Annotated in this window: 53 protein-coding genes (1 of these 53 only partly in view); 26 read left to right on the top strand and 27 right to left on the bottom strand. The window is 68.1% G+C overall.

Annotation, left to right across the window (positions count from 1 at the left end; translation table 11 throughout):
* A partial coding sequence (locus F3J10_RS04975; RefSeq protein ID WP_167241353.1) for an SH3 domain-containing protein occupies positions 1 to 702 on the bottom strand: 702 nt, incomplete at its 3' end.
* Positions 703 to 1036: 334 nt separating this feature from the next.
* Between F3J10_RS04975 and F3J10_RS04970 the strand changes: the two genes are divergently transcribed.
* Positions 1037 to 2140 (top strand): hypothetical protein, encoded by a 1104-nt coding sequence (locus F3J10_RS04970; protein WP_167241351.1) that lies wholly within the window; start codon positions 1037 to 1039, stop codon positions 2138 to 2140.
* Positions 2140 to 3525, top strand: a complete 1386-nt coding sequence (locus tag F3J10_RS04965; protein WP_167241349.1) for a cytochrome P450 — start codon at positions 2140 to 2142, stop codon at positions 3523 to 3525. The genes F3J10_RS04970 and F3J10_RS04965 overlap by 1 nt, the downstream gene beginning before the upstream one ends.
* A gap of 46 nt (positions 3526 to 3571) precedes the next feature.
* Here the strand turns inward: F3J10_RS04965 and F3J10_RS04960 are convergent, their stop codons facing one another.
* Positions 3572 to 3997, bottom strand: a complete 426-nt coding sequence (locus F3J10_RS04960) for a PACE efflux transporter (RefSeq protein WP_167241347.1) — start codon at positions 3995 to 3997, stop codon at positions 3572 to 3574.
* 105 nt (positions 3998 to 4102) lie between these two features.
* On the opposite strand from F3J10_RS04960, the gene F3J10_RS04955 reads away from it, so the two are divergent.
* Positions 4103 to 4993: a LysR family transcriptional regulator gene (locus F3J10_RS04955; protein ID WP_167241345.1), complete on the top strand. Its 891-nt coding sequence runs from the start codon at positions 4103 to 4105 to the stop codon at positions 4991 to 4993.
* 40 nt (positions 4994 to 5033) lie between these two features.
* Here the strand turns inward: F3J10_RS04955 and F3J10_RS04950 are convergent, their stop codons facing one another.
* The 9 genes from F3J10_RS04950 to F3J10_RS04910 all read right to left on the bottom strand — a co-directional run bounded on the left by F3J10_RS04950 (position 5034) and on the right by F3J10_RS04910 (position 9197).
* Positions 5034 to 5732, bottom strand: a complete 699-nt coding sequence (locus F3J10_RS04950) for a GNAT family N-acetyltransferase (RefSeq protein ID WP_167241343.1) — start codon at positions 5730 to 5732, stop codon at positions 5034 to 5036.
* A 69-nt stretch (positions 5733 to 5801) separates the two neighbouring features.
* The gene (locus F3J10_RS04945; RefSeq protein ID WP_167241340.1) at positions 5802 to 6761 is read right to left on the bottom strand and encodes a glycosyltransferase family 2 protein; all 960 of its coding nucleotides are present in this window, start codon (positions 6759 to 6761) and stop codon (positions 5802 to 5804) included.
* 445 nt (positions 6762 to 7206) lie between these two features.
* Positions 7207 to 7512, bottom strand: coding sequence for a DUF2795 domain-containing protein (locus F3J10_RS04940; protein WP_103693950.1), 306 nt, complete (start codon positions 7510 to 7512; stop codon positions 7207 to 7209).
* 46 nt (positions 7513 to 7558) lie between these two features.
* Positions 7559 to 7720 (bottom strand): DUF1328 family protein, encoded by a 162-nt coding sequence (locus F3J10_RS04935; RefSeq protein ID WP_025099526.1) that lies wholly within the window; start codon positions 7718 to 7720, stop codon positions 7559 to 7561.
* Positions 7721 to 7766: 46 nt separating this feature from the next.
* Positions 7767 to 7955 carry a DUF3008 family protein gene (locus F3J10_RS04930; RefSeq protein WP_013688905.1) on the bottom strand — a complete coding sequence of 63 codons (189 nt, stop codon included), beginning with the start codon at positions 7953 to 7955 and terminating at the stop codon, positions 7767 to 7769.
* A gap of 68 nt (positions 7956 to 8023) precedes the next feature.
* A complete protein-coding gene (locus F3J10_RS04925) occupies positions 8024 to 8335 on the bottom strand; it encodes a hypothetical protein (RefSeq protein ID WP_025099527.1) in 312 nt (103 codons plus the stop codon).
* Positions 8332 to 8535, bottom strand: a complete 204-nt coding sequence (locus tag F3J10_RS04920) for a hypothetical protein (protein ID WP_167241337.1) — start codon at positions 8533 to 8535, stop codon at positions 8332 to 8334. Before F3J10_RS04920 ends, F3J10_RS04925 begins: the two co-directional genes overlap by 4 nt.
* A 30-nt stretch (positions 8536 to 8565) precedes the next feature.
* Entirely contained in the window at positions 8566 to 8868 is a 303-nt protein-coding gene (locus F3J10_RS04915) for a hypothetical protein (RefSeq protein WP_036055051.1), read from the bottom strand.
* Positions 8869 to 9032: 164 nt separating this feature from the next.
* A complete protein-coding gene (locus F3J10_RS04910; protein ID WP_167241335.1) occupies positions 9033 to 9197 on the bottom strand; it encodes a hypothetical protein in 165 nt (54 codons plus the stop codon).
* 260 nt (positions 9198 to 9457) lie between these two features.
* Between F3J10_RS04910 and F3J10_RS04905 the strand changes: the two genes are divergently transcribed.
* Positions 9458 to 9976, top strand: coding sequence for a ferritin-like domain-containing protein (locus tag F3J10_RS04905; RefSeq protein ID WP_013688902.1), 519 nt, complete (start codon positions 9458 to 9460; stop codon positions 9974 to 9976).
* A gap of 35 nt (positions 9977 to 10011) precedes the next feature.
* On the opposite strand, the gene F3J10_RS04900 is transcribed toward F3J10_RS04905, so the two are convergent.
* Positions 10012 to 10287: a DUF6566 family protein gene (locus tag F3J10_RS04900; RefSeq protein WP_167241333.1), complete on the bottom strand. Its 276-nt coding sequence runs from the start codon at positions 10285 to 10287 to the stop codon at positions 10012 to 10014.
* A 118-nt stretch (positions 10288 to 10405) separates the two neighbouring features.
* On the opposite strand from F3J10_RS04900, the gene F3J10_RS04895 reads away from it, so the two are divergent.
* Positions 10406 to 10909 (top strand): DUF2591 family protein, encoded by a 504-nt coding sequence (locus F3J10_RS04895; protein ID WP_167241331.1) that lies wholly within the window; start codon positions 10406 to 10408, stop codon positions 10907 to 10909.
* Positions 10910 to 10978: 69 nt separating this feature from the next.
* Positions 10979 to 12229 carry a phosphatidylserine decarboxylase family protein gene (locus tag F3J10_RS04890; protein ID WP_167241328.1) on the top strand — a complete coding sequence of 417 codons (1251 nt, stop codon included), beginning with the start codon at positions 10979 to 10981 and terminating at the stop codon, positions 12227 to 12229.
* 21 nt (positions 12230 to 12250) lie between these two features.
* Here the strand turns inward: F3J10_RS04890 and F3J10_RS04885 are convergent, their stop codons facing one another.
* Positions 12251 to 13522: a sigma-54 dependent transcriptional regulator gene (locus F3J10_RS04885; protein WP_167241326.1), complete on the bottom strand. Its 1272-nt coding sequence runs from the start codon at positions 13520 to 13522 to the stop codon at positions 12251 to 12253.
* 629 nt (positions 13523 to 14151) lie between these two features.
* On the opposite strand from F3J10_RS04885, the gene F3J10_RS04880 reads away from it, so the two are divergent.
* Positions 14152 to 14577, top strand: coding sequence for a CBS domain-containing protein (locus tag F3J10_RS04880; protein ID WP_036055062.1), 426 nt, complete (start codon positions 14152 to 14154; stop codon positions 14575 to 14577).
* Positions 14578 to 14621: 44 nt separating this feature from the next.
* Positions 14622 to 15089 (top strand): PRC-barrel domain-containing protein, encoded by a 468-nt coding sequence (locus F3J10_RS04875; RefSeq protein WP_166914599.1) that lies wholly within the window; start codon positions 14622 to 14624, stop codon positions 15087 to 15089.
* A 126-nt stretch (positions 15090 to 15215) separates the two neighbouring features.
* Here F3J10_RS04875 and F3J10_RS04870 read toward each other — a convergent pair whose 3' ends face one another.
* Positions 15216 to 15710: a BON domain-containing protein gene (locus F3J10_RS04870; protein ID WP_167241324.1), complete on the bottom strand. Its 495-nt coding sequence runs from the start codon at positions 15708 to 15710 to the stop codon at positions 15216 to 15218.
* A gap of 120 nt (positions 15711 to 15830) precedes the next feature.
* Between F3J10_RS04870 and F3J10_RS04865 the strand changes: the two genes are divergently transcribed.
* Positions 15831 to 16556, top strand: coding sequence for an MgtC/SapB family protein (locus tag F3J10_RS04865; protein ID WP_167241322.1), 726 nt, complete (start codon positions 15831 to 15833; stop codon positions 16554 to 16556).
* Between the two features lie 5 nt (positions 16557 to 16561).
* Positions 16562 to 17482 carry a cation transporter gene (locus F3J10_RS04860; RefSeq protein WP_166914618.1) on the top strand — a complete coding sequence of 307 codons (921 nt, stop codon included), beginning with the start codon at positions 16562 to 16564 and terminating at the stop codon, positions 17480 to 17482.
* Between the two features lie 21 nt (positions 17483 to 17503).
* Here the strand turns inward: F3J10_RS04860 and F3J10_RS04855 are convergent, their stop codons facing one another.
* From F3J10_RS04855 to F3J10_RS04845, 3 genes are read right to left on the bottom strand one after another with little or no spacing between them, the layout of a single operon-like run.
* Positions 17504 to 19183: an efflux transporter outer membrane subunit gene (locus tag F3J10_RS04855; protein WP_167241320.1), complete on the bottom strand. Its 1680-nt coding sequence runs from the start codon at positions 19181 to 19183 to the stop codon at positions 17504 to 17506.
* A 2-nt stretch (positions 19184 to 19185) separates the two neighbouring features.
* Positions 19186 to 20844 carry a DHA2 family efflux MFS transporter permease subunit gene (locus tag F3J10_RS04850; RefSeq protein ID WP_167232262.1) on the bottom strand — a complete coding sequence of 553 codons (1659 nt, stop codon included), beginning with the start codon at positions 20842 to 20844 and terminating at the stop codon, positions 19186 to 19188.
* Positions 20841 to 22211, bottom strand: coding sequence for an HlyD family secretion protein (locus F3J10_RS04845; protein ID WP_167241318.1), 1371 nt, complete (start codon positions 22209 to 22211; stop codon positions 20841 to 20843). Before F3J10_RS04845 ends, F3J10_RS04850 begins: the two co-directional genes overlap by 4 nt.
* Before the next feature lie 319 nt (positions 22212 to 22530).
* Between F3J10_RS04845 and F3J10_RS04840 the strand changes: the two genes are divergently transcribed.
* The 3 genes from F3J10_RS04840 to F3J10_RS04830 all read left to right on the top strand — a co-directional run bounded on the left by F3J10_RS04840 (position 22531) and on the right by F3J10_RS04830 (position 26176).
* Positions 22531 to 24348 (top strand): thiamine pyrophosphate-requiring protein, encoded by a 1818-nt coding sequence (locus F3J10_RS04840; protein WP_167241315.1) that lies wholly within the window; start codon positions 22531 to 22533, stop codon positions 24346 to 24348.
* A gap of 35 nt (positions 24349 to 24383) precedes the next feature.
* A complete protein-coding gene (locus F3J10_RS04835) occupies positions 24384 to 24779 on the top strand; it encodes a DUF3175 domain-containing protein (protein WP_025099542.1) in 396 nt (131 codons plus the stop codon).
* A 188-nt stretch (positions 24780 to 24967) separates the two neighbouring features.
* Entirely contained in the window at positions 24968 to 26176 is a 1209-nt protein-coding gene (locus F3J10_RS04830) for a cytochrome P450 (protein WP_046581118.1), read from the top strand.
* A gap of 256 nt (positions 26177 to 26432) precedes the next feature.
* Here the strand turns inward: F3J10_RS04830 and F3J10_RS04825 are convergent, their stop codons facing one another.
* Positions 26433 to 26750 carry a hypothetical protein gene (locus tag F3J10_RS04825; RefSeq protein ID WP_167153658.1) on the bottom strand — a complete coding sequence of 106 codons (318 nt, stop codon included), beginning with the start codon at positions 26748 to 26750 and terminating at the stop codon, positions 26433 to 26435.
* Between the two features lie 523 nt (positions 26751 to 27273).
* Here F3J10_RS04825 and F3J10_RS04820 point away from each other — a divergent pair.
* From F3J10_RS04820 to F3J10_RS04805, 4 genes are all read left to right on the top strand, one after another.
* The gene (locus F3J10_RS04820) at positions 27274 to 28197 is read left to right on the top strand and encodes a hypothetical protein (RefSeq protein ID WP_096752199.1); all 924 of its coding nucleotides are present in this window, start codon (positions 27274 to 27276) and stop codon (positions 28195 to 28197) included.
* A 249-nt stretch (positions 28198 to 28446) separates the two neighbouring features.
* Positions 28447 to 29820, top strand: coding sequence for a uracil-xanthine permease family protein (locus F3J10_RS04815; RefSeq protein ID WP_105827722.1), 1374 nt, complete (start codon positions 28447 to 28449; stop codon positions 29818 to 29820).
* Positions 29821 to 30208: 388 nt separating this feature from the next.
* Entirely contained in the window at positions 30209 to 30457 is a 249-nt protein-coding gene (locus F3J10_RS04810) for a hypothetical protein (RefSeq protein ID WP_166912722.1), read from the top strand.
* 25 nt (positions 30458 to 30482) lie between these two features.
* Positions 30483 to 30698: a hypothetical protein gene (locus tag F3J10_RS04805; protein WP_166912723.1), complete on the top strand. Its 216-nt coding sequence runs from the start codon at positions 30483 to 30485 to the stop codon at positions 30696 to 30698.
* A gap of 34 nt (positions 30699 to 30732) precedes the next feature.
* On the opposite strand, the gene F3J10_RS04800 is transcribed toward F3J10_RS04805, so the two are convergent.
* The 3 genes from F3J10_RS04800 to F3J10_RS04790 all read right to left on the bottom strand — a co-directional run bounded on the left by F3J10_RS04800 (position 30733) and on the right by F3J10_RS04790 (position 31752).
* Entirely contained in the window at positions 30733 to 30957 is a 225-nt protein-coding gene (locus F3J10_RS04800; RefSeq protein WP_166912724.1) for a hypothetical protein, read from the bottom strand.
* Between the two features lie 294 nt (positions 30958 to 31251).
* The gene (gene infA / locus F3J10_RS04795; protein ID WP_166912725.1) at positions 31252 to 31518 is read right to left on the bottom strand and encodes a translation initiation factor IF-1; all 267 of its coding nucleotides are present in this window, start codon (positions 31516 to 31518) and stop codon (positions 31252 to 31254) included.
* 30 nt (positions 31519 to 31548) lie between these two features.
* Positions 31549 to 31752, bottom strand: a complete 204-nt coding sequence (locus tag F3J10_RS04790; RefSeq protein WP_025099552.1) for a cold-shock protein — start codon at positions 31750 to 31752, stop codon at positions 31549 to 31551.
* A 528-nt stretch (positions 31753 to 32280) separates the two neighbouring features.
* On the opposite strand from F3J10_RS04790, the gene F3J10_RS04785 reads away from it, so the two are divergent.
* The 5 genes from F3J10_RS04785 to F3J10_RS04765 are packed head-to-tail and all read left to right on the top strand — an operon-like array spanning position 32281 to position 33896.
* Complete coding sequence (locus F3J10_RS04785; RefSeq protein ID WP_036028332.1) at positions 32281 to 32550, top strand: hypothetical protein; 270 nt, start codon at positions 32281 to 32283, stop codon at positions 32548 to 32550.
* Positions 32551 to 32567: 17 nt separating this feature from the next.
* Positions 32568 to 32780: a 30S ribosomal protein S21 gene (gene rpsU / locus F3J10_RS04780; RefSeq protein WP_013688880.1), complete on the top strand. Its 213-nt coding sequence runs from the start codon at positions 32568 to 32570 to the stop codon at positions 32778 to 32780.
* 10 nt (positions 32781 to 32790) lie between these two features.
* Positions 32791 to 33030, top strand: coding sequence for a hypothetical protein (locus F3J10_RS04775; protein ID WP_013688879.1), 240 nt, complete (start codon positions 32791 to 32793; stop codon positions 33028 to 33030).
* A 22-nt stretch (positions 33031 to 33052) separates the two neighbouring features.
* Entirely contained in the window at positions 33053 to 33526 is a 474-nt protein-coding gene (locus F3J10_RS04770) for a hypothetical protein (RefSeq protein WP_167241313.1), read from the top strand.
* 40 nt (positions 33527 to 33566) lie between these two features.
* Positions 33567 to 33896 (top strand): hypothetical protein, encoded by a 330-nt coding sequence (locus tag F3J10_RS04765; protein WP_345791189.1) that lies wholly within the window; start codon positions 33567 to 33569, stop codon positions 33894 to 33896.
* Here the strand turns inward: F3J10_RS04765 and F3J10_RS04760 are convergent.
* A complete protein-coding gene (locus F3J10_RS04760) occupies positions 33893 to 34825 on the bottom strand; it encodes a LysR family transcriptional regulator (RefSeq protein ID WP_167241309.1) in 933 nt (310 codons plus the stop codon). The two genes, F3J10_RS04765 and F3J10_RS04760, sit on opposite strands and share 4 nt — an antisense overlap.
* Before the next feature lie 138 nt (positions 34826 to 34963).
* Here F3J10_RS04760 and F3J10_RS04755 point away from each other — a divergent pair, with 138 nt between their 5' ends.
* The gene (locus F3J10_RS04755; RefSeq protein WP_013688875.1) at positions 34964 to 35719 is read left to right on the top strand and encodes an SDR family oxidoreductase; all 756 of its coding nucleotides are present in this window, start codon (positions 34964 to 34966) and stop codon (positions 35717 to 35719) included.
* An 83-nt stretch (positions 35720 to 35802) separates the two neighbouring features.
* Positions 35803 to 36207 carry a nuclear transport factor 2 family protein gene (locus F3J10_RS04750; RefSeq protein WP_025099561.1) on the top strand — a complete coding sequence of 135 codons (405 nt, stop codon included), beginning with the start codon at positions 35803 to 35805 and terminating at the stop codon, positions 36205 to 36207.
* Between the two features lie 27 nt (positions 36208 to 36234).
* Here the strand turns inward: F3J10_RS04750 and gcvA are convergent, their stop codons facing one another.
* Entirely contained in the window at positions 36235 to 37128 is an 894-nt protein-coding gene (gcvA, locus tag F3J10_RS04745; protein WP_166912731.1) for a transcriptional regulator GcvA, read from the bottom strand.
* 236 nt (positions 37129 to 37364) lie between these two features.
* On the opposite strand from gcvA, the gene gstA reads away from it, so the two are divergent.
* Both gstA and F3J10_RS04735 read left to right on the top strand, forming a co-directional pair.
* Positions 37365 to 37976: a glutathione transferase GstA gene (gstA, locus tag F3J10_RS04740; protein WP_167230892.1), complete on the top strand. Its 612-nt coding sequence runs from the start codon at positions 37365 to 37367 to the stop codon at positions 37974 to 37976.
* A 266-nt stretch (positions 37977 to 38242) separates the two neighbouring features.
* Complete coding sequence (locus tag F3J10_RS04735) at positions 38243 to 39019, top strand: response regulator transcription factor (RefSeq protein WP_167241306.1); 777 nt, start codon at positions 38243 to 38245, stop codon at positions 39017 to 39019.
* 57 nt (positions 39020 to 39076) lie between these two features.
* Here the strand turns inward: F3J10_RS04735 and F3J10_RS04730 are convergent, their stop codons facing one another.
* The 4 genes in view from F3J10_RS04730 to F3J10_RS04715 are tightly spaced (at most 3 nt apart) and all read right to left on the bottom strand, a layout consistent with a single transcriptional unit that may run on beyond the window.
* Entirely contained in the window at positions 39077 to 39796 is a 720-nt protein-coding gene (locus tag F3J10_RS04730) for a response regulator transcription factor (RefSeq protein ID WP_167230876.1), read from the bottom strand.
* A complete protein-coding gene (locus F3J10_RS36160) occupies positions 39793 to 41973 on the bottom strand; it encodes a TolC family protein (protein WP_240155373.1) in 2181 nt (726 codons plus the stop codon). Before F3J10_RS36160 ends, F3J10_RS04730 begins: the two co-directional genes overlap by 4 nt.
* A gap of 3 nt (positions 41974 to 41976) precedes the next feature.
* The gene (locus F3J10_RS04720) at positions 41977 to 43221 is read right to left on the bottom strand and encodes an HlyD family type I secretion periplasmic adaptor subunit (RefSeq protein ID WP_167230880.1); all 1245 of its coding nucleotides are present in this window, start codon (positions 43219 to 43221) and stop codon (positions 41977 to 41979) included.
* Positions 43218 to 43673 carry the end of a type I secretion system permease/ATPase gene (locus tag F3J10_RS04715; RefSeq protein ID WP_167241304.1) on the bottom strand. It continues 1896 nt past the right edge of the window, so the window shows 456 of its 2352 coding nt (coding positions 1897-2352); the start codon falls outside the window, past its right edge; the stop codon is at positions 43218 to 43220. Before F3J10_RS04715 ends, F3J10_RS04720 begins: the two co-directional genes overlap by 4 nt.

The raw sequence follows: 43673 nt of genomic DNA, 5'->3' as shown, positions 1-43673 counted from the left end.
ACGCGGCCCGGGATGCCGGTTCCAGCGCGACTGGTTGCCGAACCAGGGGCGCTCGCGATAGTCGCTGCCCCAGTACGCGCCCAGCGCAAAGGTCACGACCGGCAGGCCGATGGTGGCGCCGTAGTTGCTCAGCGGCACGCTCGCGCCTTGATCCGGATACGAGAGGTAACGGCCATACGCCCAGCCGCGCAGGCCGGGCAGGCTCACGTCGCCCCAGCTGTCGCCGGACCCGCACCCCATCACCGTCACCGACGCGCCCGCCGGCAGTTGCGCCACCACGGGATCGTCGCCGGCCGGCCCGGGATGCCGGTTCCAGCGCGACTGGTTGCCGAACCAGGGGCGATCGCGATAGTAGCTGCCCCAGTACGCGCCCAGCGCAAAGGTCACGACCGGCAGGCCGATGGTGGCGCCGTAGTTGCTCAGCGGCACGCTCGCGCCTTGATACGGATACGAGAGGTAACGGCCATAAGCCCAGCCGCGCAGGCCGGGCAGGCTCACGTCGCACCAGCTGTAGCCGGACACGCAGCCCATCACGGTCACCGACGCGCCCGCCGGCAGTTGCGCCACCACGGGATAGTCGCCGGCCGGCCCGGCGTAGAGATTGACGGTCATGCTGGTGACGGCCGGCGTCTGCGCCAGGCTGGGTGCCGCGAATACCGCGATCATGCCGGCCAGCACCGCGCCGATGAACTGTTTGCGCATCGCTGCTTCTCCACGATGAGGTTTGCCCGATGACTTCCGCTCCCGACCACATGACGACAGAGGCCGCGATGGCAGGTCCTTGTCGGGCGGCGGGACCGGACATCCCTTAAGTATGGGGAATAAACTCCCGGCGCGGCACGTTCTCTCCAGCAACGATCGCCGCTCGGGATCCGCCCATGTGCAGCCGCACCTCGGCTCGTCCTTTCACCTCTCTTTCGTCACAGCGTCGCTCGGATACGCAGCTGGCCGCGTGAACCGCCAAGCCACCCGGTTTGGGCATCGAAGCAGCGAACGCGTCGCCGGTTTCCCCCCTACCCAACGCGACAAGATCACTGTGAACCATCCAATCTGTCTGGAAGCGGCGCCCCCTTCCCTGCTGGAAGCGATGCCCGTGTTCTACTGCCCGATCGCGCCCGCCATCTCACCCGCCACGGCCGAAGCCGAGGCTCGGGTGCTGGCCTGGGCCGATCGTTTCGAACTCCACGAGGACGCCCGCCAGCGCGAGTACCTGGCCCGCGCCCGATTCCCGCTGTTCCCGGCTCGGTCGATGCCGGACGCGGATCCGCATGGACTGACGCTGGCCGGCAAGGAGGTGATGTGGCTGCAGTCCTTCGACGACGTCCATAGCGACGAGAAACCCGGCGGCACGCCGCTCGACGAATACGTGGTGCTGCTCGCGAAGCTGGCGCGCATCCTCGAGGAGCCGCGCGCCGATCTGCTGCCCGGCAATCGCTGGGCGGCCGCGCTGCGCGACCTGCGGCTCGACGTCGAGGCGCATGCCACCCACGCGCAACTGGACCGCTGGGTGCGCGCCCACATCGATTACTTCGACGGCCTGCTGTGGGAAGCGGTCAACCGCGCGCAAGGCGCCAGCCCGGGCATCGACGACTACATCGCGATGTGGCTGAAGCAATCCGGCGTCTACCCCTGCATCGCCTTCACCGACCTCGCCTGCGGCTACGAAGTCCCGGCCACCGGCTGGCACGATCCGCGCGTGAGGATGCTGCGCGAGATGACGGCCGCCATCATCGGCTGGGACAACGACCTGACCTCCTACAACAAGGAAGCGCTGCGAGCCGAGCAATACGGTTTCCCGGCGATCCAGAACCTGGTTGCCGTGATCGCCGAGGCGCGCGAATGTTCGGTGGGCGAGGCGGTCGGCCTGGTGAGCGCGATGCGCAACCACGCCATGGCGCGCTTCGTCGCGCTGCGCGATCGCGTGAGCGCCGATGGAGACACCGCCACCACGCGCTACGTGCATGGGCTCGCGCAGTGGATCCGCGGCTACCTCGACTACAGCGCGCTGTCGCCGCGTTATCTCCAGCCGGCCAGCGCGTTCGAGCATGTGCTCGCGCATGGCTGGCCGATCAGCGAAACCCAGCCGGACGACGGGCAAGCCAGACTGCCCGAGCCGGCCTCGCTTGCGGGGTGGTGGTGATGGATATCGACCTGACCGACAAGCCGGCGCACGTGGATCCCGCTCCGCTGCCCGAAGCACCGATACCGCGCGCCCCCGGCAGCCTGCCGATCGTCGGCCACGCGGCCCGGCTGCTGTTCAAGCCGCTGAGCTTCCTCGGCGGCCTCGCGCCGCTCGGCGGCCTGGTGCGCGTCGACCTCGGGCGGCTGCCGATGCTGCTGCTCACCGATCCCGAGCTGACGCGCCAGGTGCTCAACGACAGCCGCACCTTCGACAAGGGCGGCGCGCTGTTCGACAAGGTCCGCGAACTCACCGGCAACAGCCTGCTCACCAGCCGCTACGACGATCACAAGCTGCAGCGACGCCAGATGCAGCCAGCCTTCTCGCGCAAGCGGATCCTCACCTACATCGACGTGATGAACGAGGCGATCGGCGGCGTGCTCGGCGGCTGGCGCGACGGCGACGTGGTCGACCTGACGGCGGCCTGCTACGACATCACGGCGCGCACGGCCTCGCGCACCATGTTCGCCGCCGACGTGGCCGGGGCGGCCGCGGCTTCGCTGGTGGAGGATCTCTCGGTCTACCTGGGTGGCTTGTTCGTGCGGATGATGCTGCCCGGCGGCCTGCCGGGCAGGGTGCCGACGCCGGGCAGCCTGCGCTACGACCGCGCGGTGGCGCGCCTGCACGCGGCGATCGACCAGATCATCGACGCCTATCGCGCCTCGGGCGTCGATCACGGCGACCTGCTCTCGATGATGCTGGCCGCGCGCGACGAGGACGGCCGGCCCTGGTCGCAGCAGGAAGTCCACGACCAGGTGATCACGCTGTTCCTGGCCGGCATCGAGACCACGGCGGGCGTGATGAGCTGGACGCTCTACCTGCTCGGCCGTCATCCGGACATCGCGGAACGCGCGGCGGCGGAGGTGCGAACCACCTTGGGCGACGCGACGGTCCCGCAGGCGGAGCACCTGATGCAATTGGGCGAAACGCGCCGCGCCATGATGGAGGCCTTGCGCCTGTATCCGCCCGGGTGGATCTTCACGCGGGTGGTGACACGCGACACCATGCTCGGCCCTTATCGCCTGCGCGTCGGCGACGGGCTGGCCTACAGCCCCTATGTCCTGCATCGCAATCCGGCGCTGTTCGCGGCGCCCGAGCGCTTCGATCCGGATCGATGGTTGCCGGAGCGTGCCGCCGCGATTCCCGAGCACGGCTTCATCCCGTTCGGCGGCGGCGTGCACAAGTGCATCGGCGATCAGTTCGGCACCACCGAAAACCTGCTGGCGCTGGCCGCCATCCTGTCGCGCTGGAAGCTGGAGCCGGTGACGAGCCAGCCCGTCGAGCCGATACCGCGACGCGCCACGCTGAGCCCGTCGCGGTTCGAGGTGAGGTTGCGACGGCGGTAGCGGCAGCCGGGCCCTGAAGCGAGCGGCCCGGCAAGGGCCGTCCGCTTCACTCCTGCAAGGCCGAGCTCGGCACTCCGAACACCAGGTCGAACAACCAGTTGAAGGCGAAGGTGTAGCAGGGGATCAGCACGATCAGGGCGAGATCAAGCAGGAAGGCTTGCGCCAGGCTGATCCCCATCCACCACGCGATCAAGGGGATCAGGAACAGGATCAGGGTGAGCTGGAAACCAAACGCATGCAGGATGCGTCGCCCCACCGTGCGCGTGCGATTCGCCTGGCGCGCTTCCCAGCATTCGAACAGCGTGGTGTAGACGAAATTCCAGCTCACCGCGATGGTGGTGATGATCACCGACAACGGCCCCGTGCTGGTGGGCGACTGTCCCGACAACAGCGCCAGCCCCAGCGCCGAAATCAGCATGCCGATGATTTCGTAGAGCGATACATACAACAGCTTGCGTTTCAGGCCTTGCATATTCCCGCCTCCGTTCGTGACAAGCACGTGGAAAGCCGCGAATATAACGTCAGCGAAACTGACAGAAAAAGTCAGTAGATATCAGATAAATTGAAAGGTCGGGCCGTGAATTTCTCCAACGACAGCATCGAACTGTTCCTGGCCGTGATCGACAGCGGCTCGTTTTCCGCGGCGGCGCGCGCGCTCGGCAAGGTGCCCTCGGCCGTGAGCATGGCGATCGCCAACCTGGAGGCCGAGCTCGGTTACGCCCTGTTCGACCGCGGCCGCCGCGAGCCGGTGCCCACCGCGATGGGCGCCGCGCTGGTGCCGCATGCGCGGCTGGCCCTCGAGCAATTCCGGCGGCTTCGCATGCATGCGCTGCAGCTGTCGCAGGGGCTGGAAAGCAGGCTGTCGATCGCGATCGCCACCGATATCGACAAGCAGCCGCTGCTGGCCGCCGTCGGCGAGCTGAGCGACCGGCACCCGCTGCTCGAGATCGAAATCCTGACGGCGCCCCAGGACGACACGCTGCAACTGCTTCACGGCCGGCGCGTGGACCTGTGCATCGCCTACGCGGGCCTCGCCGTCGACGTGCGGGAGCACTTCCAATACGTCGGCAGCGAGCGGCTGACCGCCTGCATCGGCCCGCGGCATCCGCAGTTGAAAGCGGGCGGCGACACCTTCCTGGAGGACCTGGTGCAGGTCCGGCAGATCCTGGTGGCCAGCCGTGACCTGCCGCTGGCCGACAGCCGGCCGCTGGTCGGGCAATCGTGCTGGCGCACCGACAGCCTGGCGATGGCGATCGAGATGGTGGAATCGGGCCTGGGCTGGGGCAACTTCCCGCTGTCGGCCATTGCGCCGCTGCTGCGCGATGGCCGCCTTCAGCGGCTGCAGTTCAAGAACATCGAGAACGGGCTGTCGATGCCGGTGCATGCGGTATGGTTGCGCGAGCGGCCGTTGCAGCAGGGCGCCGCGGCCTTGGTCGGAACGCTCGGCGAGATGGCCAAGCAGTCCTGAGCGATTCGCTCGACGTGGCGCGCCGCCCCTTCACCGCCCCTCAGCGCCTCACCAGCGTCAGGCCATGGAACTGCTTGCGCCGCTCGAAGCCGAGCTTCCCGTACAAGGCGATCGCCCCGGTATTCGCCTGGAAGACGTGCAGGAACGGCAGCTCGCCGCGCGCCACGATCTGGCGCGCGGCGAACTTCACCAGGCGCTCGGCGTAACGTTGCCCGCGATGCTCGGGATGCACGCAGACGGCGCTGATCTCGGTATGGCCCGGCACATGCAGGCGCTCGCCCGCCATCGCGACCAGCACGCCGTCGCGCCACACGCCGTAGTAGCGGCCCGTCTCGTGCGTGCGAGCCTCGTAGGGGCCGGGCCGAGTCAATGCAACCAGTCCCGCCATCGCAGCCGCGTCGCGTTCCTCGAGCAGGGCGAAACCGTCGTCGGCCTCGTCGCGCAGCACCAGCAGGATCATCTGGTCGAGCACGCCCTCGCCCTTCACCTCGAATTCGTCGGAGGGATGCAGGGTCTGCTCGCCGGCCACCATCACCAGTTCGCCCGGTTGCGTGAGCGCGGCCAGGGCGCGCCAGCTCTCCGGCGCGTCGGCCGTGATCGCGGCCAGCGGCGAAACCTCGGGATGGAAGCGGCGCGCGAGATCGCCGCCGATCGACCAGTGGGCCTGGTGGGTGGTCAGGGCTTGCCAGATCGCGTTGTCGAGAACACGGAGGTCGGAGTCGCGGGATTCGGTTTTCATGGGCTGTCGGTCGTGGTCGGGCATCGGCGCGCAAGGCGCCTGACGACCAGAACGGATCGCCCCGTCCGTTTATTCCATGCCCGCCGCCGGCAGGGCGTGCCGCCCCTTCCAGATCATCAGCAGGTGGTAGTAGAGCCGCGGGCTCAGCCCGAAACGGTAAGCGTAGAGATTGCGCAGCGCGATCGCCAGGCTGGTGCGCGGCTCGTGGTTGCGCGCGTAGAGCGACACCACGATCGGCACCAGCCGGCGCAACGCGAGCCGCCGGGCCGGCTCCAGGTCGGGCGGCAACGTCAGCTCGTTGACGAAGCGCCAGGCCATCAGCGAAGCCGAGCGCATCGTGTGGCGCGTGGCCTGCGAGATCGAGGCATCGGTTTCGCGGTAGCAGGAGACGAATTCGTCGAGATAGCAGATCCGCTCCGCGGCAAGACAAAGACGCGTATTGAATACATAGTCGCAACAGGAGCCGTAGGTCTCCTCATAACCGATTCGTCTGACCAGCTCGGCATTGGCGAGCCAGCCGTTGTTCGGGAACATCTGCACCAGGCCGACCCGGCCCGGCTGCGCCTGCAGGCCAGCCGCCGCCGCGTTGCGATGGAACATCTGGTTCATGCGCCGCGTGGCCGCGCGGCTGATGCGGCCGTCGTGGTCCACCACGTACTGCTTGCCGAAGGCGGCGTCGAGGCCGGGATGGCGCTGCCATAGCGCCAGCAATTGCTCCACGCCATGTTCGAGCAGGAAATCGTCGTCGTGCAGCAGCAGGATCTTGTCGCCGCTGGCATGCGCGAACAGGCTCGTCACGTTGCGCGCCTGGCCGAGCCCCGGCCGGTTGCGGCGATAGCGCACGCGCGGGTCGTCGCCGTAACGACGGCGGATCAGGCGCTCGGTGGCGTCGTCGGGCGAATCGTCGCCGATCACGACCTCGAGGTTGCGGTGGGTCTGCGCGAGACACGAATCAATGCACTGGCCGATCAGGTGGGCTCGGCGATAAGTCGGTACGCAGATCGAAACTTTGATGGAGGGGGCGGTCATCTGGCGCTTCCGCACGAAAGGTGATCGATGGGCATCTGCAAACAAGCTTTCTGTCGGTCGTCATGATCGGGAGAAAAAAATATAAAGAAATGGAAAATAATCGCGCGTAAGGGAAGCCCCGGATGCCGGGCCAGGCGAGCGTTTTCGGGGATCGGTAAAGGGTGGTCGAAGTGACCGGCGGCGAGGCTCGCCGGGGCGCCGCGGGCGGCAATTCCGACCGGCCGGGCGCACTTCGTTGCACGATCCGCAGCATCGCGCGCGGATGATTCGAGGAATGATTCCGTGCCCGCGATACCAAGCAATCCTTACATCGTGCGAAGCAAGGTTACCGAATGCGAACGAGGGGAGGCGTCGAGCGAAAGCTCGCGGGCGGGATGAAACGTGGAGGGCGGGAAATAGCCGAAAGAGAGGAGCGCGAGACGCGCCCCGTCTCTTCCGGGTGGGATCACATCAGTTTCGCGAGTTCCTTCGCGACCGATGCCGGGCTCGCGTATTCGCGATCGGGGATCCGCAGCAGCCCCTCGACCAGCGGGCCGGCGGCATGCGCGTCGCGCGCGCGGCGCACCAGATCGGCCTTCACGGCCGGATAGTCGACGCCCTTGAGGGCCTTCTGCAGGTCCACCGGGCCCGGCGGCTTGTCGTGGCCGGCCTGGTGGCCGCCCTTGTCGTGGTCCTGCTGCGCACGTTCGCCCTCGTGCGCGCGGGAGCGGCTCAACTCGTGCCCGGTGTGCTGGCGATGGCTCGATGTCATGGCAAACCTCCTCGTAGTCGGTTCGACAATGGGATGCCTGCTCGCCTCATCGGCGCATGCGTCCCATCACGAGCGAGACGATGAACAGGATCAGGAAGATGACGAACAGGATCTTCGCGATCGATGCGGCGCCGGCGGCAATCCCGCCGAAACCGAAGAAGGCCGCGATGATGGCGATCACGAAAAAAACCACGGCGTAGTAGAGCATATGAACCTCCCCATTCGGGTTGTTAAAGGCGTGGACAGGCTGCGGATCAGGCGTCGTGCTTGTGATGCGGTTTACCGCGCGTCTTGGTGGAGGCGAAATCCTCCAGTTGCTTCTTGTTCATCGATTCGTACATCGATTTCGATGCCGGCTTCAACGAACTCTTCTTCGTCTCGCCGCGCTTGGCGGCCAGCGCGGCGCCGGCCGCGCGCTGCTGCGCTTGTGACTTGGCTGGCATGACACTCCTCCGTGATGACAGTGCCGAGAGACAATGCAAACACCGTGCCCGGTGCAGGAGCCCGTCGCTCAGAACCGGCTCACATGGAAATCGGCGGCGATCGCGTTCGGGCCGCGACGCGCGAAAGCCTGCGCGAAACCCTCGCCGATGCGCGTGAGCGCGGCGCGCTGGTGCTGGATGTCCCAATGCTCGAACTGCTCGTAGGCGCGCGCGTCGAAGCTGATCGTCACGCTGGCCGGCTGGCCGTCGAGATCGAAGCCCACGTGCAGGCCGCCCGAGGTGGTCGGTTCGATATCGAACGGCATCTCGCGCGCCTCGAAATAGCGGCCGATCGTTTCGGCGATGTCCCGGCGCGGGCCGGGTTCGACACGGATACTCATCGCGGACCTCCTGGTTCGGCAAGGCAGGCCGGCGCGGCCCGGCCGCGCACCGGCGGCACGGGCTCGTCGACGGGTTCGTGGAACGGCTCGGGCACCTCGTCGGGCCGCGGGCCCGGGCCGGGCGGCTCGGCCGGATCCGGCTCGGGAATGTCCGGCGTGCCGGGCTCGGGTCGGTGCATGCGCAAGGCTGGGTTCGTCATGATTCGCTCCAGGTTCAAGACAGGCCGCGCTCAATCGACATAGGCCGCCATCACCAGCCACAACGCGCGCCCGCCGTCGTCGATCGGCGCCGCCAGCGCATTGCGGTCTTGCGGCGTGCAGGCACGGCGCAGGGCGCGCTGCGCGTCCTCGGGCGCCTCGAACACGGTGTCGTCGAGCCGTTCGACGCCGGCCTTGTCCGCGAACATCGATCGTTGCGGGCGCGCCATCAAGGGCTCGCGCTGCCAGGCGCGAAACCGGTCGCGCACCGAGTCGAAGGTCCCGCCGCATACGTTCACCTCGTAGTGCACGTCGGGGTTGGGTTTCTCGCTCATGTTCCTCTCCTTACCAAGGGCGCCGCCGCCGATACCCGGCGCCGATGCCGTCATTCGCGGTAAGCGGGCGCGACGCGATGGTTGCACCCGCATCGATTCGATGCGCAGGCGCGCAGGCGCGCGAAACCAGAAACCAGGCTCGCGGCCGCTTCCGGCCCCGGGTGCTAGCGCCTGCGATCCGGCCCCGCCGGCTCGCCGCTTTCCACGGGCACCGCCATCGACCAGCCACCGAACAGCACCGTGCCGGCGGCCATCGCCGTGAATCGCAGCAGCTTCCGAAGCTTCGCCTGCATACGGCACTCCTCTCGAATCATCGTGCCTTTCTTCAAGCAAGCTCCGTTCCGATCCACGCCGGACCAGCCCATGCGGGCCCGCGCGCCGGCGCCGCCGCGGCTGTGTGACTTTGACAATCGATTGCAAAAAGCGCAGGGCCCGATGCGCGCCGAGCGCCCCGGCCGTGTTGCGGCGCGGGCGCGGCGCTTGCATGCGACGGGGCGCGACGCGCCCGCGTCGTAGCTGCAATGCAGCATCGCAGCCCCTTATCGACCTCAACCGGGACGGCCAGGCCGCCGCCCGACGGGAGCATGAAATGGCACACACGAAACGCTCGGTCGACGAGCATCTCGACGAATGGCTGCGCGATGCGCACGCGATGGAGGAACAGGCCGGCACCCTGCTCACCGCGATGGCGCGGCGGCTCGAACACTATCCGGAACTGAAGGCCCGCATCGAGCAGCATCTCGGCGATACGCGGGAGCAGCAGCGGCTGGTTCGCGAGTGCGTCGGCCGGCGCGGCAGCGACGTGTCGGTCCTGAAGGATTTCGGCGCGCGCAGCCTGGCGGCGCTGCAGGCCTTCACCGCCATGTTCTCCACCGACGAGGTGATCAAGAACGCCATCTCCGGTTTTGCCTTCGAGAACTTCGAGGTGGCCGCCTACCGGACGCTGATCACGGCCGCGCGCGCCGCCGGCGACGCGCAGACGCTGGCGATCTGCGAACGCATCCTCAGCGAGGAAGTGGCGATGGCGAACTGGATGGAGCAGCATCTGCCGGAAATCGTGAACGCCTATCTGGCACGCAGCCAGGCAGAGGCTTCGACGCCGCAGTAGGCGCGGGAGAGCCGGCGCGAGGCGCCTGGCGGCGCTCACGTCCCCAGGCGCGACGCCGCTCGAGCCGGCGGCGGCACCTCGCCCGCGTCGATGGCCTCGCGCCCGCGCGCGAGGCCGGCGCGCACCGCCTCGGCCTCGCTCGGCCATTCGGGTTCTTCGTCCTGTCCAGGCACGACCCTGCCGTGCCCGGCCTCGTCATGCGCGATGCTCACACGCGGCAGCCACGCACCGCGTGGGCCGCGCACGACCGTCACCGCAATCACGTGGTTCCGGTAGGTGTCGCTCGTCACCGTCCTGTCGATATCGTTCATGGCGGGGCTCCGCTCGAAGCTTGGTCTCGAACGCGGCGCAGCGCGCATGCCCGCGCGCCGCCGCCCCGGCGGGTATGGTCGATGCTGCGCCAGGAAGGTTTCCACTCCGGAGCCCGCCATGCGGATCGACCGACTCGACGCGCGTGAACTCGACTACTGGACCGCCCGCGCCCTGGCGCGAGACGAGCTGCCGCTGATCTTCGTCGCCGTCGAACCGGACATCGTGGTCACCGTCGCCAGCGGCGGCTTCAGGCGCATGGACAGCCGCTTTTCCCCCGCCGCCGAGTGGACCGATGCCGCCATGGTGCTGGAGCGCGTGGTCGAGTTGCGCTCGACGCGGGTGGGCGAGGCTCGCGCCAGCGTGACGGCAAGCTTCGCCGGCGACGGCACCGCCTCCACGCATGACGCCCACGGCGAGGGCGAGAACCTGCGCCACGCGCTGCTGCGGGCCTTCATTCGCGCGCGATTCGGCGACACGGTCGAACCGGTGCCGACCGAGCCGCATGCCGTCAGCAACGGCCGCGTCACGCCGCATCGCGCCGGCGCGCCGCTGCCCCGCGACGGCGAGCGCCGCGACGCCCCGCACGATCCGAACGAAATCGGCGCCTTGCCGCGCCCGTGACGGCCAGGCGGCACCGCGCCCGGCGAAACATACGACGAAAACATCCGACAGAACGACAGGGAGACGAGCATGCCACCCATCCAGGGCCCCGCCCGAAGCACGCGCCGCCGCCTCGGCGACTGGCTCGCGAGCGAGGAGCTGCACATGACGGCCTACCGCCGCCAGCTCGCGCGCGACGCCTATGCGCAGGCGGGCAACCGTCCGCGCGCGGCGGCGGTGGCCGAACTCGCCACGCTGTTCGAGCGCGACGCGGTGCTGCGCATGAGCCTGACGCGCGCGATCGGGGAAGCCGAAACGGCCGGCTACGCGCTGGGCTACAACAACATCGACGACCTGATGACGATCCTCGACTACGTGATGCGCTACGCGCCGCCGTTCAGCGAGACCAGCCTGATCGTCTGCCCGATCAATGCCCTGCTCGACTGGCCGATGTGCATGCCGTCGGGCTATCCGCTGTTCCGCGACGAGGCCGTCAACACGCAACTGGGCCGCGTGCTGTCGACCTGGTGCGATTTCCTCTCGGGCCCGCATTCGCGCGAGCATCTCCACGAGAACGGCCCGAACGGCTGGCTCTGTCCGGAAGCACGCCAGCGAATGGAGCTCGATGCCTTTCGCTGCCGCCCGGACGAGCCGCATTGGGGCTTCGACTCATGGAACCACTTCTTCACGCGGCGGTTGCGCGAGGAGGCGCGTCCGGTCGCCGAGCCGGGCGATCCGCGCGTGGTGATCAGCGCCTGCGAGGCGGCGCCCTACCAGATCGCCGGCCGCGTGCAGCGCGTCGACGACTTCTGGATCAAGGCGCAGCCCTATTCGATCCGCGACATGCTCACGCCGAACCATGCGCTGCTGGCCGAGCGCTTCGTGGGCGGCGACGTCTACCAGGCCTACCTGAGCGCCTGGAACTACCATCGCTGGCACGCGCCGGTGGGCGGTACCGTCACGCATGCCTATCGCGTGGCGGGCAGCTATTTCTCGGCGGCCGACGTGGAGGGCCGCGACCCGGCCGGCCTCAACGATTCGCAGGGCTACATGACGGCGGTGGCCACCCGCGCGGTGGTGGTGATCGAATGCGAGGACCCCGGCATGGGCTCGGTGGCCTGCGTGTTCGTGGGGATGGGCGACGTGTCCTCGTGCGTGATCGACGTGCACCCTGGGCAGCGCCTGGCGAAGGGCGACGAGCTCGGTTATTTCCAATACGGCGGCTCGACCTTCTGCCTGCTGTTCGAGCCCGACGTGATCGGGCATTTCCTGGTGGAGGCCGCCCCGGATCGCGACTCGGGCGTGGTGCCCGTCAACGCCGCCATCGCGGTGGCACGCTGAGGGCCGGCGCCGGGCGGCGCCTCAGCGCTTGATGGCGGGCTTGTCGCCCTGCACGGCGATGCCGTCGTGGACGGCCCGCAGCCCCGCGTCGACCAGCTCGGCCGCCTGGGCGCGCAGTTCCTCGCCGTGGGCCTCGCTCATCACCGGCGGCGGCAGCACGGCAATCTCCGCGCCGTCGGCGAAGATGCTGGCGCGCTGCACGAAGTTGCGCAGCTCGCGCACGTTGCCGGGCCAATCGTATTTCGTCAGCGCCCGCCTGGCGTTGTCGCTGAACACCATCGCGCGGCCGCTGTCGAGATTGAGCTGGCGCAGGAAGGCCTCGGCCAGCAGGACGATGTCCTCGCCGCGCTCGCGCAGCGGCGGCATCGCCAGCGGAAACACGTTGATGCGGTGATAGAGATCGGGCCGCAGCACGCCGGCCTCGACCGCGCCGGCCGGATCGCGATTGGTGGCGGCCACGATGCGCACGTTCACGCTGGTCTCGCGCGAGGAGCCGAGCCGCATCACCTGCCCCGTCTCGAGCACGCGCAGCAGCTTGACCTGCAGCTCGAAGGGCATCTCGGTGATCTCGTCGAGGAACAGCGTGCCGCCGTCGGCGCGCTCGAAGAAACCCTTGTGCTGGCGGTCCGCGCCGGTGAAGCTGCCGCGATCGTGGCCGAACATCTCGCTCTCGACCAGATTGGCCGGAATCGCGCCGCAATTGACGGCCACGAAGGGCCCCTGCTTGCGGAAGCTGAGCTCGTGGATGGTCTGCGCGGCCAGCTCCTTGCCGGTACCGGATTCGCCCGTCAGCATCACCGAAGCCTCGGTGGCCGCCACGCGCGCGAGCGCGTCGTACATGCGGCACATGGCCGGCGACTTGCCGAGCATGCGGCCGAAGCGGCCGGCGCGCTCGAGATCCGAGCGTAGCGCCTCCACCTCGCCCTGCCGCGCTTCGGCCTGCGCGACGCGCTTGAACAGGGTATCGAGCCGCCCCATCTGGAACGGCTTGATCAGGTAGTCGGAAGCACCTTGCCGCATCGCGTCGATGGCGGTGTCGAGCGTGGCATGGCCGGTCGCGAACACCAGCTCGGGCGGCGTGTCCTGCCTGGGGAAATCGTCGAACAACTCGATCCCGTTGCCGTCGGGCAGGATCAGGTCGCACAGCACCAGATCGTAGGACTGGTTGCGCATCTGCGAGCGCGCCTCGCCGAGCGTGGCGGCGCAATCGCAAGGTAATTGCCGCGTCTGGGCCAGCGCGGCAAGCATTTCTCGGGTGTCGGCATCGTCATCGACGATCAGCACACGTGGCATGAAATCTCCTGTTGGAGCATTCCGGCATGGCACCGCCCGCCCCTCGCGCCGAAGCGCCGGGAGGCCAGGAATATTCACGGTCAGGAAACGGTGGAAGCGGAAATGCGGAAAACCGGCGTCTTGCCCTCGGGCGTGACGTCTGAGCGAATGACCTATGCCTACAGCAAAGCAGATCGAACGCCGCCATGCTATCGGATATTCCTATCTGCCTTGACCTGGAGCATTGCGAGAATCAATCCCCGAAAGGCATCTTTTTCGATGGTTTCGGGGAACGAAATGATCGACCCGCGCGCAGCGTGCCATTACACGGGGTCGTTTCGCCATTCGCAGCGCTGCGATCGCAACCGTCATCGGTCTGCTCGACGCGCTACAAACTCGAAACATTTCGTATCAGCGGGGCAAGCCTCGTCCGACCCGCAATTTCCCGAGCGAGTTCCGCTGTACCGGCATGGCATCGGTTCCGCGTGCGGGCGCGCCACGGCAACCCCACGGCAATCATTACCAAGCGTTGTAAATCGTTCGCGCGACGGATCGCGACGCCGGCCGGCCGCGCCGCTGCTGGCGGCGCGCGAGGCGGCACGCGATTTGCACTAGTAGTACGTTCGCCAGGAAACCGACGGAGGCAAGCGATGCAACGCATCAACCAGATCATGTCGCGCGAGATCGTCCATCTCGCGCCGACCGACACGATCGAGCATGCGGCGCAACTGATGGCGCGCCACGACGTGGGCGCCCTGCCCGTGTGCGACGGCACGCGCGTGGTCGGCATGGTGACCGACCGCGATCTCGTCACGCGCGCGCTGGCGCTGGGCAAGGGTGGCCAGGCCATCGTGCGCGAAGTGACCTCGGTGCCGATCGAGACCTGCCGCGAGCACGAATCGGTCGACACGGTGCTGCAGCGCATGGCTTCGGCGCAGATGCGCCGGCTGCCCGTGATCTCGCGCGAGCTGGAGCTGGTCGGCATGGTGTCGATCGGCGATGTCGCCACGCGCGGCGACGTATCCGAACGCGGCGCGATCGGCGAAACACTCGATTACGTGTCGCAACCACGCTGAGCGCACCGCGCCCGCCGTTCCCATTCACCGACAGGAAGACTTCGATGACGCCCGCCACCCCCGATCCCCTGCGCGATGCCGATGCGCGCTACCCGCGCCGCACCACGGCGCTCGCCCACCTGCTCGACGGCACGCTCGCGCGCAGCGCGGACGGCGAAACCATCGGCCATGTCAGCAACGCGATCCTCGACCTGCGCGGCGGCCGCATCGTCTATGTGCTGGTGGCCCTGGTGCCGATCGAGGAAAGCGTGCATGCACGCCGGCTCGCGATGGTGCCGTGGGAATACGTCACGCTCGACGCCGATGCCGGCGGCCTGCAGATCGCCGCCTCGGCGGCCGTCGTGCGCGGCGCGCCCGCGCTCGACCTGGACGGCTGGCTCGGCTCGACCGACACGGTCTGGGAAGACCGCATGGCGGCCTACTACCAGGGCGTGGGCACGCCTCGCGCGCATAGCTTCGCCGAGGAACTGGGCTTGCGCTCCCCGGTGCCGCAGGCGCACGGCCGGTACTGATCCCGTCTCTCTCACGGCGCCGCTCGACGCCGTTTGAACGGGCGAAGTCGACGACTTCGCCCGTTTTTTTACGCCACCCGTGCCCGGCGATTCACGCGCGCCCAGTGCATCAGGCGCGCCAGGCGCCTAGCGCGGCACCACCCGCAGCCGGTTGCGGATCTCGCGTACCGCCCCGCAACGCGCCACCGCCAGCTCGATCGCCTCGCTCATCGACTGGGACGGCACCGTGCCGTCGAGCGTGACGCAAGCCTGCCGCACGTCGATCGCGATATCGTCGGCGCCGCGCACCATGCCGGTGCTCAACTGGCGATCCAGTTCGTCGCGAATCGAGGCATCGGCGTCGAGGCGATGTTCGCGCGAGACCGGCGGCAACGCGGCGCCGGTCGGCTTCGCGATGCCGCCGCGCACCTCGGCGGCGGCGCGCATCATGCCGGCCTGCCGATAGGCGCCCGGCACGTGGCGGATCTCGGAAGCGCCGGTCGGCAAGGCGCCGGGCCGGGCCCACCAGTCGGGACAGGCGACCGGGTCGGAGGGATCGGCGGGGCGCCGGGGCTCACCGGCCGCGGCCGGATCGGACGACTCGCCGGCACGGCGCCGGCGGCTGGAATCGGATCTTGTCATGGCGTACCTCCGTATCGTGTCGGGTGGGTCCTCTCCATTTACACGCAACCTGCGTGCCATGCGCGGCCGGGCATGCGCCGTGCGGCCCCTCTCGTATCGACGTCCTCCCGACCGCCCCGTATGCAAACGATGCCGCTCGTGCTGCAACCCTTCGACATCGCCGCCCGGATCGCCGTCTGCCTGATCGCCGGCGCGATCATCGGCCTGAATCGCGGCGAGTCGGGCAAGGCGGCCGGGCTGCGCACCATCATGCTGGTCTGCCTGGCCGCCTGCCTGGCGATGCTGCAGGTCAACCTGCTGCTGCCCCAGGACGGCAAGGGCAGCCAATCCTTCGCCGTGCTCGACCTGATGCGGCTACCGCTCGGGATCCTGTCGGGGGTCGGCTTCATCGGCGCGGGCGCGATCCTGCGCAAGGACGGCCTGGTCACGGGCCTGACCACGGCCGCCACGCTGTGGTTCGTGACGGTGATCGGCCTGTGCGCGGGCGGCGGCCAATTGGCCCTGGCCGCGCTCGGCACCGTGCTCGGCTTCGGCATCCTGACCGGCATGAAGGCGGTCGAGCAGCGCCTGCCGCACAAGCGGCACGCCTGGCTGTCGGTCGACGAAGCGGCGCCCGCCGCCCAAGCCGAAGCCAGCGCGCGCACCGCCGCCATGCTCGAACGGCTCGACGGCCTGGACTGCCAAATCCGGCGCGCCGGCACCCAGGCTCAGATCGAATCCGGCGCGCTGCGCCGCCGCTTCGACCTGAGCTGGATCGCGCCCGCCCGTGACGATCCGGTCGAGCAGGCGATCGACGAGTTCGTGCGCGACAGCGGCGGCGGGGCGAGCTGGTCGATCCGGGAGTGACGGGCATGGCCGCCGCGGTGCCGCGCGCCGTCTACTACGCGCTGGTCTCGAATCTGGCCGTGGCCGCCTGCAAGTACGCGGCGGCCGGCTACACCAACTCCGGCTCGGCCTACGCCGAGGCGATCCATTCCAGCGCCGACTGCCTGAACCAGATCCTGCTGCTGGCGGGCGCCCGCGCGGCCGCCACGCGCCCCGACGCGGAGCACCCGCTCGGCTTCGGCCGCGTGAACTACTTCTACGCGATGCTGGTGGCCACCCAGATCTTCATCGTGGGCGGCCTGGCCTCCGCGGCGGTGGGCGCGCTGCGGCTGGTGCATCGCTCGCCCGTCGAGCACGGCGGCGTGGTGATCGCGGTGCTGCTGATCTCGGGCGTGATCGAGACCATCGCGCTGAAGGCCTCGATCGGCACCATCGAGCGGCGCGGCCGGCCCGGCACCCTGCTGCGCTGGATGCGCGAGACCGGGCAACCCGCGCTGCTGCTGGCGGTGATCGAGGACGCCGCGGCGCTGGGCGGGATCCTCGCCTCGCTGCTGGCGGTGTCGCTCTCGCTCGCCACCGGCGAGCCGGCCTACGACGCGTTCGGCGGCATCGCCGTGGGCCTGATCCTGATGGCCAGCGCGGCCTTCGCGATGGGCAAGATCAAGTCGCTGATCGTCGGCGAATCGGCGCACGAGAGCACGCGGCACGAGATGCAGGCCTGGCTCGAGCACCGGCCCGAGGTGGTGCGCGTGATCTCGCTGGTGGTGCTGCGCTGGTCGGACGAGCACGTGGTGGCGGTGCAGGCGGTACTGCGCCCGCATCCGAGCGCAGATGCGCTGGTGCGCACCATCAACGAGATCGAGCTGGCGCTGCGCGAGTCGTTTCCGCGCGCGCGCTGGATCTACTTCGAGCCCGAGCTGCACGAGCACGGGCGTCATCCGATCTGAGCCGCCACGCCCGCCGGCGGCTCAATGCACGTTCGCCACCGAGGCCGCGCTGGCAGCGCGCGGATCGCCGGGCGCGGCAGCCGTAGCGCCGTCGGTCTGCCAGCCGCCGCCCAGCGCCTTGTAGAGCGAGACCAGGTCGGTGGTGGTCTGCACCGCGCCCTGCAAGGCCTGCTGTCGCGCCTCGGACCATTGCCGCTCGGCATCGAGCACGTCCAGGTAGGGCACGATGCCCTTGCGATAGCTGTCGCGCGCCAGGTCGAGCGCGCCGCCTTCTGCCTTGGCGGCATCGTCGAGCGCGGCGTGGCGCGACTGGTCGGTGCGATACACGGCCAACGCGTTGTCGACGTCGCGCAGCGCCACCAGCACCGCGCGCCGGTAGGCCAGCGCCGCCTCCTGCTGCTGCGCCTTCGACAGCCGCAGGTTCGAGACCAGCGCGCCGCCCTGGAAGATCGGCAGCGAGATCGCCGGCCCGGCCGAATAGAACAGATGCGACCACTGCGCGAGCTCGCGCACGTGCGTGGAGCGCAGGCCGATCTGCCCGGTCAGCGAGATGTCGGGATAGAACTGCGCGACCGCCACGCCGACCTGGGCCGTGGCCGCGTGCAGTTCCAGCTCCGCGCGCCGCACGTCGGGCCGCCGCCGCGCGAGCGTGGAAGGCAGCCCGACCGGCACCGCCGGCGGCAGCCCCGGCAGCGCGGCCGGCGCCTCGAGCAACGCGTCGAGCGTGCCGGGCGCGCCGCCCACCAGGTAGGCCAGGCCGTTGCGCAGCATCGCGAGCTGCTGGTCGTATTGCGGAAGCTGCGCGCGGATCTGCGCCAGGCGCGCGTCGGCGCTGCGCACGTCGAGCTGGCTGGTCAGCCCGTGCGCGGCGCGATCGCGCGTGAGGTCGAGAAAGTCCTGCTGCGATTGCGCCAGTTCCAGCGTCAACGCGCGCAATGCCTGGGCGCCGCGATACTGCAGGTAGGTCTGCGCGACCTCGGCCTCCAGCGAGAGCAGCGCGTCGTCGCGGCCGGCCACCGCCGCGCCGGTCTCCGCGCCGGCCGCCTCCACCGAGCGCCGCACGCGCCCGAACAGGTCGAGCTCCCAGGACGCGTCGAAGCCCGCCTGCCAGAGATTGGTCGGCGAGGACAGCGAATCGATCGCCTTGTCCGCGCCCTGGCGGATCGCCGCGCCGCCGCCGGGCACCGCGCCCGCCAGCGCCGAACCCGGCGCGCTCAGGCGGTCGATCTGGTCGTTCACGCCCTCGTCCTGCAGGATGCCCTTGATGCCGAGCTGCTCGCGCTGGTAGCTGGCGGTGGCACGCACGTTCGGCAGCCCTTGCGCGGCTGCCTGGTGCAACTGCTCGCGCGCCTCGGCGATGCGCATCACGGCGGTCTGCACGTCGAGGTTGTCGCGCGCGGCGCGATCCACCAGCTGGTCGAGCAGCGGATCGTGGAAGGCGCGCCACCAGCGCGGATCGGGATCGGCATCCACCACCGGGCTGGAGGTGACGCCGGGCGCGGAGGCGGCCGAGGCGGAGGTGGCCGCGGCCGCGCTGGCCGCCTGCAGGTCGTGCCATTGCGCCGGCGCGTTCGCCTGCGGCGGCTTGAAGTCCGGGCCGACCGTGCAGGCCGCCAGCGCGAGACCGGCAACTGCGGCAACCGCGGCAGCCACGGTAGCCGGCATCGATGGGAACCCCGGCCGGATAAAACGTCGTGTCATCGTCAATGTCCTCCTCCACCGCCCGCCGCCTTCGCCGGCGTGAACAGGAAGGTCAGCGGGATGCAGGCGGCGCAGAACACCGCCAGGATCGCGAATACGTCGATATAGGCAAGGATGGTGGCCTGCGAGACGAAGGTCTCGTAGAGCCTGCCGTTGGCGGTTTGCAGCGCCGCCGAGGGCGGCACGCCCGATAGCGCGCTGATCGATTGCGCATTGCGCTGCAACGCGTCCTGGAAGTTCTGCGAGAGCGGCGACATGTGCTCGGACAGATGCGCCATGCGCGCCTGCGCGCGTTCGCGGATCAGCGCGGTCGACACCGAGATGCCGATCGAGCCGGCCACGTTGCGGAACATCGTGAACAGCGCGGAAGCATCGTCGTTGAGGCGCTGCGGGATGGTCAGGTAGGCCAGCGTGGTGATCGGCACGAACAGGAAGCCGATCGCCATCGACTGCGCGCAGCGGATGTACATCAGATGGCGGTAGTCGATGTCGGGCACCAGCGTGCGCGAATAGACCAGCGAGGCGGCCAGCAGCACGAAGCCGGTGCCCACCAGGTAGCGCGTCTGCACGTGCGGCATCAGCCGGCTGACGATCGGGATCTCCATGGTGATCAGGATCGCCCCGGGCGAGAGCACCAGCCCGGCGAGCGTGGCGGTATAGCCGAGCTGCTGCTGGGCGAGCTGCGGCACGATCACGGCGCTGCCGTACAGCACCGCCGCGAACATCGCGATGGTGATGCAGCCGAGCAGGAAGTTGCGGTCGCGCAGGCAGGCCAGGTCCACCACCGGCTTCTTCGCGTAGCGCAGCCAGAGCCCGGCGCCGGTCAGCCCCGCCACCGCCAGCACCGCGAAGATGCGGATGAAGTTCGAGCCGAACCAGTCCTCGTCCTCGCCGCGGTCGAGCATCACCTGCAGGCAGCCCAGGCCGATCGCGATCAGGCCGATGCCGATGTAGTCGATGCGAATGCCGCGCTGGCCGTCGCGCCGCCAGGGCGGGTCCTCCACCAGCTGCATCACCGCCAGCACGGTGAGGATCCCCACCGGCACGTTGAGCAGGAACACCCAGCGCCACGAGAAGGTATCGGTGATCCAGCCGCCCAGGGTCGGCCCCAGCACCGGCGCCACCACGATCGCTATCGCCGAGATCGAGAAGGCGCGGTTGCGCTGCTCGGGCGGGAAGGTGTCGAGGATGATCGACTGCTGGTTCGGCTGCAGGCCGCCGCCGAACAGCCCCTGCAGGATGCGGAACACGATCAGCTGGCCGAGGTTGGTGGCGATCCCGCACAGGAAGGAGCACACCGTGAAGGCCGCGATGCAGATCACGAAGTAGCGCTTGCGGCCCAGCAGCCGGCCCAGGAAGCCCGAGATCGGCAGCACGATGCCGTTGGCCACCAGGTAGGAGGTGAGCGTCCAGGTGGCCTCGTCGTAGCTGGCCGACATGGTGCCGGCGATATGCGGCAGCGCGACGTTGACGATGGTGGTGTCGAGCACCTCCATGAAGGCCGCCAGCGTGACCACGATGGCGATCAGCCAGGGGTTCGAGGCGGGGCGCCAGGCCTGGCCGTCGCCTTTGCCTTGGCCCTTGCCATTCCCGCCGTCGTCGCCCCTGCCCTTTCCATTGCCGTTGCCGCCTTGGTCGGCGGTGACATCCGCGCCGCTCATGGCAGATGCACCGTCGGCTCGACCGACAGGCCCAGGCCGAGCGGTGGATTGGTCGGCATCGGCCCGTCCAGCACGATCTTGACGGGCACGCGCTGCACGATCTTCACGAAGTTGCCGGTGGCGTTCTCGGCCGGGAAGGCCGAGAAGCGCGAGCCGCTGCCGAGCTGGATGCTGTCGACATGGCCGTGCAGGTCGAGATCGGGATAGGCGTCCACCGACACGTCCACCTTGTCGCCGATGCGCATCCGCTCGAGCTGCGATTCCTTGAAGTTGGCGGTGATCCAGATGCGCGGCGTGACCAGCGAGAAGATCGAGCTGCCGGTCTGCAGGAAGCTGCCGAGTTGCACGTTGCGGCGCGTGACCCAGCCGTCCGAGGGCGCGCGGATCTCGCAGTAGGACAGGTTCAGCTCGGCCTGCTCGCGCTGCGCCTGGGCCTGCAGGACCTGCTGGCGACGCTCCTCGATGGTGCTCTCGACCTGGCGCAACTGCTGCGGCACCAGCGCGGCCGTGCGGGCCTGGGCGCGCGCCATCGCCACGTTGGCATCGGCGCTGGCGCTTTGCGCGTCGGCCGCGTCGACCTGCTGCTTCGAGGTGGCGCGCATGTCCACCGCGTGCTGGCGTTCCTGCGCGGCCAGCGCCTGCTTGTAGGTGGCCTCGGCCGATTCGATCTGGGCGCGGGCCTGCGCGTATTGCGCGGGGTACTGCACGCGCGCGATGTCGAGCTGCACCTGCGCCGAACCGAGTTGCGCGCGCGCCAGGCCGAGCTGCGCGTCGGCCGAGTCGAGCTGGGCGCGGTAGTCGCGCGGGTCGATCTGCACCAGCAGGTCGCCGCGATGGACGTAGGTGTTGTCGTCGACGTTCAGGCGCGTGACGTAGCCCGAGACGTGCGGGGCGATGGTGACGGCGTTGCCGTCGGTGTAGGCGTCGTCGGTGCTGACCTGGTTGCGCGTCATCAGCCACCACACCAGCGCGACGATCAGCAGGACCACCACCACCACGGCCAGGATGATGATCGGCTTCTTGCCGGGGCGCTTGCGTTTGCCGTTGCCGTCCTTGCCAGGGTCGTCGTCCGAGTTCTTGTCGTCGCGCTTGTCCTTGCCCTTGCCGCCGTCGCCGCCGTTGCCCGAGCCGCCCTCGTCGTTATTGCCGTCGCCGCCCGTGTTGCAGCGATCGTCACCGTCGCGCGGGCGATCGTTGCCTCCGCCACCATCGCTGCTCGGTGTGTCGGCGTCGCGGTCGTCGGCACTGCGGCCGCCGGCGGCGCGTGCGTCGCCGGCGCCATGGGTTTCACCTTCGCCATCCCGGCTCAGGAACGCGGCGCTGGCACGCGGCATCAAGGGCAATGGAAATACGGTCACTTCGGACATCGCACAGCTCTCCCCAATCGGAATCGCCTCGCACGAGCCCGCGCGAGACAGCATCGGGGCTGCCAAGCAAGCCGCGGGCCCGGCGGCGACCCGGCCGCGCAGCCTTGCCCGACGGGGCGTCGCTGCGATCCCAGCGCGCCGGATGACGCGATGCGGCATCGCGGTTGGCGGTTTTTACAAGCCTTGGCGTCGGCAGGCATGGCCGATGCAGTTTCGCGATGCGAGATGCCGCCGGGCTGCGGCCGCGCAGGCGCCATTTTCACGGCACGGTGCTTGCGCACCTTTCGGCACCAGCACATCGAACCGAGGGAGAACGCGCATGACCACCGTTTCCGACTTCATCGTCGAACGCCTCGCCGAATGGGGCGTCGATCGCATCTACGGCTACCCCGGCGACGGCATCAACGGCCTGTTCGGCGCGCTGAATCGCGCCGGCGGCAAGATCGAATTCATCCAGGCGCGCCACGAGGAGATGGCGGCCTTCATGGCTTCCGCGCATGCAAAATTTACAGGCAAGCTCGGCGTGTGCATCGCCACCTCGGGCCCGGGCGCCTCTCACCTGATCACCGGCCTCTACGACGCGCGGCTCGATCACATGCCGGTGCTGGCGATCGTCGGCCAGCAGGCGCGCGCGGCGATCGGCGGCCATTACCAGCAGGAACTCGACCTGGCGGCGATGTTCAAGGACGTGGCCGGCGCCTTCGTGCAGCAGGCCAGCGTGCCGGGCCAGGTGCGCCACCTGGTCGATCGCGCGGTACGCACCGCGATCGGCGCGCGCACCGTCACCGCGCTGATCCTGCCGAACGACCTGCAGGAGCTCGACTACGCGCCGCCCAAGCGCGCGCACGGCACCGTGCATTCCGGCGTCGGCTACACGCGCCCGAAGGTGGTGCCCTATCCCGAGGACCTGAAGCGCGCCGCCGAGGTGCTCAATGCCGGCTCGAAGGTGGCGATGCTGGTGGGCGCGGGCGCGCTCGGCGCCACCGAGCAGGTGATCGCGGTGGCGGACCGGCTCGGCGCCGGCGCGGCCAAGGCGCTGCTCGGCAAGGCCGCGCTGCCCGACGCGCTGCCCTGGGTGACGGGCTCGATCGGCCTGCTCGGCACCAAGCCCAGCTACGACCTGATGAACGAATGCGACACGCTGCTGATGATCGGCTCCGGCTTCCCCTACGCGGAATTCCTGCCCAAGGAAGGCCAGGCGCGCGGCGTGCAGATCGACCTGAAGGCCGACATGCTGAGCCTGCGCTACCCGATGGAGGTCAACCTGGTGGGCGACGCGGCCGAGACGCTCGACCTGCTGCTGCCCCTGCTCGAGCCGCGCGCCGACCATCGCTGGCGCGAGCGCATCGGCCGCTGGACCGACGAATGGCAGGGCACGCTGGCCAAGCGCGCCGCCGCCGATGCGAGCCCGGGCCGCGGCGTCAATCCGCAGCGCGCCTTCACCGAGCTGTCGCCGCGCCTGCCCGACGACGTGATCCTCACCAGCGATTCGGGCTCCTGCGCGAACTGGTACGCGCGCGACCTGCAGATGCGGCGCGGCATGATGGGTTCCTTGTCGGGCGGGCTGGCGTCGATGGGCGCGGCCGTGCCTTATGCGATCGCCGCCAAGTTCGCGTTTCCGGTCAGGCCGGTGATCGCCATGGTGGGCGACGGCGCGATGCAGATGAACAACATGGCCGAGCTGATCACGGTCGCCAAATACTGGCGGCAATGGGCCGATCCGCGCTGGATCTGCATGGTGCTCAACAACGAGGACCTGAACCAGGTCACCTGGGAACAGCGCGTGATGGAGGGCGACCCGAAGTTCGAGGCCTCGCAGCAGGTGCCGAACGTGCCGTATCACCGCTTCGCCGAGATGATCGGGCTGAAGGGCATCTACGTGGACGACCCGGCGCGCCTGGGCGAAGCCTGGGACGAGGCGCTGGCCTCGCAGCGCCCGGTGGTGCTCGAGGTGAAGAGCGACCCCGAGGTGCCGCCGCTGCCGCCGCACGTCACCTTGCAGCAGGCGAAGCACTTCGCCGAGACGCTGGTGAAGGGCGACCCGCGCGAACGCGGCGTGATCGTCGAGACCGCCAGGCAGGTGCTGTCGGCGGTACTGCCTTCCGGCGGCGGAAACGGCGGCAAATCGGGCGAGTGAGCTCCCCCGCAACCTCTTTCGAAGGAGCCGAAACCATGAGCGAAACCTCATCCTCCTCGCACAAGCCGGCGGCGCACCGGAGTTCGCAAGGCAAGCGCCCCGCCGGCAAGCACTCGACGCGGCGCCCCGGACGCGGGCGCACCGCCGGCTCGCGCTCGCCCAAGCGCTGGTCGGCCGCCGTCAACGCCCGCAGCGACGCGCTCGACATCGAATCCGACATCTTCAAGTCCGACGATCCGAAGGCGATCGCGGCCTCGCTCAAGCGCTCGGCCGAGCACAGCCGGCGCCGCAAGGCCTCGCCGTTCCAGTCGGCCATGTCGATGCTGAACTTCTACGTGAACCGGGCCGGCCGCAACCTGCCGAAATCGCGGCGCACGACGCTGGAGCGTTCCAAGCGGGCGTTGCGCGAGGCCTTCGGCCGCAAGCCGTGACGGCGGCAGGAGGCAAGCGCGGCGGCGCCCACGCTCCGGCGCTTTCGCTTCGCTGACGCTCCCGCGTCAAGCACGGGGGCGAAGCGCCGACCTGCCGGACGAATCGAGAAAATTTTCCATCCCGTGGAATGGACTGCCGCGGCCGGGCGTTATGGACAATACTTCCTCATCCGCCCCGCGACCGCCCCATGAACTTCGCCACCTTCTCCTCGCCGGCCTTCTTCGCCGATCCCTACCCGCTTTATGCGCAGTTGCGCGCCAAGGGCGCCCTGCTCGAACTCGCGCCGAACGTGCGCGTGACGGGCGACTACGCGCTGATCGACGCGCTGCTGCGCGAGCGCCGCGCCGGCAAGACCTACCTGGAGAGCGTGCGCGTGCGCTACGGCGAGGAGCGGGTCGGCATGCCGGTGTTCCAGGTGCTGAGCCGGATGTTCCTGATGATGAACCCGCCGGTGCACACGCGGCTGCGCAAGCTGCTGATGAAGGCCTTCAACGCGCGGCAGATCGAGAACCTGCGCGAGATCGTCGAGGCCTCCACGCATGAACTGCTCGATGCGATCGCCGCCAAGCCCGAGTTCGACTTCGTGGCCGACTACGCGCTGCCGCAGCCGCTCAACGTGATTTGCCGCCTGCTCGACATCCCCTTCGAGGACGGCGCGCGCCTGGGCCGCGCGGCCAGCTGCGTGGCCTCGGCGCTGGACCTGGCGCCGCTCGGCGAGGACATGCTGGCCGAAGCCAACGAAGGCGCGCTGGCGCTGGAGGCCTATTTCGAGGGCGTGATCGAGCAACGTCGCCGCCAGCCCGGCACGGACCTGGTCTCGGCGCTGATCAGCGTGGAGGACGAGGGCGAGACCTTCGACGAGAAGGAGGTGATCGCCAACGTGATGCTGCTGTTCATCGCCGGCCACGAGACCACCTCGAACACCATGGGCAACGCCATGATCGCGCTGTTCCGCAACCCGGAAAGCCTCGCGGCGATGGCGGCCGATCCGGCGCTGGTGCCGGGCGGCGTGGCCGAGCTGGTGCGCTACGACAGCTCGGTGCAGGTGGTGGTGCGCACCGTGTTCGAGGATCTCGAGCTGGAAGGCCATGCGCTGCCGCGCGGCACCCTGCTGTTCCTGCTGGTGGGCGCCTCGAATCGCGATCCGGCGGTGTTCGCCGACCCGGACCGGCTCGACATCCGCCGCGCCAATGCCAAGGCCTCGCTGAGCTTCGGCGGCGGGATCCACTACTGCCTGGGCGCGCGGCTCGCGCAGATGGAACTGGAAACCGCGATCGGCGCGATGCTGGCGCGCTTCCCGAAGCTGAGCCCGGTCGATCTGGACCGGCTCGAATGGCATCACCGCAACAACCTGCGCGGCGTGAAGGCGCTGCCGATGCGGACCGGCACGAACTGAATGCCATCGCGCCCGGGCCGCCCAGGCCCGGGCCATCGCGCTTCGCGGCTTCCTGCTTCACCCCCTCCTTACGATTTCCCGACGCGCGCGCTGCCCACGCGCCGAAACTTCGCGTTTCGCGATCGTGGTTCGTCTTCGCCGCCCGCTTCGCTGCCTCGCCGCGTTAAACCTGCTATCTGGCCGGTATTGTCCCGAGGCGTCACGCCGGACCGCCGCCCTTCGCGCCGATCGACGATCCGTCACCACGCCCTCTGGCTCATACACGGGAACCGCTGTCCATGCCGCCTCCGTCAGTCACCAACTCGACCCGGATCAACCAGCCGTCCACCACGACCGGCGGGGAGAGTCGACAGACCAACGGCCCCTCGCCACGGGCCAGCGGCGCGGCGAGCCAGCAGGGCGCCGGATCGGGCTCGCTGCAGGCGCTGAACACGCTGCGGCGGCAGCAACGCGTCACCACGCCGAGCGCGAACCTGAGGCAGCGCCGGGCCAGCCTGGAATCGATGGCCAGTTCGGCGTCGCACGATTCGGCCGGTTCGGCCGAGGGCTCGCAACTGCCGATGTCGCCGCACATGGCGGCGCTGCTGGCCGGTTCGGACGGCGCCGAGCCCGCCGCGCCGCGCCCGCCGGTTGCGGATGGCGCGGATAGCGCACAGCCGCAGCACGACGACGCACCGCCGTCCTACGAATCGCTGTTCGGCCCGGGGCCGTATCCCGAGGTGGCATCGCCGTCCACCTCGGCGCAGTCGCCCGCGCAATCGTCCTCGCCGCCGCCGGTGCCGCCGCGCCCCGTCGAGACATCCGCCGCGCCTGCCCGTCCGCAGACGCCGCCGCCCCCTCCCCCGCCGCCGCGACCGCCGGCCATGCAATCGCGTCCCCAGACGCCACCGCCACCGGTTCCGCCGCGTCCGACGACCACCCAGGCGCGTCCCCAGACGCCGCCGCCACCGGTGCCGCCTCGGCCGACGAGTCCCCAGGCGCGCCCGCAGACACCGCCGCCGCCCGTGCCGCCTCGGCCGACGGCCGCGCAAGCGCGCCCGCAAACGCCGCCGCCGGCACCTCCGCGTCCGCCCATGCCGCCGATCGGGATTCCCCCCATGGCGCCCGGTGCGACCTTGCCGGCCTACTCGGCGCCGGAACCATTGCCCGGCTATTCGCAGTTCCCGCCCGAACCGAGCCAGAACGCCAATCAATGGGCCAGCCAACTCACGGTGATGAGCCAGTTCGGCGCGTCCGGCCCCGGCCATATCGACGACCTGCTGCAACTGATGGGCGGCCGCCCGATCAGCGACGCCAACGCGGGCCGCGTGAGCGTGGCCGAGCTGAACCAGGCCGACCGGCCGATGGTGGCCGCGCAGGCCGTGGTCCAGCTCGACAACGCGATGACGAAGATGGATGACGCCTCGCTTTCGGGCAAGGACATGCACGACGCGATCGCGGCCACCCAGCACATCGAGCCGGTGCAATTGCGCGCGGCCACGATGGCAAGGCTTGCCGAGCTGCTGAAAAAGGTCGATACGCGCGAAGCGCACCAGAGCGCGTTCAAGGCGATCAGCGACCAGGTCCATACCCTGCCGCCCGAGGCGCGCATGCAGGTGCTGAAGGGCCTGGGCGAGCACGCCTTCCACCCGAGCTTCTCCGGCGGCCCCGAGGCGATGCGCGACGGCACCGCGAACATCCACACCGTGCTCGGCCATCTCGCGCAGATCCCGCCGGAAGCGCGTTCGCCGAGGGAAACGGCCGTGGCGCTCGACGTGATGATCGGCTGGATGCCGAACCTGATGTCGGAAACGCCCGCGAGCCACTGGCAGCCGGTGATGGATTCGCTGATGAAGGAAGCCGGCAAGCTGCCGGAATCCGAGAGCGGCCTCATCAAGAACACGGTCGCGACCATTGCCGGCCATATGCAGCCGGGCGGCGCGCTGCACGGCATGGGCGTGCTGCATCCGAACGACCTGCAGAACATGCTGCTGGTGGTGCCGGATCACCTCAAGCCGCACGCGCACTCGGACGACGAGTGAGGCCGGGCGGCCCCGCCGCCGGGTGATGCCGGGGCGGCGGAGCCGCCAGCGCGACCGGCTCGACCGCGCGCCGCGTCACGGCGCGGGTTCGTGCCTGCCCGCAAGGCCCGGGCGCCGCTGACTCGTCGTTCCGGAGCGCCGGACATTCTTCGCGCTCACCTGCGCGCGCGGCCGGCGATCGGTCACGGCCGCCCGACCCGTTAGAATTCCGCACTTTCCACGCATTCACCTCAACCTGCCCACCCAGCGATGCCTTCCGCTCCCGCACACCACGGCGCAGACGACGCCCCCGTCCACGATCTCGTCTACGGCCCCAACGACCGCCCCTCGCCGGCGGTGGCCTTCGTCGCCGCGCTCCAGCACCTGCTGGCGATCCTGGTGCCGATCGTCACGCCGGGCCTCTTGATCTGCCAGGCGCTGAACGTGCCGACCCGCGACACCACGCTGATCGTGTCGATGTCGCTGGTGATTTCGGGCATCGCCACCTTCCTGCAATGCCGCCGCTTCGGCCCGCTCGGCGCGGGCCTGCTGATCGTGCAGGGCACCAGCTTCAACTTCGTCGGCCCCCTGATCGCCGGCGGCAGCCTGATGGTGAAGCAGGGCACGCCGGTGGAAACGGTGATGGCCGCCATCTTCGGCGTGGTGATCGCGGGCTCCTTCGTGGAGATGGCGGTGTCGCGCATCCTGCCCTTCATCAAGCGGCTGATCACGCCGCTGGTGACCGGCATCGTGGTGCTGCTGATCGGCCTCACGCTGATCAAGGTCGGCCTGGTCAGCATGGGCGGCGGCTACGGCGCGATGGCCAAGGGCACGTTCGCGAGCGCGCAGAACCTCACGCTGTCCTGCCTGGTGCTGGGCACCATCGTCGTGCTGAACCGCGTGCCGATCGTCTGGGTGCGCAGCACGGCGCTGGTGATCGCGCTGGCCGTCGGCTATCTCGCCGCCGCCGCGATGGGCCGGCTCGACTTCACCGGCGCGCGCGAGGCCGCGCTGTTCCAGGTGCCCACGCCGTTGCATTTCGGCATCGGCTTCTCGTGGTCGCTGTTCGTGCCGATGCTGATCATCTACGTGGTCACCTCGCTGGAGGCGATCGGCGACGTGACGGCCACCAGCAAGGTGTCGCGCGAGCCGGTGGAAGGACCGTTGTGGATGCAACGAATCAAGGGCGGCGTGCTGGTGAACGGCGCGAACTCGCTACTGGCCGGCGTGTTCAATACCTTCCCGAGTTCGGTGTTCGCGCAGAACAACGGGGTGATCCAGCTGACCGGCATCGCCAGCCGCCACGTGGGCGTGTGGATCGCCGGCATGCTGGTGGTGCTGGGGCTGTTCCCGGCGGTGGCCGGCGTGCTGCAGGCGGTGCCGGAGCCGGTGCTGGGCGGCGCGGCAATGGTGATGTTCGGCGCGGTGGCCGCTTCGGGCATCAACATCCTGGCCGGCGTGAAGCTCGACCGGCGCGCGCTGCTGATCATCGCGGTATCGCTGGCGCTCGGGCTGGGTGTCTCCCAGGTCCCGGAAATCCTCACCAATCTGCCGCATGCGCTGAAGAACGTGCTGGCTTCGGGCGTGGCCACCGGCGGGCTGTGCGCGTTGTTGATGAACTGGTTCCTGCCGGAGAGGAAGTAGGCCGCGCTGCGGCATCCCTCCCTCGTCATCAAGCTGTTCCTGGCCTTGCCGGTGTTCGGCTGAACCCGCGTTCCGCCCTTACAAAATTAAGCTGTACAAACATGGCGAGACGCGTAGCATGGTTCGCAGCGATGCCGTCCTCCTGTCGACGGCATCGCGCCCGGCTTGCGCGGCAATGCGCGATTTCGCCGGGCCGTGGCCGATCCAGCACCGCGATCCCGGTTGACGATCGGCCCGCCGCAACCCATGCGGCCCAGCCCCTTGTTCCAGGGGGCCAGCTCACCGTCCTGCCCGCCTCCGGATCACGCCCGCCAAGCGGCACAACCTCGTGCCGATACGCCCGATCAGCCTTGCTCCAGCCGCGCGCCGGGGATGCAGGAGTCACGCCATGAAAAAATCCGAACTGCTTCGATCGATTCGAAGCGACAGCTCAGCCTTCGTCGACCGGCATCTGCCCGCCAGCGCGCAAGCCGAGCTGCAACGCCTGATCGGCGAGCGACGCTGCGAGGTGGACGTCGACACCTTCCTGATGTTCGCGTCGATCCGCGAAAGCCTGGGCAGGAATGGCGCGGGCAACAGGCAGACCGACCGCGAGGCCAGCGAGATCATGGCGCTGCTGTGTGTCGGCGACGCCTGACCGATCCGGCGAAAGGAGGGATTCCATGTCGACCATGGCAAACGAGTTTCGTGTCGATCCGACACCCCGTCGCGCGGACGGCGAATATATCGCGCACGCGCGCATCAGTTCGAATCGCCTGGATGGCGTCGAATACGATGTGTACCTGAGTGGGGATCTGGCAGGCTTCGAGCTGCGCGAGGACGCGATCGCCTATGCCCGGAATTGGGCCCGGGCCTGGCTGCAGGCAGCTCACGGTTGAGCGCGCGCGGCGGGCTTGGCTTGGCGGCGCGAATTCAGCCGCGCGTGTCGATCCACTGGCTGGCCCAGCGATCGGAATAACCCAGGGCGGCCTCTTCGGTGCCGAAGTAATCGAGCGAGTAGAACTCGTAGAGTGCCGGTTCGCCGTGGCGCTCCACGCGCCGGAGCGTCAGGTTCGAGGAAAAGCTGCCGTCAGGAAGACGGTGGACCGAGGGCGAGACCGCATAACCGCGGTAGTGTCGAGTAGTCGTGACTTGCATGATAAGTAGAAAATTTCATGAGCATGGATTGGGTGTGACACGGGCTCGGCATGGCGCCGATGGATGGTCAGGAATCCTGCTGTTCAGGGATAGCACTGCCGGCGCGATGGGCACGGCGAGTGGATAGGTTGCTGGCGGGATCAGGCCAGGCTCGCATCGGGCGAGACTTGAAACTGCGTGAAGATCCACGAGCGAGCGACGCGGATACGGGCGTATCCGCCAATCGCACTTGAAGCGGGAGCGCGTCGACGCGCCGGCACGAGAGCCGTGCCGTGCCCGTCGATGCGCCTGGCGTCAGCGCCGGAAGTTCCTGGGGCTGGGCGCGCCCATCGAGGCGCGTTCGTCCTTGTGCCGATAGTTGATACGGCCCTTGGTCAGGTCGTACATCGACATCTCGAGCCGAACACGATCACCGGCAAGAATGCGGATGTGATTCTTCTTCAGGCGGCCCGATGCATAAGCGGCCACCACGGCGCCGTTCTCGAGCGTCACGCGATAGCGGCTGTCGGGCAGCACTTCGTCGACGACGCCATCCAGTTCCAGTAGTTCTTCCTTTGCCAAATTCGCTTCTCCAATGACGGGACAGGTGAATCAGAGTGCCTTGATGTTGCTCGCCTGGAGCCCCTTGGGGCCCATCTTCGTTTCGAAGCTCACGCGCTGGCCTTCGACCAGGGTGCGGAAGCCGTCACCGCGAATTTCGGAAAAGTGAGCGAAGAGATCATCCTTGCTGTTGTCCGGCGCGATGAAGCCGAAACCCTTGCTGTCGTTGAACCACTTGACGATACCGGTGTCCATGAAAATCCTTTGATATTGAGTAGACGTACAGAGCCACGCGCCCTGTTCGAGCACGCAAAAGAATCAAGGAGGGAGAGGACAACGAATACCGCGGTGGAGCGGTCAGTGATGAGCAGCAATCGCGCTTCTTGTAGACTTCAGCGGCAGACCTTACGCGTAACGGCCGAATTGGTCAAGTGATTTCGCTCGCGGCATCGCTTCGTCGTACCCAGGAATCGCGCGCCGAGGATCGGGGGCAGGACGCTCACCTGCTTGCCTGCTCGCTCGCGAGCGAACGCGGCGAGGGCCCCGGCCGAGCCAAATATAAATTGCGCGCGGCGCCGTTTCTCGCCGAACAAGCGGAGTATGATGAATCACGCTTCGGGGACATGCCTCTCGCCGGGCCTCTCCGCCCCGACGTTCCTCATCCCCTGTCCCGCTCGTCGATCACTCGACTGTCTCTCTCATCACCCGCTGCCAGCCACGCCACGCGCCGGCAGCCCGTCACGATTCATTGCTTCAGCCCACGCGGCTCGCCAGGAGGCGAACATGAGCATGCACCTCTATCGCGGATTCGAGATCTATCCGCTGATCTATCCCCACGCCAAGCCGGCCGCAGGCTCGGGCCGCAACTATGACGACGGCTTCGACGCGGCCGTCAAGATCTGCCTGCGCGGCACCGAGCTGACCTGCAGCGACACCTTCAAGCTGAGCGAGGCATCCCCATTCCTGACCGCCGGTGCCGCGCGTCGCGCCTCGCTCGAATTCGCACAAGGCGTGATCGACCGGCACGACGGCGAGAACTGGATGCCCTCATAACTTTTCACCAGGCAAATATGACCAAAGTCGTGCTGAAGGCTGACGAACCCGTCGAGGTCGCGCTGCGTCGATTTCGCCGCGAAATCCAGAAAACCGGCCTGATCCAGGAACTGCGCGCCCGAGGCGCCTACGAGAAGCCGACCACGCAACGCAAGCGCAAGCTCGCCAGCGCGGTATCCCGGCAACGCGCCCGGCTCAGGCGCGCGAAACTGCCACCGAAGCTGTATTGAGGAACACGACATGGAAGCCAGGCAAGTGGCAGGCCGAACCTACTTCGCCTTGACGCGTTGCGAAGTCGACTTCAATCCCGCGCTCGACCGGGTCACCTTGCTGCCGACCTACTACGCGTTCGGCTGCGAGTATGGCAATCGCGGATTCATGCTCGATCGCAACGATGCGCTCGAGCTGATCGCCGCCATCGAGAAAGCGCTGAGCGTCGACGGCAACCCCGCCGTCGGTCGTCCCCCGTCACGCTCCTGATCTTCCAAGGCATCTCATCCGCATGAACACCGACGCCAGCTCACCGAATCGAAACGATCTCCTGCACCTGCTTCGCGAGGCTCACGCTTCGGGAGAGGGAATGGAGCGCCGCTTGCGGCATCTCCTGGCCCAGGATTCGCACGCCGCTGGAGGCCAGGCGATGCAAACCCTGCTTGCCCAGACGATCGAGCAACAAGGCCTGCTGAGCGCCGCCGTGAGCCGGATCGAGGATACCCAGACCTCGACGCTTCCCGGATCGCCGGATACCTCGACGAGCCCGGCACACGTGAACCCCGGCGCCACCAATGCGCAGGACACTCACGCGCTGCTCGACCTGCGCGAGGACATGCTGCGCGAAGTCGAGCTCTACGCCGAGCTGATCGAGACCGCGGAATCCACCGGATTCTTCGAAACCAAGTTCGTCTGCGAAGGCATCCTGTCCCGGAAGTCGGCGACGATCGAATGGCTGGCAACGCAGCAACAGCCAGACCGATGATCGCGACATGGCGCCCAGCCCGGCCGGAAAGCCAGCACTCGTGAAGTACGTCACCCTGCTGTACTTTCTCGTCGTCGCCCAGCTGGCCGCGAAGCAGCAGCTGGATTCGTGGCTACCCGTCGCGCAGTTGGTGGCCCTGCTTCACGGCTGGATCGACGAACACCAGATGAAATGCGACTGGCGCGACCGGATCTGGCTCGGCAAGGCCTCGCTCGAGGTGGCGCGATCCATGCATGCCGCGTATGGCCCCGGCTTCGTCGTTCCGTTCCTGTCCACGGTGGACGAATCGCGAAAAACGGCCGGCGACGCAAACGAAAAGCGCTCCATCCTCAGGACCGCCTGCTTCCATTACCTCACGCGCAAGCTCTAGCGCGCCGGGCCCGCTCCCGGGCGGCTGTCGTATGGCGCGAACAGCTCCACCACCCAATCCACGAACACCCTGAGGCGGGCGCTGTTGTACCGCGCCTGCGCGAACACCACATGCACCGGCTGCACCGGCCGCGTCCACTTCGGCAGGATCCGCACCAGCTCGCCGCGTGCCACCGCCGGCTGCGCCATGAAGGCGAAGGTCTGGCCGATGCCGAGCCCGCTGACCAGCGAGGTCAGATGCGCCGTGCTTTCGTTCACGCAGACCGCGCGCGCGCCCTTGGGCTCGACCGTGAACCGTTCGCCGCCGCGCTCGAACAGCATCGGGAACGGCCGGCCGGTCAGCGAGGAAAAATAGCCGGAAAGTTCATGCCCTTCGCGCAGATCGTCGGGATGCCCCGGTGTTCCGCGTTCGGCGAGATAGGCCGCGCTGGCGTAGGTGCCCCATCCGAGGCTGGCGATGCGCCGCGCGACCAGCGAGGCATCGCTCAGCTCACCGCCGCGGATCACGCAATCGACACCTTCGCCGATCAGGTCGGCATGCCGGTCGCTCACGCCCACGTCGAGCTGGATGTCGGGGAAGCGGCGCCGGAATTCGGGCAGGCGCGGCAGCAGGATCAGGTTCGCGAACGACGAGCCGATATCGACGCGCACACGCCCGCGCGGCTTGCCGTGCACATCGGCGAAGCGCCCGTCCATCTCGTCGAGGTCGGCCAGCAGCTTCACGGCGTTGCGGTAATAGCTCTGCCCTTCCTCCGTCACCACCACCTTGCGCGTCGAGCGCTGGAACAGCTTCACGCGCAGATGCGTCTCCAGCTCCTGGATCAGCTTCGATACCGTGGCGCGCGGCACGTCGAGCGTATCGGCGGCCTTGCCGAAGCCGCCCGACTCGGCGATGCGCACGAAAACGCGTAACGCCAGCAATTGGTCCATGCCCTTTCCTTTTTCCGGTCAGGCGCCAGTCTATCTATTATCCACACACATGGAAAATCAATTCGAAGAATGGCTATTTTTCTCTGACAAGGAAATATTTATCGTTACGCCATCGACACTCATCAACCGGAGAAGATCATGAGCAAGCGACTGGAAGGCAAGGTGGCACTGGTAACGGGCGGCACGAGCGGGATCGGCCTGGCCACCGCGAAGGACCTGGCGGCGCAAGGCGCGCGCGTCATCATCACGGGCCGCCGCCAGGCGGAACTCGACCAGGCGGTGGCGGCGCTCGGCCAGGGCGTGCGCGGCGTGCGCAGCGACGTGACGCGCTCGGCCGATCTCGACGCGCTGTTCGAGACGATCCGCGCCACCGAAGGCCGACTCGACGTGCTGTTCACCAACGCCGGCGGCGGCTCGATGGCCGCGCTCGGCGAGATCAGCGAGCAGCATTTCGACGACACCTTCGAGCGCAACGTCAAGGCGGTGGTGTTCACCGTGCAGAAGGCCCTGCCGCTGATGCCGCAAGGCGCCTCGATCATCCTGAACGGCTCGATCGCGGGCTCGACGGGTACCCAGGCCTTCAGCATCTACGGCGCCTCGAAGGCCGCCGTGCGCGCGCTGGCACGCAGCTGGGTGCTGGACCTGAAGGAGCGCGGCATCCGCGTCAACGTGGTGAGCCCCGGCTCGACGCGCACCATCGGCCTGGCCGAGCTCGGCGGCGATACCCAGGAAGGCCAGGACGGCCTGCTCGCCTACCTCGCCTCGCTGGTGCCGATCGGCCGCCTGGCCGATCCGTCGGAGATCGCCAAGGTGGTCAGCTTCCTCGCCTCGGACGATTCGAGCTTCATCAACGGCGCGGAAATCACCGCCGACGGCGGCCAGGCCCAGGTCTGAAACGCCCGGTCGATCGATACCCGGCCGCCCGCGATGGGCATGAGGCATGCATCGCGCGGCGGCCGCTCAACGGAGAAAACAGCATGGAACAGGCATCGGCGCTGCTGCGCCACTACATCGAGAAGGTACGCGACCCGAAGGCGGCCGCGGCGCTGTTCGCCGAGGACGGCGTGCTCGAACTGCCGTACCTGACGAGCCTCGGCGCGCCGAGCACCGGCGCCAAGGGTCCGGCCGCGATCGAGAAGTTCATCGCCTCGCTGCTGGCCAAGGTGCCGGACTTCGCGTTCAAGGACGTGCGCATCCTGATCGACACGCCCGAGCAGGTTTTCGGCGAATACTCGGTCGAGGCGCTGGTGCCCTCGACGGGCAAGGTCTATCGGCAGATGTACGCGGGCCGGCTGGTCGCGGAGGGCGGCAAGATCAAGCTGCTGCGCGAGTCGCTCGACACGGTGGCCGCGCAACAGGCCTTCGCGCCGCCGGCAGCCTGACGCGGACGGCAGACGGCCGTACCGATATCAATCTCTCGCCATTTCCAGCAACCAGTCGCGCAAGGCCGTCACCTTGGCGCTATCCGCGAATTCGACCGGCGAGACCAGATAAAAGCCACGGTCGGTAGTCGCCACCAGGTCGAACGGCGCCACCAGCCGTCCGGCGCGCAGGTCGTCCTCGACATAGGCGCGCCGTCCGATGCAAACGCCCTGCCCGTCGACCGCTGCCTGCACCGCCAGCAGCGCGAGATCGAAGCTCATGCGTGCGCTGCCCGCTAGACGGGCGGGCAGCGCCGCCGCTTCGAGCCAACGTGGCCAATCGTCGGCCGTCACGCCATTGACCTGCAGCAGGGTGTGATGTGCCAGATCGGCAGGCTCGACCAGCGCCGGCCCTCCCGCCAGCAAGCTCGGGCTGCAAACCGGCAGGATCTCGTCGCCCATCAGCCGGTCGCAGCGCAGCCCCTTCCAGTCGCCGTGACCATAGCGAATTCCCACGTCCGAACCGCCGGCCACGAAGTCGACGAAATCGGTCGAGGCGCCGATGCGGATATCGATGCCGGGATGAGCGCGGCGAAACGAGCCGAGACGCGGCAGCAACCATTTCGAGGCGAACGTGGCCAGCGTGCTGATGGTCAGCGTGGTGTCGCGGCCGCCTTCGCTTAGCTGTTCAGTCGAGAAGCGCAATTGCTCGAAGGCCAGGCTCACGCCTTGCAGGTATGCCTGCCCGGCCGGCGTCAGTTCCAGGCGCTCCCTGAGGCGCCGGAACAGCCGAATGCCCAGCTCATCCTCCAGCCGACGGACCTGGTGACTGACGGCCGTCTGCGTGACATTCAACTCGGCCGCCGCGCGCGTGAAGCTCATATGGCGTGCCGCGCATTCGAATACCTTCAGGCCGTTCAGCGAGGGAAGTCTTGCCGCCATGGAATGTGGTCAAGGAAATGGAGCCGTCGAAGACGGGAAGGCCGCTCCGGCCCCGGTGTCGAAACCGGGCCGATCAGGCGCGTCGATTCTAGCGCATGAGAATTTCTCATGTCCTGCCCGGCGAGATGTCATTTGTCGGAAATATGGCGACGCTGCGATGCTGTCAGTCGAATCGATTTTCCCGCCATCATTTCCTTATCGCTTTCCTGATCCCACCTCTTATTCGAACGATCGCCATGAAGCTCTACTTCGCGCCCAATACCTGCTCGCTGTCTCCCCATATCGTGTTGCACGAACTCGGCTTGCCGTTCGACCTGGTTCGGGTCAACAACAAGACCAAGCAGACCTCGGAAGGCGGGAATTTTCTCGACATCAATCCCAAGGGTTACGTGGCGGCCCTCGTGCTCGACAACGGCGACGTGCTCACCGAGGGGCCGGCGATCCTGCAGTATCTGGCAGACCTGAAACCCGAGGCGCAACTGGCGCCGCCGGCCGGAAGCTGGGCTCGCGTGCGACTGCAGGAAACGCTCAACTTCATCACCGCGGAAATCCATGCGGGTTGCAGCCCGCTGTTCAATACGGCGCTGCCGGAGGACGTGAAGACGATGTTCCGGGATAAGCTGTTCAAGCGGCTCGACACGATGGAAGCCGCGCTGGCCGGGCGGGATTACCTGCATGGACGCTTCGGCGTGGCCGATGCGTATCTCTACACCGTGCTCGCCTGGCTGCCGTTCTTCTCGATCGACATCGCGCGCTGGCCGGCGCTGGCGAGTTTCGTGGCACGGGTCGGTGCTCGCACGTCGGTGAAGGCCGCGCTGGCCGCAGAGGACGCGACGATGGGGATTTGACGCCGAACTTTCAGACCCGGCCGATACCTCGCTCGATGCGAAGCGGCCACAATGAATGTGTTGGCTCCCTGTCCCCCGGCAGGAAGCCACACCCTGTTGGTAGTGTTCATCCCGCCTCGACGGCGGGATTTTTTTCATCGCATCGCGTTTCATGTCCCGCGCTCACCGCGGCCTGCCCATGATTCATCGCCCGTTCGCTCACTCGTTCATTCACTTTTGCCGCGGCGTTCCGGCACGGGACCACACGCGCCTCGCACCACGGCATCATGGCTGAAACCGGTTCGCCGTCGGTCGCGATCCTGATGATCGATCTGTGGCGTTGGCCCACCTCGGATCCCTGGGCCGGCCTTCACGAAGATGGCCGGAGCCACTGGCACATCGAGGGCCTGCTGGAAGCGGCCGGCTACCGGCGCACCCGTTTCGATAAAACGCACCAGTTGCTGTCGGCCTGCAATCTGCAGGTGTTCGACCTGTTCATTCTGCAATGCGAAACCACCTGCGAGCGGACCATCGATGCGATTCGTCAGTTACGCAACCGGTTCGGCGACATCACGCCGATCGTGACGGTCAGCCGGCTCGAATTGGCCAGCTCGCGACGTGCAAGTCTCGACGCCGGCGCGAACGAGCATCTGTCGAGCGCCCTGCGTGAAGGCGAGATCACATCACGGATGGCAGCCTGGCTGAAATGGTCCCACCACCAGTCCACGCGCAACCGTCAATGGCGTGCCGCCAGCTTCGAATTCGATGCCGCAACGCGCTGCGTGCGTGTCGCCGGCCGCGAGCATCATCTGACCGAGAAACATTTCCAGGTCCTCGCTGCATTCTTCATGAATCCAGGACGCAACCTCGATCGCGCGCATTTGAGCCAGCTCGTGTGGGGCTCGCTGGTCGCCGCGTCGAGCCGGCGGCTCGACACGCACATCTCGTGGTTACGCGGGCGGCTGGAACTGGATGGCAGACACGGCGCGCGGCTGGTCACCGTCTATGGATCCGGATATCGATTGGTGATGTCGGGAACCGACGAAGCCGGCGACGATATCTAGGCGGCATCGATCACAACCACCTTGCTCGGCGACATCTCGATCGTCGTGCAGCGCCATTCACTCCCGTCCCTGCGTCCCTCGCTCGTGATGCGACAGCCTCGCGATCAGCTCGGCATCGTTGCGCACGCCCAGCTTGCGATACGCCGCCTGCTTCTGCGAACTGATGGTCTTGTAGCCGCGCCCGACGCGATCGGCGATCTGCGAGATCGACAAGCCCTCCAGGCAATACTCCAACACGGTGCGCTCGCGCGTGGTGAGATCGGGATGCATGAGCAGCGTGGCGGCATCGTCGATCGTCTGCATGCCTGACGAAGCGGAAACCGGCAGCGCGAACCCGCCCGGTGCGGGCCGTGTCCCCATCACCCGCGCGCTGAAGTAGGTATTCCCGGCCGCCACCTTGCGAACCGCCTCGATGTGATCGTCGAGCGATTGCGTGCGGCCGATGAAGCCATGCACGCCCAGCTGGAACAGGCGCGCGATGGTATTCGCGCGCTCGTGTTCGGAGCAGATCAGGATGCGCATCGCCGGGTAGCCGGCGCGCAAGGCCCACACCAGATCGAGGCCGTCGCTGGCATCGAGCACATGATTCATCACCACGATCTCGAAGTTGGCGCCGGCGGCCAGCGCACCCAGCAGCTCGTCGGCCAGCCCGAATGCACCCGCCACCGCCCACCCCGGCTCCTGCTCGATACGCGTGCGAAGCGCGAAGCGAACCAGTTCGTGCGAGTCGAGCAGGGCAATCGCCAGGGACGGCACGTCATGCGGAATCGAATTCATACGGTCCCCTTCAGCCAGCTCATCAGCTCGCCCGCGCTGCTCAACTCGCGGAACACCGCCTCGTAACCATCGAAGCGCGTGGTGATCTCGCTGACGCGATTGCCGTAATGGTCGTTCTCGGCCTGCAGCACGTCGAGCAGGGTGCGCTTGCCCAGGTGATACCACTGATCGAAGAAGGCCTTGCGCACGCGGTCGGTCTCGTCGACCAGGTCGCCATAGAGCGTCGAGCGTTCGAGCAGGGTGCGCGCATCCTCGTCGGCCGCGCGGATCGCGTATTCCAGGTCGAGCCGTGCCTGTTCGACCTTGCGCTCGCTCGCCTGGGCCCGTGCCAGGGCGGCTTGCTGCGCGGCCCTGGCCGAGCCGCCCTGGAAGGCGTTCCAGCTCAGCGTGAGCATGGTCTGGAAAGGCTGCCGGCGATCGGCGATATCGCGGCCGGTGGTCTTGCTCACCACCCAGTTGACCGCGGGCCGCGACGAGGCCTTCACCGCGTCGGCCAGCGAGCGCGCCGCCTGCGCCTCGGCCCGCGCCTGGCGGATCTGCGGATGCTGGTTCATGTTCGAGAGCAGGCGTTCGAGGCGGGCCGGTTCGATATTCCAGGCGGACGACGAGGGCAAGTGCAGTTGCAGGTCGCCAATCAGCTTGCGCAGCGTCAGTTCGGTATCGCGCGCCTTCGCCGCCACCGTGTCGCGGGAAGCCAGCGCCTGCAGCAAGCGCGCGCGCGCCTGGGTCAGTTCGCTGGCCCGGCCGCGGTCGATCTCGACGATCTGGCTCAGCATCGTCACCAATTGCTGCATCCTGTCCACGAACTGCTGGCTGATGCCGATCAGCTGCCGCTGCTTGGCCAGTTCGACCATGGTGGTGGCCACGGTGTACGCCGAGTTCTCGCGCTGCGCGTCGTAGAACTCCTTGCCGGCGTCGGCCGTCTGCTTGCGGCTCTTGATCGTCTTGGACAGATAGCCCCAATCGAACACGGACGTGGTCAGGTTCGCGGTGACCGCCGTGCCCTGGCCCGGCGCGTTGCTGGCGGGCCCGGCGAACTCCACCGACTTGGAACGCGATGACAGCTGCAATTGCGGCCAGCGCTTGCCCTTGGCTTCGTCGACGTCGGCGAGCTGGGCCTGGTACGAGGCATAGGCGAACTGGACCTGCGGACTGCGATCGAAGGCGGCTTCCACCGCGGCGAGGAAGATCGGCCGCAAATCGCCGCGCGGTGACATCGAGGCGCTGCCGCTCGCGGCAGCGGGATCGGCGGCCCAGTAGTCGCCCATGTCGGCCATGTCGGAGAGCGAGGGAGCCGATGGCGGTGACGAGGCCTCGCCTGGATCGGCGAGATGCAGACGCTCGTCGCGCTCCGGGAAGCTTCGCGCCAGGCGTTCCCTGTCGAGTATCGTCGCCAGCGTGATCGGACCGGTTTCGGCCGATGCCAGCGACGCGCCGCCCGCCGATATGTCGTTGCGCGGCAGCGGCGTTCCCGCACCGGCCGTCAAGGTGCGAGCCCGGGTCCGCATCCGGGTTTCGGCCCACCGGATCGCCGTGGCCCAATCCGGCGCGGCGGCCGATGTTGGTTCAGCCGCGTTTGACGATGAAACTGGCGGCGATGCCAACGCGTGGGTGGATCGTGTGGGCCGCGCATCGCCCGGCGCGAGGCTCGGCGGCGGCGCCGAATCGGGCAGCGCCTGCTCGACGGCCCCCGCTGGCCGGCCCGGACGCGCCGACATGGCCGGCGATGCCCGTCGAGCAGGCGCTGCCTCGCTCCCGCCGCGCGCGGTCGACTCGTGCGCCTTCGCCACACGCCGCTGCTGCCACAGCGCGGTCGACTCGTGCGCCTTCGCCACACGCCGCTGCTGCCACAGCGCGGCAATCCTGAGGGCACGCTCGGTACGCGCCTCCCGCCGCAGCCGGCGAGCCGCCAGTTCGGCATCGTCGAGGCCGCTCACGTCATCGTCGGACAGGGAAATCGTCAAAACCGTGTCGACGGAATCGGTGCGTAGCGGCACATCGCCAAGCCGGGCTTTCGTGGCATCCGCCGGCCGGGTCGCGGTGGCCGCCTCGGCCACGTGCGATCCCGCGAACACGCCGGTCGCCAGCAGCAGCGACAGCGTCGTTCGACGCAAGGGCAGGTCGGTCAACAAGCCATCGCCCACCAGCGGCTCACGGCTCGGTTTAGTGGCTGCCATGGCTCATCGCTCCCGGAAGGCTTCCTGCGCCTTGAAGATCGGCTTCAGCAGGAAATCAAGAATGGTCTTTTCGCCGGTACGGATCTCGACGCGCGCGATCATCCCCGGCATGATCGGCAGTTGCTTGCCGCCGGCCTCCAGATAAGCGCGGTCGGTCAGCACCTGCACACGGTAGAAGGTCGCATCCTTGCCGGCAGCGGCCTTGGCGTCATCCTTCAGCGTGTCGGGGCTGATATAGCTCACCTTGCCCTTCAACCCGCCATAGATGCCGAAGTCGTAGGCGGTGATCTTGACCATCGCCGGCTGCCCCGGCCGCAGGAAAGCCACGTCCGACGGCTTGATCTTGCCTTCGACCAGCAGCTGATCTTCCAGCGGCACGATTTCGAGTATGTGCTCGCCGGGCTGGATCACCCCGCCGATCGTGTTCACGCGCACGTTCTTCACGGTGCCGTAGACCGGCGCCACCACGCTGGTGCGCGACAGCACATCGCGGCGGCCGACCAGCGACTCGTTGGTCTGCGCGAGCTCCAGCTCCAGCTTCGTCAGCTCGGAATTCGCATCGGCCTGGTAGCGATTGCGGCGCTCGACCATCTGCGACTTCAACTCGTTCGCGGTGCGCTTCATGCGCAGCAGCTCGACGTCGGACATCAAGCCCTTGGCGGCCAGCGGCTCGGCCAGCTCGATTTCCTTCTGCTGCAGCGCGTAGCTGCGTTCCAGCGCGGCGATGGACTCGTCGAGTGCGTGCCGCCGCGAGTTGTAGGCCTTGGTTTCCATCTGCACGACCTCGGTCTCGCCGCGCACCTCCGGCGGAAACACCAGCGGCTGCGAAAACGCCTCCGCGCGCAGCCGCGCCAGCGTCGCCTTCAACCCCACCGCCTTCGAATAGGCCTCGCGGTAGCTGGTCTGCGCGCGGGTCGGGTCGATCTTCAGCAGCATCTGGCCTTTCCTGACGATATCGCCCTCGCGCACGTTCATCTCTTCCAGGATGCCGCCTTCGAGGCTCTGGATCACCTGCTCGCGGCTGCGCGAAATGACGGTGGCCTCGCCCTGCGTGATCTCCTCCACGCGCGCGAACCGGGCCCAGATCAGGAACGCGACGAGCAGCATGGCCAGCACATGGAGCATCAGCTTCGAGCCCGGTGACGACTGCGTGAGCAAGGCCACGCGCATGTCGCTCATGTACTCGAGCTCGGCCTTGCTCATCGTCGGCTTGTCGCCGCGGCGCCACCACTTGCGCTTCGAAGTCATGCGCTGCCCTCCATCGGCTCGTTCGGCGCCTGCGCCGCGGGACGCGCTGCATCCGCCTCGCGCACGGGCCGCATCCGAATGGTGCGAGCGGGCCGTGCAGACGCCACCGCGGGTACCGCCGCCGCATCACGCGCGCCGGAATCGGGCGTGCCTTCGTGCTGGCCGGCGAGCCGGGCAAGAATCGTCTCCTTGGGCCCGTCCGCCACGATCCGGCCATCCTCGACCACCACGATGCGCTCGACCAGCGCCAGCATCGACGGCCGGTGCGTGACCACCACCAGCGTCTGCCCTTGCGTGGCGCGTGCGAGGTGGGCGATGAAGGCGGCCTCGGTCTGCGTGTCCATCGCGCTGGTGGGTTCGTCGAACAGCAGCAGTTGCGGCCGGCCGAGCAGCGTGCGCGCCAGGGCAACCAGTTGCCGCTGTCCGCCGGACAGGCCCGCGCCACCCTCGCC

It is taken from the genome of Burkholderia sp. Cy-637 (assembly GCF_011753175.1).
In the GTDB taxonomy this organism is placed as follows: Bacteria; Pseudomonadota; Gammaproteobacteria; order Burkholderiales; family Burkholderiaceae; genus Burkholderia; species Burkholderia gladioli.
This window is presented reverse-complemented; position numbering and strand designations above follow the sequence as displayed.

Bases quoted from the DNA above. Each gene is read 5' to 3' on its own strand.
- F3J10_RS04720 (WP_167230880.1), bottom strand. From the start codon at position 43,221: ATGACTTCGAAGCGCAAGTGGTGGCGCCGCGGCGACAAGCCGACGATG.
- F3J10_RS04875 (WP_166914599.1), top strand. From the start codon at position 14,622: ATGACGCCCGCCACCCCCGATCCCCTGCGCGATGCCGATGCGCGCTAC.
- rpsU (WP_013688880.1), top strand. From the start codon at position 32,568: ATGACCAAAGTCGTGCTGAAGGCTGACGAACCCGTCGAGGTCGCGCTG.
- F3J10_RS04825 (WP_167153658.1), bottom strand. From the start codon at position 26,750: ATGTGCGGCGACATCGGCAGTTGCGAGCCCTCGGCCGAACCGGCCGAA.
- F3J10_RS04810 (WP_166912722.1), top strand. From the start codon at position 30,209: ATGAAAAAATCCGAACTGCTTCGATCGATTCGAAGCGACAGCTCAGCC.
- F3J10_RS04930 (WP_013688905.1), bottom strand. From the start codon at position 7,955: ATGCCAGCCAAGTCACAAGCGCAGCAGCGCGCGGCCGGCGCCGCGCTG.
- F3J10_RS04775 (WP_013688879.1), top strand. From the start codon at position 32,791: ATGGAAGCCAGGCAAGTGGCAGGCCGAACCTACTTCGCCTTGACGCGT.
- gcvA (WP_166912731.1), bottom strand. From the start codon at position 37,128: ATGGCGGCAAGACTTCCCTCGCTGAACGGCCTGAAGGTATTCGAATGC.
- F3J10_RS04865 (WP_167241322.1), top strand. From the start codon at position 15,831: ATGCAAACGATGCCGCTCGTGCTGCAACCCTTCGACATCGCCGCCCGG.
- F3J10_RS04885 (WP_167241326.1), bottom strand. From the start codon at position 13,522: ATGCCACGTGTGCTGATCGTCGATGACGATGCCGACACCCGAGAAATG.
- F3J10_RS04940 (WP_103693950.1), bottom strand. From the start codon at position 7,512: ATGACATCGAGCCATCGCCAGCACACCGGGCACGAGTTGAGCCGCTCC.
- F3J10_RS36160 (WP_240155373.1), bottom strand. From the start codon at position 41,973: ATGGCAGCCACTAAACCGAGCCGTGAGCCGCTGGTGGGCGATGGCTTG.
- F3J10_RS04920 (WP_167241337.1), bottom strand. From the start codon at position 8,535: ATGACGAACCCAGCCTTGCGCATGCACCGACCCGAGCCCGGCACGCCG.
- F3J10_RS04900 (WP_167241333.1), bottom strand. From the start codon at position 10,287: ATGAACGATATCGACAGGACGGTGACGAGCGACACCTACCGGAACCAC.
- F3J10_RS04815 (WP_105827722.1), top strand. From the start codon at position 28,447: ATGCCTTCCGCTCCCGCACACCACGGCGCAGACGACGCCCCCGTCCAC.
- F3J10_RS04850 (WP_167232262.1), bottom strand. From the start codon at position 20,844: ATGAGCGGCGCGGATGTCACCGCCGACCAAGGCGGCAACGGCAATGGA.
- F3J10_RS04895 (WP_167241331.1), top strand. From the start codon at position 10,406: ATGCGGATCGACCGACTCGACGCGCGTGAACTCGACTACTGGACCGCC.
- F3J10_RS04905 (WP_013688902.1), top strand. From the start codon at position 9,458: ATGGCACACACGAAACGCTCGGTCGACGAGCATCTCGACGAATGGCTG.
- F3J10_RS04915 (WP_036055051.1), bottom strand. From the start codon at position 8,868: ATGAGCGAGAAACCCAACCCCGACGTGCACTACGAGGTGAACGTATGC.
- F3J10_RS04760 (WP_167241309.1), bottom strand. From the start codon at position 34,825: ATGGACCAATTGCTGGCGTTACGCGTTTTCGTGCGCATCGCCGAGTCG.
- F3J10_RS04855 (WP_167241320.1), bottom strand. From the start codon at position 19,183: ATGACACGACGTTTTATCCGGCCGGGGTTCCCATCGATGCCGGCTACC.
- F3J10_RS04965 (WP_167241349.1), top strand. From the start codon at position 2,140: ATGGATATCGACCTGACCGACAAGCCGGCGCACGTGGATCCCGCTCCG.
- F3J10_RS04935 (WP_025099526.1), bottom strand. From the start codon at position 7,720: ATGCTCTACTACGCCGTGGTTTTTTTCGTGATCGCCATCATCGCGGCC.
- F3J10_RS04845 (WP_167241318.1), bottom strand. From the start codon at position 22,211: ATGTCCGAAGTGACCGTATTTCCATTGCCCTTGATGCCGCGTGCCAGC.
- F3J10_RS04960 (WP_167241347.1), bottom strand. From the start codon at position 3,997: ATGCAAGGCCTGAAACGCAAGCTGTTGTATGTATCGCTCTACGAAATC.
- F3J10_RS04950 (WP_167241343.1), bottom strand. From the start codon at position 5,732: ATGAAAACCGAATCCCGCGACTCCGACCTCCGTGTTCTCGACAACGCG.
- F3J10_RS04870 (WP_167241324.1), bottom strand. From the start codon at position 15,710: ATGACAAGATCCGATTCCAGCCGCCGGCGCCGTGCCGGCGAGTCGTCC.
- F3J10_RS04785 (WP_036028332.1), top strand. From the start codon at position 32,281: ATGAGCATGCACCTCTATCGCGGATTCGAGATCTATCCGCTGATCTAT.
- F3J10_RS04835 (WP_025099542.1), top strand. From the start codon at position 24,384: ATGAGCGAAACCTCATCCTCCTCGCACAAGCCGGCGGCGCACCGGAGT.
- F3J10_RS04840 (WP_167241315.1), top strand. From the start codon at position 22,531: ATGACCACCGTTTCCGACTTCATCGTCGAACGCCTCGCCGAATGGGGC.
- F3J10_RS04800 (WP_166912724.1), bottom strand. From the start codon at position 30,957: ATGCAAGTCACGACTACTCGACACTACCGCGGTTATGCGGTCTCGCCC.
- F3J10_RS04830 (WP_046581118.1), top strand. From the start codon at position 24,968: ATGAACTTCGCCACCTTCTCCTCGCCGGCCTTCTTCGCCGATCCCTAC.
- F3J10_RS04790 (WP_025099552.1), bottom strand. From the start codon at position 31,752: ATGGACACCGGTATCGTCAAGTGGTTCAACGACAGCAAGGGTTTCGGC.
- F3J10_RS04945 (WP_167241340.1), bottom strand. From the start codon at position 6,761: ATGACCGCCCCCTCCATCAAAGTTTCGATCTGCGTACCGACTTATCGC.
- F3J10_RS04750 (WP_025099561.1), top strand. From the start codon at position 35,803: ATGGAACAGGCATCGGCGCTGCTGCGCCACTACATCGAGAAGGTACGC.
- F3J10_RS04770 (WP_167241313.1), top strand. From the start codon at position 33,053: ATGAACACCGACGCCAGCTCACCGAATCGAAACGATCTCCTGCACCTG.
- F3J10_RS04925 (WP_025099527.1), bottom strand. From the start codon at position 8,335: ATGAGTATCCGTGTCGAACCCGGCCCGCGCCGGGACATCGCCGAAACG.
- F3J10_RS04735 (WP_167241306.1), top strand. From the start codon at position 38,243: ATGGCTGAAACCGGTTCGCCGTCGGTCGCGATCCTGATGATCGATCTG.
- F3J10_RS04820 (WP_096752199.1), top strand. From the start codon at position 27,274: ATGGCGCCCGGTGCGACCTTGCCGGCCTACTCGGCGCCGGAACCATTG.
- F3J10_RS04880 (WP_036055062.1), top strand. From the start codon at position 14,152: ATGCAACGCATCAACCAGATCATGTCGCGCGAGATCGTCCATCTCGCG.
- F3J10_RS04805 (WP_166912723.1), top strand. From the start codon at position 30,483: ATGTCGACCATGGCAAACGAGTTTCGTGTCGATCCGACACCCCGTCGC.
- gstA (WP_167230892.1), top strand. From the start codon at position 37,365: ATGAAGCTCTACTTCGCGCCCAATACCTGCTCGCTGTCTCCCCATATC.
- F3J10_RS04730 (WP_167230876.1), bottom strand. From the start codon at position 39,796: ATGAATTCGATTCCGCATGACGTGCCGTCCCTGGCGATTGCCCTGCTC.
- F3J10_RS04890 (WP_167241328.1), top strand. From the start codon at position 10,979: ATGCCACCCATCCAGGGCCCCGCCCGAAGCACGCGCCGCCGCCTCGGC.
- F3J10_RS04860 (WP_166914618.1), top strand. From the start codon at position 16,562: ATGGCCGCCGCGGTGCCGCGCGCCGTCTACTACGCGCTGGTCTCGAAT.
- F3J10_RS04755 (WP_013688875.1), top strand. From the start codon at position 34,964: ATGAGCAAGCGACTGGAAGGCAAGGTGGCACTGGTAACGGGCGGCACG.